This is a genomic window from Mucilaginibacter pankratovii (assembly GCF_014773265.1).
Lineage (GTDB): Bacteria > Bacteroidota > Bacteroidia > Sphingobacteriales > Sphingobacteriaceae > Mucilaginibacter > Mucilaginibacter pankratovii.
Genome location: NZ_JACWMY010000011.1, coordinates 115343 through 171549, shown reverse-complemented (window position 1 = coordinate 171549; position 56207 = coordinate 115343). Strand labels below are relative to the sequence as shown.

64 protein-coding genes are annotated in these 56207 nt (G+C 44.4%); 42 read left to right on the top strand and 22 right to left on the bottom strand.

Annotated elements, in window-relative coordinates; all coding sequences use genetic code 11:
* Positions 1-42: 42 nt before the first annotated feature.
* The 11 genes from IDJ77_RS20525 to IDJ77_RS20475 form a co-directional block, all read right to left on the bottom strand.
* The gene (locus IDJ77_RS20525) at positions 43-1971 is read right to left on the bottom strand and encodes a DUF3857 domain-containing protein (protein ID WP_191190850.1); all 1929 of its coding nucleotides are present in this window, start codon (positions 1969-1971) and stop codon (positions 43-45) included.
* A 49-nt stretch (positions 1972-2020) separates the two neighbouring features.
* On the bottom strand, positions 2021-4204 hold the full coding sequence (locus IDJ77_RS20520) for a penicillin acylase family protein (protein WP_191190849.1): 2184 nt from the start codon (positions 4202-4204) through the stop codon (positions 2021-2023).
* 801 nt (positions 4205-5005) lie between these two features.
* A complete protein-coding gene (locus IDJ77_RS20515; RefSeq protein WP_191190848.1) occupies positions 5006-5737 on the bottom strand; it encodes an MIP/aquaporin family protein in 732 nt (243 codons plus the stop codon).
* 32 nt (positions 5738-5769) lie between these two features.
* Entirely contained in the window at positions 5770-7275 is a 1506-nt protein-coding gene (gene glpK, locus IDJ77_RS20510; protein ID WP_191190847.1) for a glycerol kinase GlpK, read from the bottom strand.
* A gap of 40 nt (positions 7276-7315) precedes the next feature.
* Entirely contained in the window at positions 7316-8908 is a 1593-nt protein-coding gene (locus tag IDJ77_RS20505; protein WP_191190934.1) for a glycerol-3-phosphate dehydrogenase/oxidase, read from the bottom strand.
* 19 nt (positions 8909-8927) lie between these two features.
* Positions 8928-10055: a DUF3810 domain-containing protein gene (locus IDJ77_RS20500; protein ID WP_191190846.1), complete on the bottom strand. Its 1128-nt coding sequence runs from the start codon at positions 10053-10055 to the stop codon at positions 8928-8930.
* A 156-nt stretch (positions 10056-10211) separates the two neighbouring features.
* The gene (locus IDJ77_RS20495; RefSeq protein WP_224751171.1) at positions 10212-10727 is read right to left on the bottom strand and encodes a DUF2911 domain-containing protein; all 516 of its coding nucleotides are present in this window, start codon (positions 10725-10727) and stop codon (positions 10212-10214) included.
* A 406-nt stretch (positions 10728-11133) separates the two neighbouring features.
* On the bottom strand, positions 11134-11328 hold the full coding sequence (locus IDJ77_RS20490; RefSeq protein WP_191190845.1) for a hypothetical protein: 195 nt from the start codon (positions 11326-11328) through the stop codon (positions 11134-11136).
* A 136-nt stretch (positions 11329-11464) separates the two neighbouring features.
* Positions 11465-11983, bottom strand: a complete 519-nt coding sequence (locus tag IDJ77_RS20485) for a DinB family protein (RefSeq protein ID WP_191190844.1) — start codon at positions 11981-11983, stop codon at positions 11465-11467.
* A gap of 165 nt (positions 11984-12148) precedes the next feature.
* Positions 12149-13783: a RagB/SusD family nutrient uptake outer membrane protein gene (locus IDJ77_RS20480; RefSeq protein WP_191190843.1), complete on the bottom strand. Its 1635-nt coding sequence runs from the start codon at positions 13781-13783 to the stop codon at positions 12149-12151.
* 21 nt (positions 13784-13804) lie between these two features.
* The gene (locus tag IDJ77_RS20475) at positions 13805-17035 is read right to left on the bottom strand and encodes a SusC/RagA family TonB-linked outer membrane protein (RefSeq protein WP_191190842.1); all 3231 of its coding nucleotides are present in this window, start codon (positions 17033-17035) and stop codon (positions 13805-13807) included.
* 516 nt (positions 17036-17551) lie between these two features.
* On the opposite strand from IDJ77_RS20475, the gene IDJ77_RS20470 reads away from it, so the two are divergent.
* Complete coding sequence (locus IDJ77_RS20470) at positions 17552-18724, top strand: acyl-CoA dehydrogenase family protein (RefSeq protein ID WP_191190841.1); 1173 nt, start codon at positions 17552-17554, stop codon at positions 18722-18724.
* Positions 18725-18827: 103 nt separating this feature from the next.
* Here the strand turns inward: IDJ77_RS20470 and IDJ77_RS20465 are convergent, their stop codons facing one another.
* The 3 genes from IDJ77_RS20465 to IDJ77_RS20455 form a co-directional block, all read right to left on the bottom strand.
* Positions 18828-19535 (bottom strand): DNA alkylation repair protein, encoded by a 708-nt coding sequence (locus IDJ77_RS20465; RefSeq protein ID WP_191190840.1) that lies wholly within the window; start codon positions 19533-19535, stop codon positions 18828-18830.
* A gap of 21 nt (positions 19536-19556) precedes the next feature.
* A complete protein-coding gene (locus IDJ77_RS20460) occupies positions 19557-19808 on the bottom strand; it encodes a hypothetical protein (RefSeq protein WP_191190839.1) in 252 nt (83 codons plus the stop codon).
* 120 nt (positions 19809-19928) lie between these two features.
* Positions 19929-21119: a hypothetical protein gene (locus tag IDJ77_RS20455; RefSeq protein WP_191190838.1), complete on the bottom strand. Its 1191-nt coding sequence runs from the start codon at positions 21117-21119 to the stop codon at positions 19929-19931.
* Positions 21120-21204: 85 nt separating this feature from the next.
* Between IDJ77_RS20455 and IDJ77_RS20450 the strand changes: the two genes are divergently transcribed.
* From IDJ77_RS20450 to IDJ77_RS20415, 8 genes are all read left to right on the top strand, one after another.
* Positions 21205-22473, top strand: coding sequence for a hypothetical protein (locus IDJ77_RS20450; RefSeq protein ID WP_191190837.1), 1269 nt, complete (start codon positions 21205-21207; stop codon positions 22471-22473).
* A gap of 312 nt (positions 22474-22785) precedes the next feature.
* Positions 22786-24429 carry a serine hydrolase domain-containing protein gene (locus IDJ77_RS20445; RefSeq protein ID WP_191190836.1) on the top strand — a complete coding sequence of 548 codons (1644 nt, stop codon included), beginning with the start codon at positions 22786-22788 and terminating at the stop codon, positions 24427-24429.
* 620 nt (positions 24430-25049) lie between these two features.
* Positions 25050-25472 carry a 30S ribosomal protein S12 gene (gene rpsL, locus IDJ77_RS20440; RefSeq protein WP_067190071.1) on the top strand — a complete coding sequence of 141 codons (423 nt, stop codon included), beginning with the start codon at positions 25050-25052 and terminating at the stop codon, positions 25470-25472.
* 19 nt (positions 25473-25491) lie between these two features.
* Positions 25492-25959, top strand: a complete 468-nt coding sequence (gene rpsG / locus IDJ77_RS20435; RefSeq protein WP_134335638.1) for a 30S ribosomal protein S7 — start codon at positions 25492-25494, stop codon at positions 25957-25959.
* Between the two features lie 106 nt (positions 25960-26065).
* Positions 26066-28177, top strand: coding sequence for an elongation factor G (gene fusA, locus IDJ77_RS20430; RefSeq protein WP_191190835.1), 2112 nt, complete (start codon positions 26066-26068; stop codon positions 28175-28177).
* Positions 28178-28306: 129 nt separating this feature from the next.
* The gene (gene rpsJ / locus IDJ77_RS20425; protein ID WP_022830652.1) at positions 28307-28612 is read left to right on the top strand and encodes a 30S ribosomal protein S10; all 306 of its coding nucleotides are present in this window, start codon (positions 28307-28309) and stop codon (positions 28610-28612) included.
* Positions 28613-28691: 79 nt separating this feature from the next.
* The gene (locus tag IDJ77_RS20420; RefSeq protein WP_191190834.1) at positions 28692-28898 is read left to right on the top strand and encodes a DUF2683 family protein; all 207 of its coding nucleotides are present in this window, start codon (positions 28692-28694) and stop codon (positions 28896-28898) included.
* Between the two features lie 375 nt (positions 28899-29273).
* Positions 29274-30485, top strand: coding sequence for an NHL repeat-containing protein (locus IDJ77_RS20415; RefSeq protein WP_191190833.1), 1212 nt, complete (start codon positions 29274-29276; stop codon positions 30483-30485).
* Positions 30486-30568: 83 nt separating this feature from the next.
* On the opposite strand, the gene IDJ77_RS20410 is transcribed toward IDJ77_RS20415, so the two are convergent.
* The 4 genes from IDJ77_RS20410 to IDJ77_RS20395 all read right to left on the bottom strand — a co-directional run bounded on the left by IDJ77_RS20410 (position 30569) and on the right by IDJ77_RS20395 (position 32709).
* Positions 30569-30979, bottom strand: coding sequence for a VOC family protein (locus tag IDJ77_RS20410; RefSeq protein ID WP_191190832.1), 411 nt, complete (start codon positions 30977-30979; stop codon positions 30569-30571).
* Between the two features lie 89 nt (positions 30980-31068).
* On the bottom strand, positions 31069-31518 hold the full coding sequence (locus tag IDJ77_RS20405; RefSeq protein WP_191190831.1) for a hypothetical protein: 450 nt from the start codon (positions 31516-31518) through the stop codon (positions 31069-31071).
* A gap of 5 nt (positions 31519-31523) precedes the next feature.
* Positions 31524-31904 (bottom strand): hypothetical protein, encoded by a 381-nt coding sequence (locus IDJ77_RS20400; RefSeq protein ID WP_191190830.1) that lies wholly within the window; start codon positions 31902-31904, stop codon positions 31524-31526.
* A 16-nt stretch (positions 31905-31920) separates the two neighbouring features.
* A complete protein-coding gene (locus IDJ77_RS20395; protein ID WP_191190829.1) occupies positions 31921-32709 on the bottom strand; it encodes a hypothetical protein in 789 nt (262 codons plus the stop codon).
* A 230-nt stretch (positions 32710-32939) separates the two neighbouring features.
* Between IDJ77_RS20395 and IDJ77_RS20390 the strand changes: the two genes are divergently transcribed.
* On the top strand, positions 32940-34196 hold the full coding sequence (locus tag IDJ77_RS20390; RefSeq protein ID WP_191190828.1) for a prephenate dehydrogenase: 1257 nt from the start codon (positions 32940-32942) through the stop codon (positions 34194-34196).
* Here the strand turns inward: IDJ77_RS20390 and IDJ77_RS20385 are convergent, their stop codons facing one another.
* Positions 34197-34850 carry an energy transducer TonB gene (locus IDJ77_RS20385; RefSeq protein WP_191190827.1) on the bottom strand — a complete coding sequence of 218 codons (654 nt, stop codon included), beginning with the start codon at positions 34848-34850 and terminating at the stop codon, positions 34197-34199. It lies immediately after the preceding gene.
* 327 nt (positions 34851-35177) lie between these two features.
* Between IDJ77_RS20385 and rplC the strand changes: the two genes are divergently transcribed.
* The 30 genes from rplC (at position 35178) to IDJ77_RS20235 (ending at position 51442) form a co-directional block, all read left to right on the top strand.
* On the top strand, positions 35178-35795 hold the full coding sequence (gene rplC / locus IDJ77_RS20380) for a 50S ribosomal protein L3 (protein ID WP_191190932.1): 618 nt from the start codon (positions 35178-35180) through the stop codon (positions 35793-35795).
* Position 35796: 1 nt separating this feature from the next.
* Positions 35797-36429: a 50S ribosomal protein L4 gene (gene rplD / locus IDJ77_RS20375; RefSeq protein ID WP_191190826.1), complete on the top strand. Its 633-nt coding sequence runs from the start codon at positions 35797-35799 to the stop codon at positions 36427-36429.
* Positions 36430-36431: 2 nt separating this feature from the next.
* Positions 36432-36722: a 50S ribosomal protein L23 gene (gene rplW / locus IDJ77_RS20370; RefSeq protein ID WP_121245911.1), complete on the top strand. Its 291-nt coding sequence runs from the start codon at positions 36432-36434 to the stop codon at positions 36720-36722.
* 7 nt (positions 36723-36729) lie between these two features.
* The gene (gene rplB / locus IDJ77_RS20365) at positions 36730-37557 is read left to right on the top strand and encodes a 50S ribosomal protein L2 (RefSeq protein ID WP_191190825.1); all 828 of its coding nucleotides are present in this window, start codon (positions 36730-36732) and stop codon (positions 37555-37557) included.
* A 2-nt stretch (positions 37558-37559) separates the two neighbouring features.
* Entirely contained in the window at positions 37560-37826 is a 267-nt protein-coding gene (gene rpsS / locus IDJ77_RS20360) for a 30S ribosomal protein S19 (protein ID WP_067059750.1), read from the top strand.
* A 6-nt stretch (positions 37827-37832) separates the two neighbouring features.
* Positions 37833-38261, top strand: coding sequence for a 50S ribosomal protein L22 (gene rplV, locus IDJ77_RS20355; RefSeq protein ID WP_128532226.1), 429 nt, complete (start codon positions 37833-37835; stop codon positions 38259-38261).
* A gap of 6 nt (positions 38262-38267) precedes the next feature.
* Positions 38268-39161: a 30S ribosomal protein S3 gene (rpsC, locus tag IDJ77_RS20350; protein WP_191190824.1), complete on the top strand. Its 894-nt coding sequence runs from the start codon at positions 38268-38270 to the stop codon at positions 39159-39161.
* A 50-nt stretch (positions 39162-39211) separates the two neighbouring features.
* The gene (gene rplP, locus IDJ77_RS20345) at positions 39212-39634 is read left to right on the top strand and encodes a 50S ribosomal protein L16 (RefSeq protein ID WP_121245915.1); all 423 of its coding nucleotides are present in this window, start codon (positions 39212-39214) and stop codon (positions 39632-39634) included.
* Positions 39635-39757: 123 nt separating this feature from the next.
* Positions 39758-39961: a 50S ribosomal protein L29 gene (rpmC, locus tag IDJ77_RS20340; protein WP_191190823.1), complete on the top strand. Its 204-nt coding sequence runs from the start codon at positions 39758-39760 to the stop codon at positions 39959-39961.
* A gap of 20 nt (positions 39962-39981) precedes the next feature.
* Positions 39982-40236 carry a 30S ribosomal protein S17 gene (gene rpsQ, locus IDJ77_RS20335; protein ID WP_067059745.1) on the top strand — a complete coding sequence of 85 codons (255 nt, stop codon included), beginning with the start codon at positions 39982-39984 and terminating at the stop codon, positions 40234-40236.
* A gap of 1 nt (position 40237) precedes the next feature.
* Positions 40238-40606 (top strand): 50S ribosomal protein L14, encoded by a 369-nt coding sequence (rplN, locus tag IDJ77_RS20330; protein WP_067059744.1) that lies wholly within the window; start codon positions 40238-40240, stop codon positions 40604-40606.
* A gap of 1 nt (position 40607) precedes the next feature.
* A complete protein-coding gene (gene rplX / locus IDJ77_RS20325) occupies positions 40608-40949 on the top strand; it encodes a 50S ribosomal protein L24 (RefSeq protein ID WP_128532221.1) in 342 nt (113 codons plus the stop codon).
* Entirely contained in the window at positions 40949-41518 is a 570-nt protein-coding gene (rplE, locus tag IDJ77_RS20320; RefSeq protein ID WP_191190822.1) for a 50S ribosomal protein L5, read from the top strand. Before rplX ends, rplE begins: the two co-directional genes overlap by 1 nt.
* Complete coding sequence (gene rpsN / locus IDJ77_RS20315) at positions 41511-41780, top strand: 30S ribosomal protein S14 (protein WP_191190821.1); 270 nt, start codon at positions 41511-41513, stop codon at positions 41778-41780. The genes rplE and rpsN overlap by 8 nt, the downstream gene beginning before the upstream one ends.
* Before the next feature lie 151 nt (positions 41781-41931).
* Positions 41932-42330: a 30S ribosomal protein S8 gene (rpsH, locus tag IDJ77_RS20310; protein ID WP_191190820.1), complete on the top strand. Its 399-nt coding sequence runs from the start codon at positions 41932-41934 to the stop codon at positions 42328-42330.
* 17 nt (positions 42331-42347) lie between these two features.
* Positions 42348-42905: a 50S ribosomal protein L6 gene (rplF, locus tag IDJ77_RS20305; protein ID WP_191190819.1), complete on the top strand. Its 558-nt coding sequence runs from the start codon at positions 42348-42350 to the stop codon at positions 42903-42905.
* A 5-nt stretch (positions 42906-42910) separates the two neighbouring features.
* Complete coding sequence (gene rplR / locus IDJ77_RS20300) at positions 42911-43258, top strand: 50S ribosomal protein L18 (RefSeq protein ID WP_191190818.1); 348 nt, start codon at positions 42911-42913, stop codon at positions 43256-43258.
* Between the two features lie 12 nt (positions 43259-43270).
* Positions 43271-43789, top strand: a complete 519-nt coding sequence (gene rpsE, locus IDJ77_RS20295; protein ID WP_191190817.1) for a 30S ribosomal protein S5 — start codon at positions 43271-43273, stop codon at positions 43787-43789.
* 6 nt (positions 43790-43795) lie between these two features.
* A complete protein-coding gene (gene rpmD / locus IDJ77_RS20290) occupies positions 43796-43975 on the top strand; it encodes a 50S ribosomal protein L30 (RefSeq protein WP_067059736.1) in 180 nt (59 codons plus the stop codon).
* Positions 43976-43979: 4 nt separating this feature from the next.
* Entirely contained in the window at positions 43980-44426 is a 447-nt protein-coding gene (gene rplO / locus IDJ77_RS20285; protein ID WP_191190816.1) for a 50S ribosomal protein L15, read from the top strand.
* A 6-nt stretch (positions 44427-44432) separates the two neighbouring features.
* On the top strand, positions 44433-45776 hold the full coding sequence (gene secY, locus IDJ77_RS20280) for a preprotein translocase subunit SecY (RefSeq protein ID WP_191190815.1): 1344 nt from the start codon (positions 44433-44435) through the stop codon (positions 45774-45776).
* 8 nt (positions 45777-45784) lie between these two features.
* Entirely contained in the window at positions 45785-46576 is a 792-nt protein-coding gene (map, locus tag IDJ77_RS20275) for a type I methionyl aminopeptidase (protein ID WP_191190814.1), read from the top strand.
* Positions 46577-46639: 63 nt separating this feature from the next.
* Positions 46640-46858 (top strand): translation initiation factor IF-1, encoded by a 219-nt coding sequence (infA, locus tag IDJ77_RS20270; protein ID WP_022833270.1) that lies wholly within the window; start codon positions 46640-46642, stop codon positions 46856-46858.
* 8 nt (positions 46859-46866) lie between these two features.
* On the top strand, positions 46867-46983 hold the full coding sequence (rpmJ, locus tag IDJ77_RS20265) for a 50S ribosomal protein L36 (protein ID WP_082855993.1): 117 nt from the start codon (positions 46867-46869) through the stop codon (positions 46981-46983).
* Positions 46984-47055: 72 nt separating this feature from the next.
* Positions 47056-47433 carry a 30S ribosomal protein S13 gene (gene rpsM / locus IDJ77_RS20260; protein WP_191190813.1) on the top strand — a complete coding sequence of 126 codons (378 nt, stop codon included), beginning with the start codon at positions 47056-47058 and terminating at the stop codon, positions 47431-47433.
* Positions 47434-47560: 127 nt separating this feature from the next.
* Positions 47561-47950 (top strand): 30S ribosomal protein S11, encoded by a 390-nt coding sequence (gene rpsK, locus IDJ77_RS20255; RefSeq protein WP_191190812.1) that lies wholly within the window; start codon positions 47561-47563, stop codon positions 47948-47950.
* Between the two features lie 67 nt (positions 47951-48017).
* Positions 48018-48626, top strand: coding sequence for a 30S ribosomal protein S4 (rpsD, locus tag IDJ77_RS20250; protein ID WP_191190811.1), 609 nt, complete (start codon positions 48018-48020; stop codon positions 48624-48626).
* 95 nt (positions 48627-48721) lie between these two features.
* The gene (locus IDJ77_RS20245) at positions 48722-49714 is read left to right on the top strand and encodes a DNA-directed RNA polymerase subunit alpha (protein ID WP_191190810.1); all 993 of its coding nucleotides are present in this window, start codon (positions 48722-48724) and stop codon (positions 49712-49714) included.
* 150 nt (positions 49715-49864) lie between these two features.
* A complete protein-coding gene (rplQ, locus tag IDJ77_RS20240) occupies positions 49865-50422 on the top strand; it encodes a 50S ribosomal protein L17 (RefSeq protein WP_191190809.1) in 558 nt (185 codons plus the stop codon).
* A gap of 354 nt (positions 50423-50776) precedes the next feature.
* On the top strand, positions 50777-51442 hold the full coding sequence (locus IDJ77_RS20235; protein WP_191190808.1) for a phosphatase PAP2 family protein: 666 nt from the start codon (positions 50777-50779) through the stop codon (positions 51440-51442).
* Between the two features lie 110 nt (positions 51443-51552).
* Here the strand turns inward: IDJ77_RS20235 and trxA are convergent, their stop codons facing one another.
* The gene (gene trxA / locus IDJ77_RS20230; RefSeq protein WP_191190807.1) at positions 51553-51852 is read right to left on the bottom strand and encodes a thioredoxin; all 300 of its coding nucleotides are present in this window, start codon (positions 51850-51852) and stop codon (positions 51553-51555) included.
* 145 nt (positions 51853-51997) lie between these two features.
* Here trxA and IDJ77_RS20225 point away from each other — a divergent pair, with 145 nt between their 5' ends.
* Both IDJ77_RS20225 and IDJ77_RS20220 read left to right on the top strand, forming a co-directional pair.
* On the top strand, positions 51998-52315 hold the full coding sequence (locus IDJ77_RS20225) for a hypothetical protein (RefSeq protein ID WP_191190806.1): 318 nt from the start codon (positions 51998-52000) through the stop codon (positions 52313-52315).
* A 351-nt stretch (positions 52316-52666) separates the two neighbouring features.
* Complete coding sequence (locus tag IDJ77_RS20220; RefSeq protein ID WP_191190805.1) at positions 52667-53821, top strand: DUF1624 domain-containing protein; 1155 nt, start codon at positions 52667-52669, stop codon at positions 53819-53821.
* A gap of 93 nt (positions 53822-53914) precedes the next feature.
* Here the strand turns inward: IDJ77_RS20220 and IDJ77_RS20215 are convergent, their stop codons facing one another.
* Together IDJ77_RS20215 and IDJ77_RS20210 are read right to left on the bottom strand one after the other, a co-directional pair.
* Positions 53915-55387 (bottom strand): PAS domain-containing sensor histidine kinase, encoded by a 1473-nt coding sequence (locus IDJ77_RS20215; protein WP_191190804.1) that lies wholly within the window; start codon positions 55385-55387, stop codon positions 53915-53917.
* 12 nt (positions 55388-55399) lie between these two features.
* Positions 55400-56191 (bottom strand): alpha/beta fold hydrolase, encoded by a 792-nt coding sequence (locus tag IDJ77_RS20210; RefSeq protein ID WP_191190803.1) that lies wholly within the window; start codon positions 56189-56191, stop codon positions 55400-55402.
* Between the last annotated feature and the right edge of the window lie 16 nt (positions 56192-56207).

Genomic DNA, 56207 nt, shown 5'->3' with positions numbered 1-56207 from the left:
TCAAGGAGTTATCAGCATGTGTTATAGCTTACGGAATAGGCTTTAGTCCTTCTTTAATACAATTTGCTCGTTAAGCATCTCGTACATGGTTTTAAAAAACTGGCGTAATTCGGGGTATTCATCCCGCGTGTATTTTGTTTTGTAAAAGCTGATAGTGTACTTCACAATCACAGTCCCCTGCACTTCGCCCAAAACACGCTTAAAAACTATACTGTTATCCTGCATTACGATAGTAATGTTTTTTGGAATAGCATCAATTTTGTAACCCACGGGCACGTTATACCTGCCGTGGATGGAATAGGTGTTGAGGAAAATAAAATCAATGTCAGAAAGCCGCATTTCGCTGATGAACGGGTTTGGGCCCAGGCCGGTAAATAAATTGGGATTGATAAATATATAGTGCTCATCAGAACTGGTAAGCTCCATCTTAAAGTTAAAATCTTCGCGGAGGGGGAGGGTATCTACCTCCATGTTTGAGAATTGGTGCCCGGTTACTTCTAAATTGGAATTGCCTTCCTTCAGTTCATCCTCTATATATTTTTTAATGCCGATATTATCAAATACCTCCAGCTTACTGGTACGCTTGTAATTAGAACTGGTTTTTTGAACGCTGCCTTCCAGCTTACCGGCGCTGTTTATCCCAGCGTTTACAAAAACCACTTCTGTTGACGGCACAGCGGTGGTTAGCCGGATCACGTTAGGGGTGGTTAACAACCTTAGGCCAGTGGAGTTTGCTTCAGGGTCTATCGTCAGCATATTTAAACCCAGCAGCTCATAAGGGGTATCGTTATAAGTATTATACTTACCCGTAGCATCCATTACATAAAAGTTAAGCGAATCTATAGGTACACGCACCACCGTTTTATTGAGGCGGCCAAAACTTGGGTTGGCTAACTCCAGTTCGCCATGGTCGCGCGTGCCCAATACCAGTAAACTTGCTTTTACACCGGCTTGCTTTAAAAAATGATACAGAACAAGGTTTATTTCGGTAGAATTGCCGGTTTTATTCAGCCAGGCTTTTTTAAGGCCGCTCTCGCTGTACCATTTGTCCTCCTTATTCCACTTCATGGTGTTTTTTACGGTATTAAACAGGTAGGCTATTTTCTCGTGCTCATCTTTTATGGCGTTTGCATCAGCTATAAGCTGGGCCTCCTTATCCAACGGCAGTTTTAACTGACCACCAAAATCGGGATCGTCAATAATATCCCTGCCAATGGATGGCCATGTGCGAAACCCGCGCGAGGGTTTAAAATAGATCCCCTGCAAATTATCCTCTACCGAGTGCATCAAAGGCTCTATCCTAAACCCGGGGATTTTAGAAAGGCTCCAAACGTGGGTACGGGCCCTGTCGCCTTTTGGTACAAACGAAGTATCAACATCCAGCTTTTGGGTTAATTTTTTAATGATGTTGAAAAAGTAGCCGTAGTTAATGCTGGCTTCTAATTTACTATACCTTTTAGGTAATAAACCCTGGAAAAGCCAGTCGGGGTAATTGTAGCCATAGTGTGTTTTCCAGGTATATTTAACCTCAATTACCGAACCCGTTTTTACGTTTGGTAACGTAAAAACAACAGCGCGGCGCTCCTTATCCACTTTTTCGTTATAAATAAGCTTTGGATCAAGAGGTGTTACAACGATGGTATTACCAACAAGATTTATCGTTTCGGCCTGGATGTTTTTGATGTCCTCGTTGCTATGCGCTCCATAAAACTCCAGCCGGATGTTGGCTTCGCTGGTACCTTTATCGTTGAATATTTTTATGCGCTTGTGGCGCTCCATTACAATGGCTTCGGTTTTTGTATAGCTCACTTTGGCTACATCAAATAAAACCATGGCATTGGCTCCTTTATCAAAATCGCAGGAGCTTAGTTTAAGGTCGGCAGTATCAATTTTGCCATACTCTGCCGCCTGTGCATTGGCCTTTATGCACGTGGCGGTGAGTAATAATATCAGCAGGTAAAAAGTCTTCAAATGATTTGGTTTGGTGCTACCAAATTAACAAATAACACGATAAATAAAACTATGGATGATAAGTTTGTACCGCGTGCCGTAATACATCGCCTTTGTAAAATAAAACATCTTTAAACTTACCATCAATGTAGCCCGGGGCCTGGTCGGTAAAGTTTGGCGAGGTGGCATCAAAGGAGTGCCCGCCGGTGATGATGGTTTTTGCTTTTACAAAGCGGCCAAATTCTATCGCCGCTATAAAGCTATTGCCCGAGAAACCGTAGCGTTTTTGCGTACCCGGCATCACCCTGCTCTGGAAAGATGGCAATTGCCCAAAGTTGGAGGATGATAGGCCAACGGGCAGGCTTGGCTGTTTATCATCAAAAGTTACGCCATCGGCAGGGCGCTGGTAGCGGTTAATATCGCCCCATTGCACCTTCCAGGTGCCGTAACGGCTTTGCAGGCTGGCTAATGCCTGGTTCAGCAGGGCAAGTTCGCGTTCTGGTGTCATGCTTTGCAGCAATTCCTTTACGCGTTTTACCTGGTAGCTGTTCTCGCCGGGTGGCGCGGGCGGCATAGCGCGGAACATTGCCGTACCCAATTCCACAGCTAATGTGGTGGCCACAGAGTTCGCGGCGCTGCGTTTATCCCAGGCTTTTAGCGTGGCTATCGGTTCCGCAAGCTTTGTTTTCAGGCTGTCGGGAGCGTTGTCATACGCAGTAAAAAGGCCGGGCAGTATATCGTCAAAAATGCTTAGATAATGGTCGTACCCTTTTGCTATCAATCCATCCAGCGTAAGGTTTTTGGCATCTTTAAGTAAGCTAACGGCGTTTATACCCCTGTAATTTTCATCATCGGGCGCCATATACAAAGGGTATTTTGTTTTATCGGGACTGGCCGCGCCTGCCGAAGTAAACGGCGATGAATTACAGTTTTGGATATACCCGGTGGATGGGTTATTCACCTGTACGATCTCGCCAAGCGGGTGCAAACCTTTCCATTCGGTTGCCGGCGTGCTGCCGTCTACCGGGATAGCCCAATTGATCTTCGGATCGCGTTTGGGCATAAAATTTCCATACCAAAAGGCGGTGTTACCCTGCCCGTCGGCGTAGACCGTGTTATTGCTGGTATTGGCCAGCAGATTCATCGCTTTTTTGTATTCGGCAAAGGTGTTAGCCTTGGTGATCAGCCACGATTCCAGCAGGGCCTTGTACGATCGGTTGTAGTGTTTCAGCGCCAGCCACTTGCCATCCCTTGCGGCAAGCACCGGGCCGTGATGGGTGTAATAAGCAGTAATATTGGTTGCAACCAGTTCATTGCCTTTTTTAACGCGAAGGGTAAGTTTTTTAACGGTAACCGGCTTAAGCTTGCCATCGTATTCGTAAAACCATTTGCCGTCTTTTTTTATCACTTTTTCGGCATACATATCGCCAACATCGGCATAGCTGCTGGTATGCATCCAGCCACAGTTTTGGTTAAAGCCCTGGTAAATAAAAAACTGGCCCCAGGTAACTACGCCATAGGCGTGCAGGCCTTCATCGCTTTGCAGCCCGACTTCGCTGCGAAAGTAAAAGGGTACATGAGGGTTGATGTACAGCATAGCGTGTCCGCTTGCCGTGCGCGACGGCGAAATGGCAAAGCCATTTGAGCCGGTTTCGCGCTCCTCATGGGTATTGATAATACTTTCGGGAGAATACACTGCGCCGATTGTGTTGCCCGCGTCGCCGTAAAAGGTCTGTGTTTCTTTAGGGCTGATGTCGCCGGTTTCGGTTGCGGCAACACTGCCATCGGTAAACATCAGCGGGAACCAGGGTTTGAATTTTTTAAACACCATTGGTTTTACCTCCGGGTGTTTATAGAGGTAATAATTCATCCCGTCGGCAAAGGCATCCAGCAGTTTTTTAAACGACGGGGCACTGTTATTATAATCTTTTATAGCGTCGGTACTATCGGCTATCAGCTGTAATTGCACATCGGTATATAGAGGAGTGGCGCCATCGGCCTCGCTTTGGCGGCCCAGCTGGTACAGGTAATTACGTTCTATCCCTTTAAAGTTCTCCTCGCACTGGGTGTACATCAACCCAAACACCACGCCGGCATCCGTTTTTGAATAGATGTGCGGCGTGCCGTAGTTATCGCGGATGATGGTGACTGCCTGCGCCTGCTGCCGGTAGCGGGCAATTTCTGCAGAAGTATGTGGTTGGGCTATGGCTAATGCAGGTAACAGGAGAGCGACGAGCGTAAATAATTTTTTCATGGATGGTAAAATGCGGCGCTAAGCAGCCGCCCTGAATAGTAAATTTATCTTCAATCCTCTAATTTAATAATAATTGCCATAATCTGCAGGGGGATAGTGTAACGGGCTCTGCCAGCGAAGATATGGCCCCTTAAGCAGCCTTAAATAACTGTTTTTTTGACGGTTAAACAATGCTTCGGAAAAAGCGCCTTCATGACTTATACAATATATAAGAAGCAAAATATGGGCAATACAGGGTAAATAAGCTTAATTTGATGCTGAAATGCTGCATGGTTTTTTATTCAAAAAAATTGCTTTAAAAAGTTTTTTACACTATCCCCCATAATTACTATATTGCTACCGTATTTATCCCGGTTTAAATTTTGATGATATTTTATCAATAAATAAAATAAATTATCATTTTGATGTAACATATTGTATAAAAGCAACGTCTTTTTTACAAAAGACGGATACAATATATTTACGATGGCGCCGTTCATTGTGTATCTTTGACACCGAATTATGTGGCTTTAAAAAGTAGGTACAATAATTGTGCTTCATTTGCCACGAAGAATTTTTTACGATAATTTTTCTAACCGCCAGGTTATTAAATAAAGAGCTTGGGTAAAATTAACATGTTATCTGAGATTTAGTTGATCAGCATTATTTGAGAGATGATGTTGCAGGGGCGTTCCGGGGTGAGATACGGAACGCCTTTTTATTTTGCAGATTTCACCGATTGTTTTTGATTTCACCGATTTTATTGGCACCGATTTCACCGATGGAGGGTGATTTCACCGATTGTTTTTGATTGCCCTATCATTATACATGCAATTGCAGATACAAAAACGCTGCTAATGCCGCGCCGAGGATGGGCCCTATTACAGGGATCCAGGCGTAGGGCCAATCGCTGGTGCCTTTATTTTTGATGGGCAGTATGGCATGTGCGATGCGGGGGCCAAGATCGCGGCTGGGGTTGATAGCGTAACCCGTAGTACCACCCAGCGAGAGCCCTATAACCCATACCAGCAAAGCTACCGGCAACGCCCCAACCGAGCCAAGGCCAATGGGTGTTTTTGTTGGCGTTAACTCGGCCCCTGTAATGTAAAACACCACAAAAACCAGCACAAATGCGCCGATGATCTCGCTGGCGATATTTGAAAAATAATTGCGCACGGCAGGGCCCGTGCAAAAAACGCTTAATATGGCCCCTGGGTTGTCAGTTCGCCTAAAATGATCGATATACATTAACCACACCAGGCATACTCCTATAAATGCACCCAGGAATTGCGCCAGTATATAAGGCAGCACATTGCTCCAGGCAAATTTGCCTGCGATGGCAAGCCCGACAGTTACTGCCGGGTTTAAGTGGGCGCCGCTATATGGCCCTGCTACCGTAACCCCTACAAAAACGGCCAGCCCCCAGGCAGTGGTGATCACCAGCCAACCGGCGTTATTGCCCTTGGTACCTGTTAAAAGCACATTGGCCACTACGCCATTGCCTAATAAAATGAGCAGCATAGTGCCCAGTAGCTCTGCTAAAAATGGAGACATCGGTATGAATTTTTAAGGTTTATTATGATATTTTAAGCCCCTGTTTCTTCGCCGCTCCAGCATTGGGCGGTATGGATGGCTTTTTTCCAGCCCTGTATCCCTTTTTGGATATTCGGAAGCTCGGCCTGTACGTCAAACTCTTTTTCTGCCTGCCATAATTCCCGTATCTCATCTATATCTTTCCAGTAACCCACGGCCAGGCCAGCCAGGTAGGCGGCACCGAGGGCCGTAGTTTCCACAATTGTTGGCCTTATCACCTTGCAGTTAAGCAGGTTGGCCTGGAACTGCATCAGCAGGTCGTTAGCGGTAGCGCCGCCATCCACGCGCAATTCCTTTATCTTCATGCCGGCGTCGGCTTCCATAGCATTTAACACATCCATAGTTTGATAAGCAATGGATTCTATTGCGGCGCGGGCGATATGCCCGGCGGTTGTGCCACGGCTAAGGCCAACAATGGTACCGCGGGCATCGGGCTCCCAATAAGGTGCGCCCAGGCCGGCAAATGCGGGTACAAAATAAACGCCGCCGGTATCCGGCACGCTTAAGGCAAGCTGCTCCACCTCTGCCGAAGTTTTGATGATCCCCAGCCCATCGCGCAGCCATTGCACCACGGCGCCCCCAATAAATATACTACCCTCAAAGGCGTATTGTATTTGGCCACCTATCTTCCAGGCTACCGTGGTAAGCAGGTTGTTTTTTGATGCGATAAACTCGCTGCCAATGTTCATCAGCATAAAACAGCCTGTACCGTAGGTGTTTTTCACCATTGCCTTTTCGGTACACATCTGCCCGAACAGCGCGGCATGCTGGTCGCCGGCTATCCCGGCTATCGGGATCTTGGTAGCAAATATGGTGGTTGCGGTTTCGCAGTATACCTCGCTCGATTGTTTAACCTCCGGCAACATTGACGCAGGGATATCCATTAGCGTGAGTAATTCTTCGTCCCATTGCTGCGTACGGATGTTGTACAGCAGGGTGCGGCTGGCGTTGGTAATATCGGTAACATGCACTTTCCCCCGGGTAAATTTCCATACCAGCCAACTATCAACTGTTCCAAATGCAAGTTCGCCAGCTACAGCCTTTTCGCGGGCGCCGGCTACGTTATCCAGGATCCATTTTATTTTTGTGCCCGAAAAATAGGGGTCGATCACCAGTCCCGTTTTGTTGCGGATGAGTTCCTGGTGACCGGCTTGTTTCAGCTCCTCACAAAAATCGGCCGTGCGGCGGTCCTGCCATACAATGGCATTGTAAACAGGCTCGCCGGTAAGGCGGTTCCAAACTATGGTAGTTTCGCGCTGATTGGTGATGCCTATGGCCTTAATGTTGGTGCCATTGATACCCATTTTAGCGGTAGCTTCGGCAGCAACACCAGCCTGACTCGACCAGATCTCGTTAGGATCATGCTCAACCCAGCCGGGTTGCGGAAATATTTGGGTAAACTCCTTTTGCGCCAGCGAACGGATCTTTCCGGCGTGGTCAAAAATAATAGCCCGCGAGCTGGTTGTGCCCTGGTCTAAAGCTAAAATGTAATCTTCCATAAATTAGTATCCGTTGGTTGGTTTATTTTGGTATAGCGGGTTACCCTGCCGGGAAATATGGTTCTAACAAATAGGTTTGCGCCAATAGTGTAAATGTATCAATTTGTTCCTTTTTCCATGCAGCATCTTTGTTAAGTTCTGCCGCCATTATTGTGGCTATAGCCGGCGCCATATCAATTGCCGCGCGGGCATCTAAAAACAGCGCCCGTACACGCCGGGCTAAAATATCTTCCACCGTACGCGCCATCTCGTACCTAATGCCCCATACCACTTCCGCGGCGATGTAGGGCAGGTGCGGATGCAATTTGTCCTTCCATGCGGTGTTTTCTTCGGCAAGCCGGAGGAGGGCTTCCCCATCGCTTCCATAAACATACAGGTGGCTGCTCCTGTCAACGCCCGCCTTGCTGCCGTGAATGAGCAAAGCCCTGGTTCTACAGGGCGATGGGGGTAACTTACCAACCACAATGGCCCTGTCAATAGTATCTTCGCCCATCTTGCGGTAAGTTGTCCATTTGCCCCCGGTTATGGTAATGAGGCCCGAAGCGGAAACCAGTAACTTATGGCTGCGCGAGATCTCCTTCGTTGCCGACGAGTCTTTATCGGGCGCGGCCAGCGGGCGCAGGCCTGCAAATACGCTCAGCACATCTGTTTTTGCAGGCTGCTTAGTTAGGTATCGCCCGGCGGTTCGTAATATAAAGTCTATTTCTTCGGGTAACGCTACGGGTTCCAGGCTATGCTGATCAAGCGGCGTATCGGTGGTGCCCACCACCAGCTTATCGTGCCAGGGAACGGCAAAAAGCACCCGCCCGTCGTCGGTTTTGGGGATCATCAGCGCATCGCCTCCCGGCATAAAAGAACGGTTGAGCACCAGGTGCACCCCCTGGCTCGGCCGCACCATGGGCTTTTTCCCGGGTTTATCCATGTTTAGCAGTTCATCTACAAAAACTCCGGTAGCATTAACCACCGTTTTACCTTTAATATCATAGGTTTCGCCGGTTTCCGCATCGATAGCCAGCACCCCCGCAATGCTGCCCTGCACATCTTTTATTAAATTAACCACCCGGAAATAGTTGAGCACGGTAGCGCCCTGTTCGATGGCGGTTTGGGCCAAATTTATGGCCAGCCTTGCATCGTCGAACTCCCCGTCGTGGTAAACAACCCCTCCGTACAAGCCTTTTTGCTGTATGTTGGGCAAGCGTTCTATTAATGTTTTTTTGGAGATATGTTTGGCCCTGCCAAAGCTGAGCCTGCCTGCCAAAAGATCGTAAAGGCTGAGGCCGATGGTGTAAAACAAACCGCTCCACCATTCATAATTGGGGATGATGAACGATTGATTGCTTACCAGGTGAGCGGCATTTTTCAATAGCAGACCGCGCTCGTTAAGCGCTTCCCTTACTAAGCTGATATCGCCCTGTGCCAGGTAGCGTACACCCCCGTGCACCAGCTTGGTGCTGCGGCTGGATGTGCCTTTGGCAAAGTCGGCCTGTTCCAGCAGAAGCACCTGGTAGCCCCTTGAGGCTGCATCAAGCGCGGCGCCGAGGCCGGTTGCACCACCCCCAACAATAATTACATCCCAAATCTTTTTGGGATCGTTTAGCGCTGCGGTTAGTTTACTCCTTGGGATAGGCTCCATCATACGTTCATTAGGTTAACTACCTTTCCAACTTCTGCTCCCCCTTCAGGGGGCCGGGGGGCTGTTGCTGCTTCCTATACATCGCCATTACCAACGTAACCATGCGGTTATAGGTATCAAGCCCCTGTGGCTGGTTGTTCGCCTTCAAAAAATTATCGTAAAAAATGCCGGTTATTACATTGGCCTTGTTTTGGTAGGCCTGCCAGTATTGGCGCTCCTGCTTAAAATCGGCCTTTACCTGTGGGGATATCCGTTTTTTTAATTCTTTATTCAGCAAACTATCGGCAAGGTAAAGGCTAAACATAAACTCGCGCACAGCAAGCTGATAGGCCGAGTAGCGTAGCAACCTGTCTTTAGAGCGGGTAGCCGCCAGGTAGCCCACAAAATTAGCCTCATCCTCGGCTCCGTAACCCATCTGGTGCGACATTTCGTGGCAGGCCACAAAAGGCCTCACAAAAACCGGTTGCTGGTAATTCAGCTGCGCCTCGGTAGTAAAGGGGTTATAATAGCCCGATGTGCCGATGTAGTTAAGCAATGGGGTTAACAGCGAGGGCTTGATGCGGGGACTATAAGTTTTAAAATTTGCCGATGTGCCGCCCAACTGCCGCACGGCATTAATAGCAGTGGTGTAAATGGTATCGTTGCTTTGTTGCAGATCAGCCCGGGTAACGCGTGCACGGGTGGCGTTGGCGCTATCAATAAGTATGGCAGTTACTGCCTGTAATTGAGGCACCGTAAATTTGGCTTCCTTTAAATTCAACCTTTCGGCGGCAGAGGGGCGGAAATAGTTCATGCCCCAAAAAATATAGAAAAGCAGCAGCCCCGTTTGTATGCCTATTACCACCCCCGTAATTAAAAGGCTAGCCTGTAAAAACCGCTTCTTAAAAAGCAATTTAACCAGCCTGATAACCGCATAAATGAGGTAGGCAACAACAGCAATGTATACCAAATCGCCAAGGCTAAAGGGGAAGATATTTAAAACAGGATGTAGTATAAAGCAAATAACCGGGTACAGGCCCTGCGAATAGTATTTTTCTACTGCCTGCGGATGACCGGCTAAAAGCATCAGCAGGTATATGGCTAACGCCAGGGCCAGTATAACAGCCACTCTTTTTAGTAAGGGTTTCCCTGCGAAATAGCTTTTCATTCGATGGTAAATATATAGGTTAATAGAGAAAGGAAGAAGGACGAAAGGAGAAAGGTAAAAGGAGCGGGAGTGGAGAAGGATGGGAGGAGAAAGTCCCATAAAAAACAAAGCCCCCCGTGGTATACCGGGAGGCTCGCTATTTAAAATCACAAAAAATTATTTTACAGATACCGGTACCGATAGCTTATCCCAGTTTAACGAGAAGCCCTTGGAGTTGATTTTGTAAACCAAACGCTCGTTCATAGCCGATGCTACCGGTTTTACGGTTACACGTAGTGCATCTTTTGTTTCGTCGTATTTATATGCGCCCCATTGTTTGGCCACTTTGTTGAAAATAATGGTCCAGGTGGTTTCTGTTGGGATGGCAAAAAAACCGTAAGTGCCTGCGGGCAGGGTTTTGCCTTCAACCTTAATATCTTTTGTAGTGGTAAATACGGTTGCCTCGTTTGCACCGGCACGCCATACTTTACCGTATGCTTCTAATTCGCCAAATACTTTACGGCCCTTTACCGATGGGCTGCCATAGTTAATGGTGATGGTTGAGCCGGCAACTTTAGCGCTAATGCTGTCGCGCGGGCTGGCCGGTTTTTGCTGTGCAAATGCAAAGCTGGAAACTAATAAGGCAAATGCAAAAAATGCTGCCGCTTTAAACTGAAATGTTTTTCTCATCATGGTGGTGTTTTCTTAAGTTTATTATTAACGTATTCCTAAATATTTATTGTGCACAAATATAGGCGCAGAAAATATAAAACTGCTTGCCCGCATTGTTAAAGTTTCGCGCGAATGATATTAAAATACCCTACCGGTTTAAAAACTTTGTGCCGGCCGGTATGTTATAAAAGCATTGAAACGCACATTGCAGTTAGGAATTGACCGAAAGGTTAAACAATTGTTGTGAGTTTTTGCCCCCGTGCTTCAACAGGCATGGGGGTTTTTTATTCACAACAAAGCCCATCTATTCCGTATGTGCTTTATTACCGGGCATATAACGCCCATGGTTATAAATAATTGGTAAGTAAAAGTACTCACTTTAGGTTAGGGCCTGTAATGCAGGAAATGTTGTTTTTTAACAGGAGAGTTATTCCTCGTCTTTTATCTCTTCCCAATAAACCGTTTCCTGGTAAATGTTATTTTTTATGGCAACCTGTGCTTTTACTTTTTCCAGTTCGGCTTTTATCTCTTCGGCGCTCAGCGAGCTAAGCAACGAGTGGTAGTAGATAGCATAGCCGGTGCGGCTATTAATGAATTTATAATGTTTGTCAGCAGTATTCATGGGCAGAATTGCTTTATATCATTATAATATAAACTACTGCTGTTTTGTTTTAGTGTGGATAAAGAAGGCATTTAAATTAGCGGGTATTAATAGGTTTGTCAACTTTCTGAAAAGTTGACAAACCTAATGGCAGAGATTAAACCGCTTCAACCTCTATTGGTTCAAACTGCTCATCGGCACTTGGGCCGTAGCTGCCGGGGATGGGTATATCCAACAGGCGCAGGTAAACACCCAATTGCGCGCGGTGGTGGATAATTTGCGAGATGGTAAGGCGTATCACTTCCCACTTTTTCTCGCGGCTGTAAATTTCCCGGCCGTTTCGTAGTGTCCAGATATCGTTCATCAGCCACTCTTTGTCGGCCACCAATGCCTCTAGTCCGGCTACAAAGGATTGTTCAAATAATTCCATCAGATCGGCGGTGTTGTCAATGACGGTTGGGTTGTAAGGTGCAGCGGCAAAATCGAGTTCATCGGTAGATAGCACCATAGGTATCCAGGTAGGCAGCTCGGCAATGTGGGTGGCAAGGCTGCGGATATTCATGCTTTTTGGATGCGGTTTCCAGTCGTATTTATCGTTTGGTATACGCTGCAGCATTTTGCGCGTAGTTGCCACTTCTACATTTAATTGATCTAAAAAAAATTCGATGGTTGTCATAGCTTGTTGTTTTTGAGTTTATAATTCAAAGAAACCATGGGGTAATGACAGCCCTATGTCAGCAGGGAAAAAAGAATTGATAAAATAAAAAGGCCGTGCAATTTGTGTGCACGGCCTTGGGGTATTAGTATTAACTGATATAAAGAACGAAACAAATAGGAATTATTAATTTGGATTCTTTATCGGCGCGCTACCTGCTGCCGGCGGGTTTAATTCAAACTCATCAGCCGGAACGTCCCAATAATCAAGGAAGTTATAGTTGATGGTTGCATGCGTGTTTAATACGCCAGAAGATGTAAGCACTACAGCATTTGTGCGGCCACCACCTTTAGATATGTCATAAATCACACCCCAACGCCTTGCGTCGTAAAATGCGGTGCCCCTGAATAAAAGCGCAAGACGTCGTTCCTTACGAAGTTCTTCTTGTGCAGCTGCCAGGGTTAAACCGGTGCCGGATACCTTTGCAAGCCCCGCGCCCTGGTAAGTACGCACCGCATCAACACTTGCTAAGCCTAAATCAATTTGGCCGGTGTTAATAAGCGCTTCTGCTTTCATCAGTTCATTCTCTTCGTAGCTGCCTGCCATATACACTTCCTGGTTGCCCGGAGTTTTGTCGGCAATTGTGAAGGCGTTGTTACCCGGAATTGGGGTGAGTTTGGCATCATTTAATTGCCACCTTGTGCTAAAAGTAAAGCCACCTACCTGGTTGTAAAATGGCGTTCCTTGTAAAAAGTTCTTACTTTTGCGCAAATCGCCGGCCTTAATGTCCTGCACTAAACGTTCGCTGATGGTAAAGCTGCTCGCTGTTTTGTCTCCCGCGGTGTTAGCTGCTACCGAGCCCCCGCCTGCCGAAAAAATATAATTATTGGCAGCACTGAAACCAGCAAAAACATTATCGCCTGATTGGATTCCTGCGTTGGTTAAAGTTAAAATAGTTTGCCAGTTGGCGGCCGTCATGGCAGATGTACGGGTATTGGCCAATAAATTGCGCGCCATCAGTGTATTTATACTGCGCACAAACATATCTGTTGTAGGCACCTGCGCATTGCCCACCTGGAAGAAAGAAGGGATCAGTTTACCCATCAGTTCGGTATAAGTTGCGGTATTGGATATGCCTTTTAAAAGCGTCATAGCCTGCGTAAGGTTTTTGTTTGCTTCGGCAATAAGGGCGGCGCTGGAAACATAGTTGCCGTTTGTTACGCTTATACCATCGTTTATTAGCCCTGCGTAATAAACAGAGCCTAACCTTGCGTACGCGATGCCTTTCCACCAGTATGCCCATGCTTTGTAGGTGGCCTGTTTGGTAGCTGCATCGCCGCCTAAGCTAACATTGTTGGTTAATGCCAGTATCTGGTTACAGGCATTGTTTAATCCGTACATGCTTTGCCATTCGTAGTAGAACATGTTGGTTCCCTGCTTGTCGCGCGTGTTATTAAGCCTTAAATTGGCTATTTGAGGCTGCGGGTTAGTTAGCCTGCTGCCATCGTCGAGGATAGCGTAATCGGGCACGTTAACTAAGTTAACGTTTTGGTTGGATGCTTGCGCAGATACATCATCTGCCAATAATTCGTGGTACCCGTAGCACAATGAAAAGAAGGTATCGCCCAGCCATCCGTTGCCATTTACAAAACCGTTTATATATACACTGCCGGCGGCAAGTGAAGTAAGGCCCGATTCTGTTTTTGCCTGTTCCAGCGTAGGTGAATTTGGATTTTTTACGTCTAATTCTTTCTTACATGCCGATGAGCACACTACTCCGGCCATGATTATTGATGTTACTATATATTTATATTTTTTCATTTTATTTTCAATTAAGATCAATTAAAATCCAAGATTTAAACCAATTTGATACGTTTTGCTGTTAGGTGTTGAATCATGATCTACGCCCCTGTCAAACGGTGAGTTAGATGACCCAGAGCTTGTTTCCGGATCGAAGCCGGTGTATTTGGTGAAAGTTAGTATGTTACGGCCGGTAAAGGTTAACATCGCTCTTTTAAACACTTTGCGGCTTATCAGCTTAGAGAAGTCGTACCCAAGGTAAATGTTTCTTAATCTTAAAAAAGAAGAGCTCTCGTAGAAGTAATCCTTCGTTCCATTTCTTGCACCGTTACGGGCGCCTATTATATCAGCATATGCGCTTCTGTAGTAGGCAGTGTATGCACCGGATGTGCCGCCAATATCTACAGGTTTGTCATAATCGCCGCTGATACCATCGCGGTACTGCCATTCTTTGGTTTGGTTGTACAGGTGGCTGCCATAAACCCAGTCGAACTGAAAGCCAAAGGTGAATGCTTTGTAGTTGAACGAGTTAATGAACGACATGTTGAATTTAGGGTTTGGATCGCCAATGGGAGAAACCTCGTTGGCAAACTGAATACCTTTATTGGCGATGTTTACAACCCGACCGTCTACAATGGTGTATTTGTCATAATCTGCCGGCAATATGTATGGTACACCTAAGCTGTTTGTTTCGCTAACGCTGGTTAAAGCCTTAAAGCCATATATCTGGCCAATTTTTTGGCCCGCAATTAAGCTCAGCTGTGTACTGCCAGCTGCAGTAGCGAGGATGATAGGCGCGCCGCCGGTACTGGTAATCATGGTGGTTTGATTACTAAAGTTGGTGGTAAAATGCCAGTTAAAATCCTTGCTTGTAAATACGCTTAGGTTTAACGATGCCTGGATACCGTGTGATGCAAGACCAATGGCATTGGTTTTTATTTGGTTACCACCTGTTGATGGAGCTGTATTTACGTTATAAATAACATTATTGGCTTTACGATTCCAGTAAGTACCACTGATGGTTATATCATTAAACCAGTTGCCGGTTGCACCTTTAATGCTAAAATCTGTACCGATCTCGTATTCTTTGGAAACCTCTACTTTAAGGTCGGGGTTAGCAAGAGCTGTAGGCAGGTTAAAGGTTAAAGACTGGCCAAGGTTGCCGGGATTAATGGTTGGATACCTGTCAAACGGATAGGGCTGTGTTCCCGCCTCGCCATAACCACCCCTGATCTTAAATTCGGGGATGGCGTTCCCAAGGAATGAGTTTTTCCAGAAACCGAACGATGATGCGCGGATATATGCATTTGCATTAGGAAAGGTAAATGGCTTTGAACCTGCACCAAATGCAGACGAATAGTCTGTTCTGAAACCACCTGATACGCCACCGTAATCGCCAAAGTCAACTTTTTGATTTACTACAAAACCATAAGTTACAAAAGGCGTAGTATAATCATAAGATACGGCCTGGGTTGCGGTTTGATTAAAGTTGTAGATAGCATAAACAGGCAATTCTAAACCGTAGGTGTTAAATTGTTTATCTAAACTTTTTCTGTAATCATATCCTAACAACGTAGTTGTTGTGATAGGCACATTTAGATGGAAATCTTTTTCAAAGTCGGTTTTAATTACCGCCGAACCGTTAAAGTTTTGGAAGGTAGTAGAACTTGTATTTTTAACTAACTCGCCATTGGGGTTGGCTGCAAAAGCGCCGTAGTACGACCCTAAATCTATAGCGGTTAAAGTGGCAGATTGATTTTTATAGATGGTGTTTTGCTCGGTATGCTGGTAGTTAAGGCCGTATTTGGCGTTTAGGCTTAAGAATTTGTTAACCCTATAATCTGCCATGAAGCTTTGCAATAAGTCTTCGCGGTGCGAAACTCTGTTTGCCCATTGCGTATAATAGTTGGGGTTAGATCCGTTTACGCTGACAGTACCGGAGTTTAATGATAGCGGGTAACTGCCATCCTCATTTTTGCGGTCAAAATCATAAAAAGGAGAAGCGTTTAACACATCAAATATACCGCCTGCGTTACCAATCCCGTAATTAGGGTTAATAGTGTTTTTGGTATATATCAATTGCGTAACAGAACGCAGTGTGAAACCTTTAAATAGTTCGGTACCTATGTTTGCGGTTAAATTCGAACGGTCGTTATACCCGTTGTTCTTGATATTACTTTGTTGATGATTGTTTGAAGCTGTTAAATTGAAGTCTGATTTCTCGCTTCCGCCAGAGATAGCTACGCTATTATTAGTGGTGTAGGCTGTTTTAAACAACTGTTTAAGGTGGTCATAGTAGTTTAAGTTAGTGCCATATTGCTGGTGGGCAATGTTTTTGGGGTTGCTCATTGCTGTTGGGGCACCCACAGATGGGTCGGCACCAAATGCCCACTGGATACCGGTATAACGGCCATCCTGGTCAATCGCTATCGGGTTGCCGCTCGCATCAATAAAAATTCCATTTGCATCTACCATAAAGCTGCTCAGCTTTGCCTGGTGTACATCGCCAATATTTAAATATTGGTTACTGCTGGCGGTTGACGCAATTTCAACCCGTGTTTTGCCCACACGGCCTTTTTTAGTGAAGATTTGGATAACACCGTTTGCACCTTGCGCGCCATAAATAGTAGACGCTGCAGCACCCTGTACAATTTCTATGTGATCGACCGTAGCGGGATCGAGTTGGCTTATATCTGTAGTGCGAGATTCCACACCGTCTACGAGGATCATTGGAGAAGTGCTCCCCTGAACGGTATTAATACCTCTCAATACGATATTTGTTCGTGCACCCGGTGTGCCGTCTACCGAAGAGATTTGAGCACCTGCAACCTGGCCAACCAAGCCCTGGTCAATAGATGCCTGCGGAGACGCGGTAAGCGCTTTGCCGGAAAGCGATTCGACGGCAATACCCAATTTGGCTTTGCTTATTGCAACACCCGAACCGGTTACCACAACTTCGCCCAAAAGTTTTGAGTTGGTAATAAGCACCGCATTAATTACAGAGCCATCAATTGGTACCTCTAAAGAGTTGTATCCAAGATAGGAAAACACCAGTACACCACCTGAAGAAGGGACGCTTAAGCTGAATTTACCGGTTATGGATGTTTGTGTGCCTGTGTGAGAGCCTTTTAGCACAACAGTGGCGCCGGGCACCGGCAAACCATCGTCTTTAGCGATAACAGTACCGGTTACTGTCCGGCTTTGGGAGTAGGCAAATTGGCACGATAGCACCAACAGCAACCCAATGAGGTTTTTGAATAAGTTTTTTTTCATGAAATGATCAGTTAAAGTGAAAAGTTAATGCACACAAGATACTATTGTAACATATGCATTACAATTTGATGGTAATTTTTACCTTAATTGTAAAAATGATGTTATAACTGTTGATGTTTTATTGTTCTTTTTAAAAAAAGACAGTTTTATTTGTGGTATTTTTAATTATTTATAGGTGTTGTCTTGATAAGTTGTAATTTATTTTAGCCTTTTGTTGCTAAAATTTTATAAAAAGTCGCTTTTTTATAAAATTTACGTGAAATATTTACTTGAAGTCGTTATATTTTAGATTAGTTTGAGGTGTTTGTTTAATAATTTGATTATTTTAGATAGATATCTGAAATATTTTATGAAATAGGCTCTCTTTTTAATAAATTATAAAAAGATTTCACACTTTTATTTAAAAAGAAGCTTTATTCGAGAGAAAAAAAGGATAATTTTTTGCGATAAAATACTATGCATGCATAGTATTTTATCGTTATCTTTACCGCACCAATTATAATCCTATATTTTAAAATGGACCATTTACTAACCGATACTCCTGCCGGCTTCGATTTTTCGGTAAGCGATAACCAAAAAATGATAGGCCAGATGGCCAAAGATTTTGCCGAAAAGCATATTAAACCCAATGTAATGGAATGGGACGAAGCGCAGCATTTCCCGCTGGAGCTATTTAAGCAATTAGGCGAAACCGGCATGATGGGTGTGCTGGTTCCTGAAGAGTACGGCGGCTCGGGCTTTGGTTACGCCGAATATGTAACGGTTATTGTAGAGATAGCTAAGGTTTGCGGCTCTATCGGTTTATCCGTAGCGGCGCATAACTCGCTTTGTACCGGGCATATATTGGCGTTTGCCAATGAAGAGCAAAAGCAACGCTGGCTACCCAAACTGGCCACTGCCGAATGGCTGGGTGCCTGGGGATTAACCGAGGCCAACACCGGCAGCGACGCTATGGGGATGAATACCACTGCCATTTTAGATGGCGACCACTATATTGTAAACGGATCGAAAAACTGGATAACACACGGTAAAAGCGGCGATTTGGCCGTGGTAATGGTGCGTACGGGTAATAAAGGCGATAGCAAAGGGATCTCTGCCCTGGTGATAGAGCGGGGTACGGCGGGCTTTAGTGCAGGCAAAAAAGAGAATAAGCTGGGCATGCGCGCATCAGAAACTACGGAGATGATATTTGATAATTGCCGTGTACCCAGGGAAAACCTGCTGGGTGCCGAAGGTGAAGGTTTTAAACAAGCCATGAAGGTGCTGGATGGCGGTCGCATCTCTATAGCGGCACTCTCGTTAGGCATTGCCAAAGGCGCGTTTGAAGCTGCAGTAGCTTATTCTAAGGAACGCCACCAGTTTGGGCAGCCGATAAGCAGTTTCCAGGGCATCTCGTTTAAACTGGCTGATATGGCCACTGAAATTGAAGCATCCGAACTTTTGGTAATGCAGGCGGCTGATCTTAAAAACCGCCATCTGCCGGTAACCAAGCAATCGGCTATGGCCAAGTACTTTGCATCAGAAGTTGCGGTGCGCTGTGCTAACGAGGCTGTACAGATCTTCGGCGGCTACGGCTACACCAAAGATTTCCCGGTAGAAAAGTATTACCGCGATGCCAAACTGTGCACCATAGGCGAGGGGACATCAGAGATACAAAAAATTGTGATAAGCAGGGAAGTGTTGAGGTAGGGAGTCTTCAAATACTTCACCTGGTGCCGCTATGAATATTGAATTTGTAGCGGCTTTTTTATTAGCCAGTAATGTCTCGCAAGGAAGAAACACCTGTTAGCGCTCAACACTTAACCGTTTTCTTCTTTTTTGCGTCGGGGTTTTTGTCACGGGCTTTTTTAATGTAATCTGCCGCGGCGGGTACTTTGCACGCTGTGCCGTTCATATCTACCATCACCGTTCCGTTTTTTGCAGAAGCAGCAAGGGCATCGGCAGTTAAAGCCGAAACGTATGCGCCCGTAGCGATAATAAAACTATTCATTTGATAACGCACCCGGTTTGGCGCTGAATGGATGGTTTGTTCCACGCGGGTTAACAGGCCTTTCAGCGTATCTATATCCAGTTCGCTATCCGGTTTTAAGGTTACCAGGTTTGCCAGGGTAGCCCAGCCCGAGGCGGCAATACGTTCTTCGGGACTATCGATCCATTCAAGCGCAAGCTCAAATCCATAACGGCTGCCTGCCGCCACCCAAGGTACGGTGTATTCGCCTATGTTATTAGATAAGGCAAGCTCAACCCATTTTTGCAGATCGGCTTTGGTCATTTTTGCATCGTCGGTTATCAGCCCGGCAAGATACATGGCGTCGGCATTACCAGTGGCGAAAAGGCCGTTGGCTAAATCGTAGTCAGTTTTTACCTTTTTTTGGATGGTTTTTAAATATTCTACCTTAACACCAAAAAACGGCTCTTTAACGCCGTGCTTCAGCAAGATCTTTTTAATGCTTTCGCTGCCCATAGCCTGCAGTTGGGCCATTACTTCGTCTACATTCATTTGTAAGGTATAATGGAAGGTTTACGGATTAACTTTTACCGGGATGGGTGATACGTAGTAAAACGCGCCGCGTTCTACACTTTTAATATTCACATCCATGGTTTCGTTCACCTTGTTGATATTTACGTTGATGCTGCCATCGGGGTTTACCGGGATGCTCACGAATTTTTTAGTGTCGGCCATGGCTGGGGTACTGCTGCCTTTTAACAGGTTTAACGTAAGCGCAATGGCTATAACGGTTAGGATAACTTTTGTGTAGAGGTCGGTTTTCATGGTTTGGCAATGTTATTTGTTGAGGATTTAGTACCTACCAAGGTAATTATTTATATGCAACATTAAAAGCAAACCATGATTTAGTAAGGCGCAGATAAACCAATATCTGCGCCCTTATTCTTATTCCTGCAAAACAGCAATGCTACCATCCATTTTGACCATGCGGGCTACTATGCCCCAGCCATAAAAGTAATTGGATACGCCGATAACCAATTCGTTGTCGCCTGTTTTCAGCGGGATCTCGAAAGATGAGTTGGCTACATCCAAACGCCCGTCGGGGTATTTGCGGATGGGCTGCGGGTACTGGTTCTTATCTGTATAGATCAATCCTCCGTTGATGAAAACGGATACCTCGTCGCTAAAGCCAAGTTGTATTTTGGCCCACTGGTCTTTTGTGGAGCGTATTTTGGTTTTGAGCCATACATAGCGGTTTTTATTCTGTACGCCGCCGCCTCGGTTTTCTATACCGCCGTAAACGCGCGTAAGGTTTATCAGTCCGTGGCGCTCGGCCCAAACAGGCTGCCATTTGGTAGTATCGGTTGGCAGGTCCTCGCGAATCAGTTCGCGGCCTTTTTCTAAAAACTGCGCAGCGGATACCTCCCAGCGGCGGATATAACCCACATCGTGGTTGCTAAGATCTGTGCCTTGGGCCGGGGATAGACCTTCTGTTTCGTTTGGCTTGATGATGAGGTTGGCAAAATACGCCTGCCCATCAAACGCGATGCCTCCTGCGGTGGCGTTGGCTTCTAAACGGGGTATCTCCAGGGTTGGTTTTTCCATATTGTTTAGGTACACGCGCATTTGCATGCCGGAGATAACCAGTTTAAAATGGTTCCATTCCTCGTTTTTGATGGCTGCAGGCCCCTGGTAATGGTTCATCATATCCCACAGGTTTACACCACGGATAATAGGTGCATATTGTATGGCATCGTTACGCTGTAGGCTTTCATCTTTTGCGGTACGCAGGTATACCAGTTCGCTTTCATCGTTACTTTGCCTGCGGAAGTATACGCTTAAGAAGGATGATTTGGTAACATCTACTGGCTGGGTGTCAAACTCGATAGTACCATTGGTAAAGTTTATATCTTTTAATACTACAAGTTTATTGCCGGGAAGCACCTTCATGGCTTTTGTGCCTTTGTAGCTAAGAAATTCTACCTTTTGTAAAGTGGTATCCCAATGGGCGGCATCAAACGGAATGGCAATCGGTTTAATCTTAGGTTGTTTTACCTGTGCGAATCCTGTAATGGCGAAAAACAGCAGCCCCGGCAATAGCAGCTGTTTAATAAATGCTGAAAGTTTATTTTTCATAATTATTTTTAATTTTAGGCTAAATTGAATGGCCACTGCCACAAAGCCTTATTCAAGTACATTCAAATCCGTTCACACCAACATTATGCAAAAGGAAGGTTTTTATATTGCCCGCTGGCGCCAGGTAACCGAGGAGGCACTGGATTGGGGGAGCAGCGCCGGGTGGAGCGACCTTGATTTTGAAAAACTAAGCGAACGCTTTTTGCATAAAACCGGCACGATGCTTAGCGTGACTACGCTGAAAAGAATTTGGGGCAAGGTGAAGTATGACAGCACACCCAATGCGGCCACGCTAAATGCGCTTGCCAAATTTGCGGGGTACGATGATTGGCGCGCATTTAAACAAAATATTGATACCGAAAATGTACCCCTGGCAACGGCGATTAAACTGCCCACGAAAAGAAGAAATTATCTCCCAGCAATCATCAGTATGGCGGTTACGCTGCTTGTTTTGGTGGCGATACTGGCCTGGATCATCAAGCCAAAACAACCCGAAATGGCGGCAACCAATGTCCCTGTTAAATTTGAGGCGCGTGTAGTTGCCGAAGGTTTACCCAACTCTGTGGTGTTTAATTATGATGCCTCGGGCCTGCATACGGATAGCCTTACCCTGCAGCAAACCTGGGACCCATCGCGTACAGAGCGGATAGCGGCATCGGGCAGGCAGCATACCTCTATTTACTATCACCCGGGCTATTTTACGGCAAAGCTTATTGATAAAGGGCAGGTAAAAAAGGAAACGCCCGTCTACGTCCAAACAAAGGGTTGGGTTGGGTTATTGGATAAATTCCCGGTGCCCACGTATTTAAGCGCGGCGGATATACACCTGCCCGGCGCATTGGGCCTGCCGGCAAAAAACCTGGCCCGCAAAACCGGCTTGCCGGTTTTTAACGGGCAATGGCTGCGGTTTTATAATGTAAGGGAGTTTGATGGTATAAACGGGAGCGATTTTACGCTGGAAACCACCCTGCGCAACACTTCCACGCCCGAAGAATCATCCTGCCGGAATGTTATCGTTTATATTTTAGGAAAGCAAAACGCCATTATTATCCCGCTGGCCAATAAGGGCTGCAGCTCGGCGCTGACGATTTTCACCTCGTCTGATTGGATCCATGGTAAAGACAGAGACCTCAGTGCGTTCGGCTGCGATTTTAGCCAATTCCAAAACCTCCGTTGCAGCGTAAAAAATATGCAGCTAACCGTGCAACTAAACGGTGTGCAGATATTTAAAACCCCCATCACCCAAACCATTAAAGATATTGCCGGGATATGCGTAGCCTTTGAAGGCGCGGGAGAGATACAGGATATTAAGCTGAGCAATAGCAATAAGGTTGCTTTAGATGATAGTTTTTAAATAGATCTTTATACAAAAAAGCAGGCGTGGCCTTGTGCTATACCTGCTTTCATTAATCTTAACTAAAATTAACTGACCGATTTTTAATTCGGTTAATTAGTGATATAACCACTATATTATTTATTCGATTTGGTGGTGCGTTTCGGACAGCAGATATTAAATGCAATAATCAGCCAAAATTTAATTCTATATAATCGTTATTAAATGGCCCTGTTTCGTTGTTTTGTATTGTAAAATAGGATTAATTCAAAATTAAATTTGTTTTTGTGGATATTGGTAATACTTTAGCAAGTAATTCCAATCGCACACCTAATGAGAAAACTTGTCTGCTTCCTTGTTTCCTTCCTGTCAATCGCATCGGTAAAGGCCCAGCAGCGCCAGCTTCAAAACATTGCAGATGATAATGGCTTGCCTGGCATACAACTGGCCTGTACCAGTAGTGGTAAAACAATCGCTTACAATATTGGCTCAGGAAAGGAAGGGCTTAAAACACCCATAAACTCCACCACCTTATTCCGAGCGGGCTCCCTGGGTAAAAGTGTTTTTGCTTATGCCGTTTTACGGCTTTACGATAGGGGAGTGCTTTCGCTGGATACACCATTGATGCGTTATATAGGCACCTATAAGCGCTTCGATATGAAAGACCCGAGGTATAGCATGATCACAGCGAGAATGGTTTTAAGCCATACCAGCGGACTGGCGGAGTTCCCGGAGTTTGAAACGGGCGAGCCGGTGAAGTTGCTTTTTGCGCCCGGCAGCGCTTATTCTTACTCGGGAGAGGGCTATTGGTTTTTGCAGAAGGTGGTAGAGAAAATAACCGCTAAGCCCTTTGAGCAGTTAATGCAGGAGGAGGTTTTTAAACCACTGGGCATGAAAGGCAGTACCTATGTGCAAGCCAAAAGCATGAATACAGCAGTGCTTGGTCCGCAAAGCTCCGACCTTGCCCCAATGCTGCCCAATGCCGCCTTTAGCCTGCTAAGCAACGCGCATGATTATAACCTGTTTTTGCAGGCACTGCTGGCGGGTAAAGGCCTAAAACCAGCAACGCAAAAACTGATGTTTAGCAGGCAAAGCAAAACATCGCGGGTGGCCGGTGATACTGCAGCGTACATTAACTGGGGGCTGGGCGTGGGTTTGGCGCAGGGTAAAAACCAAAACCTTATTTGGCACTGGGGTAAAACGGATGATTTTATTTCGCTGTTTGTAGCTAACCCGGCTACCGGCCAAAGCCTGGTTTTTTTTACCCGCGGGGCTGCACTAAAAGCCGCCGACCAGATCATCAGCCTGTTTTTGGGCAGGCAAACAGCACTCACCATGCGCCCGCTACATTTTAGGTATGATAACCCGGATGCTATGACGCGGCTTTTTGCTGCTTTGCGCAAGCAAGGCTTTGGCGATGTGCAAGCGGTGTTTGATAACCTGGCACGAAAGGGTAATAAGTTTTCGGAAGCTGATATTAATTATTACGGCAAGGTATTGTTGCGGCAAGGGAAAAACCAGCAGGCTTTTAGCATATTTAACCAACAAATTACCCGGTACCCGTCAAGCCCCATTGCCCACACAAATTTTGCCGCCGCTGCAGAGGCCCTTGGCGATAAGCGGTTGGCTGCAACCTATTATAAACGCGCGCTGGCCTTAGATCCTGAGAACCCAGGCATTACCAATCACATTAAGGCGCTGGAGAATGATACGCTGTTTAGCCCTGCCCAATTAAAGCAGTTTGAAGGCAAATACAAACGCGCGGATAACGGCATGTTTTTACAAATAAACGCCGTCGGCGATAAGCTGGTGATAACCCAAAGCTGGGATGGCGGTAAGCTGGAATTTTTTAGGGTAGAAAACCTGGCATTTTATAATGATGAGCCCGGCTTTACGCTAAAATTTAAGCGGAATGCAAAGGAAAGAATTTGGAAGGCTTTTGTAAATGATAGGCCGCTGGAGTGGGTGAGGGGGTAGCGGTGAACAATTTAAATCTACGCGCCAGCCCAACCTACCTAAACCCGATTGGCGGAAAAGGCGCTTCTATCAGCGGCTTGTACAGAAAGCGGGACGGTCGGAAGAAAGCAACACAAGCCGTGCTTTTCAAATTAATAAACCTGTATGCTCCCTAAGTAAAATGCAATGGCTACGGGTATACCTATAAAACCTATAAACCAAAGATAAAATCTGTATTGATCTGTATGATATGCGTTAAGTAAGCTCACAAATATAAAGAGGGCGGCAGTAAGAATTCCCCCAAACACTAAAAATCCGCCATCTTTTATGGGGTGTAATATCACCTTATAAGTACAATACCATAGCCAGCAGTATACTAAATAAAAAAATACCGAGTAAGGATGTTGCTTAATACTTTGCAAAACTTGTTTCATGCACAATTTAGCATTGATACGCTAATAAGAAAAATGTAACCCGGCAAACACCGTAAACATCCGTAAAACCACCCCATTTCCGCCATCCGCCCACCTAATCAGCCCATTACAAAAACTTTTTACCGCAAGCCCTTGAAAATCAAAAAATAGTACCTACCTTTGCAGTCCTTAAAATAAGGATAAAACAGTAAATACAAAAAGGAAAAAATGCCTACTATTCAGCAATTAGTTAGAAAAGGTAGAGTAGCTCTGGTTGACAAGAGTAAGTCGCCAGCGTTGGACAGCTGTCCACAGCGAAGAGGCGTGTGCACCCGTGTGTACACCACTACCCCTAAAAAACCAAACTCAGCAATGCGTAAAGTTGCACGTGTGCGCCTTACAAATGGTAAAGAAGTTAACGCCTACATCCCTGGAGAAGGCCACAACTTACAAGAACACTCAATTGTTTTGATCCGTGGTGGTCGTGTTAAAGATTTGCCGGGTGTACGTTACCACATCATCCGTGGTGCGTTAGATACATCAGGTGTTGCGGGCCGTAACCAACGCCGCTCTAAATACGGAACTAAACGCCCTAAACCAGGTCAGGCAGCTGCACCTACAAAAGGCGCACCAGCTAAGAAGAAAAAATAATTAAAGGAGGATAGTAACAATGAGAAAGTCAAAACCAAAAAAAAGAATCCTTCTTCCTGATCCAAAATTCAATGATGTTTTGGTAACCAGGTTTGTAAATAACATGATGTTCGACGGTAAAAAATCTACTGCCTATACTATATTCTATAACGCAATTGAAATTGTTGAAAAGAAAACCAGCGAAAACGGATTGGATAGCTGGAAAAAAGCTTTAAACAATGTAATGCCTGCTGTAGAAGTAAAAAGCCGCCGTGTAGGTGGTGCAAACTTCCAGGTACCAACCGAGGTTCGTCCTGAGCGTAAAGTTGCTTTGGGTATGAAATGGTTGATCAGCTATGCCCGTCGTCGTGGTGAAAAAACCATGATGGAGAAATTAGCCGGCGAGATCATCTCTGCTGCTAAAGGTGAAGGTGCTGCTGTGAAGAAGAAAGAAGATACGCACAAAATGGCTGAAGCCAACAAAGCGTTCTCTCACTTCCGTTTCTAATAAGGATTACACCGATTTAATACTACGATTACACCGATTATTTATGTTTGCACTTTTATAATCGGTGTAATCAAAAAAGCATCGGTGCAATCAAAAAATAATAATAATGTCAAGAGATCTAAGATATACAAGAAACATAGGTATTGCCGCTCACATTGATGCCGGTAAAACCACTACAACAGAGCGTATATTGTACTACTCGGGTGTGAGCCATAAAATTGGCGAGGTACACGAGGGTGCAGCTACAATGGACTGGATGGCGCAGGAGCAGGAACGTGGTATTACCATTACCTCTGCTGCAACAACCGTTGGTTGGAAATACAGGGGCCAAAACTACCATATCAACATCATTGATACCCCGGGGCACGTGGATTTCACCGTTGAGGTGAACCGTAGCTTACGGGTATTGGATGGTTTGGTGTTTTTGTTTAGCGCTGTTGATGGTGTTGAGCCACAATCAGAAACTAACTGGCGCCTTGCAAACAACTACAACGTTGCCCGTATAGGTTTCGTTAACAAAATGGACCGCTCTGGTGCCGACTTTTTAAATGTTGTAAAACAGGTAAAAAGTATGTTAGGCAGTAACGCTGTTCCTTTGCAGTTGCCTATTGGCGCCGAAGAGAACTTTAAAGGTGTTGTTGATTTGATCAACTGGAAAGGTATTGTTTGGAATGAGCATGATAAAGGGATGACCTTTACCGAAGTGCCTATCCCGGAGGATATGATAGAAGAAGCTACAGAGTGGAGAGAAAAACTGCTTGAATCTGTTGCTGATTACGATGAGAGCCTGATGGAGAAATTCTTTGATGCGCCTGAAACCATCACCGAACGCGAAGTGCTTGACGCTTTACGTAAGGCTGTTTTGGATGCTAAGATAGTTCCTATGGTTTGCGGTTCATCGTTCAAAAACAAAGGTGTACAAACCATGCTTGATTATGTGATGGAATTGCTTCCTTCACCTATGGATGTAGAAGGTATCATTGGTACCCACCCCGATACAGGCGAAGAACTTTTACGTAAACCATCAGAAAAAGAGCCGTTTGCAGCTTTAGCATTTAAAATTGCAACCGATCCTTTCGTGGGCCGTTTATGCTTTATCCGTGTTTACTCGGGTAACTTAGAAGCTGGTTCGTATGTGCACAACATGCGTTCAGATAACAAAGAGCGTATTAGCCGTATATTCCAGATGCATGCTAACAAGCAAAACCCTATACCTAACGTAGGTGCAGGTGATATTGCTGCGGTAGTAGGCTTTAAGGACATTAAAACAGGTGATACCCTTTGCGATGAGAAATTCCCGATCATCCTTGAATCGATGAACTTCCCTGAGCCGGTTATTGGTTTAGCTATCGAGCCTAAAACACAGGCAGACGTAGATAAATTAGGTATCGCTCTTGGTAAATTATCTGAAGAGGATCCTACGTTCCACGTAAAATCTGACGAAGAGACCGGCCAAACCGTAATTAGCGGTATGGGCGAGCTTCACTTAGATATCATCATGGATCGTTTGAAACGTGAGTTTAAAGTAGAGGTTAACCAGGGCGCGCCACAGGTAGCTTACAAAGAAGCTATCACCGGTACCGTTCAGCACCGCGAAACTTATAAGAAACAAACAGGTGGTCGTGGTAAATTTGCCGATATCCAAATTATTGTATCGCCAAACGAAGATGGTAAAGAAGGTTTAACATTTGTGAACGAAATTAGCGGTGGTTCTATCCCTCGCGAGTTTATCCCATCTGTAGAAAAAGGCTTTGCAGCTGCAATGGCAAACGGTGTATTAGCCGGTTTCCCGTTAACAGGCTTAAAAGTGCGTTTAATTGATGGTTCGTTCCACGCGGTCGATTCAGATGCGTTATCTTTCGAGATAGCTGCAAAATCTGCTTACCGCGAGGCATTGCCAAAATGTAAACCTGTGTTGCTTGAGCCGATCATGAAAATTGAGATCCTTACCCCTGAAGAAAACATGGGTGATGTTATCGGTGACATGAACCGTCGTCGTGGCCAGCTTTTGGGTATGGATTCACGTGCAGGTGCACAGGTAATTAAAGCTACTGTACCACTTTCAGAAATGTTTGGTTACGTAACCCAGTTGCGTACCATCACTTCGGGCCGTGCAACTTCTACCATGGAATTTGACCACTATGCAGAAGCGCCACGTAACGTACAGGAAGAAGTAGTTGCCAAAGTAAAAGGCAAAAAAGCTGCTGCTAACGCGTAAATATTGATTTGAAGATGAGGTAGTTTGAAGATTTGAAAATGATCTTCAAATTATCAAATCTTCAAATTTTAAAATAAACCGATCATCCTAATAAATAGCTCTTAGGGTGGTTATAAAACAACAAATAACATGAGCCAAAGAATCAGGATCAAATTAAAATCTTACGATTACAACCTGGTAGATAAATCTGCCGAGAAGATCGTAAAAACAGTAAAACCTACGGGTGCTGTAGTTAGCGGACCACTGCCGTTACCAACCGAAAAGAAAATTTTCACTGTGTTACGTTCACCACACGTAAACAAAAAAGCACGTGAGCAATTCCAATTATGCTCTTACAAGCGTTTATTGGATATCTACAGTTCAAATTCAAAAACTGTAGATGCTTTAATGAAGCTTGAATTGCCAAGCGGAGTTGAAGTTGAGATCAAAGTGTAACTGTACCGGAAGATCTATACAAAAAGCCATTCTTGCAAAAGAGTGGCTTTTTTGGCTTAGATATTTTTTATATTTGTTTATGGCGACTTATATTGTAAACCCAACCGAAGAACAGGAAAAAGCCCTTAACGCTTTTTTGAAGGCATTAGAGGTATCTTTTGTAAAGGACGATGATGAAGCCCTTCCTCCACACGTAGTTGAAGGCATTGCGCGCGGGCGGGAAGATATTAAAGCCGGACGGTTTAAAACGTTTGAAGAATTTAAGCAGAAGTATCCTGTTAAATAATGCAATACAACGTAGTTTTTTCTGACCGGGCCGATGACACATTTAATTCGATAGGGCAGCAATTAGAGGAGAGGTTTGGAGAACGGGAATTGAATGAATTAGGCGCAGGGTTTATGAAGTGGTAGAAAATATTAGTAAATTCCCTTATATTTTTAAGGCCGTTGGCAATGAAGAGAGTTTAAGAAAGGCATTTGTACATAGAAATTGTTCTATGTTTTACGATGTTGGAGATATCGATATTGAAATTTTATTCTTTTGGGATAACCGCCAAGAGCCCATTTTATAGAAAAGCCATTCTTGCAAAGAGTGGCTTTTTTGTGTTTAGGACGTATTATTCAAGTTGGAATCCTATATTTGAGGATAAATAACCTAAACGTGAAATTTAAATTCGCTCTGTTATCCATATTTGCAATTGCGCTGTTGCATACAGGTTGCAAAAAAGACGGCCCTAAAGCTGTCGAAACGCCAGTTATCAAAGAACCAACTCCACCGGTTGTGCCGGCCGATGTTATTTTGGACCGCCCCATCAATTTAAATGTAAGTAAAGGCGCTTTTGGTAGCAAGATAGTTATATCGTGGGCACAAGTGCCGCTTGCAAAAAAATACCAGGTATTTAAGTTTAACGATACAGAGCAACAATATAAACTATTGCAGGAAACCGCCGATAGCACCGTAACAGATATTGTTACTACGCCACTTGTGAAAGTTTTTTATAAAGTCAAGATTTTTAATAGCGCTACCGAGTACAGCCCATTTAGCGATATCAACTTTGGCTATGCTTCGGGCAAAAGCTACAGTAAACTTTTGTCTTTCGGCTCTGGGGGGACTGGTCCCGGCCAGTTTCAATACCCTATGCACGTAGAAGTTGACAGCCTTAGCAATATTTATGTTAGCGATGATAACAACTACAACGTGCAGAAATTTGATATTGCCGGCAATTACTTGCAATTATTTTATTCAGGCCCATCGCCTCGCGGTATCGCGTTTCTGAAGAATGGAAATACGGTGGTAACCACCGCATCCGGTGCTGCGTATGTAACCATTTTAGATAAAGACCGGAAAGTTGTAACAAAGTGGGGCTCTTATGGTACGGGTGATACGCAATTCCAAAATATTGAAGAAATAACAGTAGATAACGATCAAAATATCTATGTTGTAGACGGGCAGAACAACAATGTTAAAAAGTACGATAAAAATGGCAATTTTCTGCTTAAGTTCACTGCTGCAATACAAACAGACAAGCAGATAGATAAAGCGTACCCGTTTGGAATAACATATTTTAAGAATAAAATATTTGTCACTTCGCCACGAAACAGCATCATCCGCATTTACGATACGCTTGGAAACTTTATTAAATCCTGGGATGCAGGTACGGTTTGTTATGCTATTAAAGGTAAAGGGGATAATTTGTTTGTTGCTACACCAGCTTACGTCTTAAAAACCGACGAAAATGGTGATATAAGGGAGAAAATTGGCGAAGGCGACTTTCTTACAACTACGGTAACCGGGGTAGCCATTACTAATAACAATGAAGTAATTGCCACCGATGTTTATGCGCGTAAAATATTCATATTTAAGCATCTTTAAAGCAAGATCTCCGACGATAAGAGAAGCGTAAACAAAAAAGCAGCATCCCAAAATTAGGAGGCTGCTTTAAGTAATTGTGAAAACTATTGCTGCTGAGGCGGGCCGGCAGGGTCCATCCACACATATTCCCAAAGGTGGCCGTCCAGATCCTCAAAACTGCCGCTATACATCCAGCCATAATCTACTTTGTCCTTAGGTGCAATAGCGCCGGCTTCAATAGCTTTGCCAATGATGGCATCTACCTCATCGCGGCCTTCGGCAGACAGGCAGATGATAGATTCCACTACTTTGGATGAATCTGCGATTTCTTTGCTGCTGAAAGTTTTAAAGAAGGGCTCTACCAGCAGCATTACAAAAATGGTATCGCTAACGATCATGCAGGTAGCTTGTTCGTTGGTGAATTGCGGGTTAAAAGTATAACCAAGCCTGGTGAAAAACTCAACCGATTTATTAAGATCTTTAACCGGTAAATTCACAAAAATTTGAGTTGCCATAATGTTGTGTTTGTTAATTCAAAGGTATACACAATCGGCACACTCGATGGTGCGTAAAAACGACCTGTTAGTGGCGATTTTGCGACAAATTATAAATTGCCATAGTATGGATGCCCGCTCAGGAAATTCAGCCAAACGCCTTCGATCTCATCAACCAGTTCGGGCCGGATAGAAATCCCCGATGCCTGCGGCGACCAGGTTTGCATAGCCAGGTTGCCCATTTTTAAGATGTCCATAGTAAGGATGGGTTCTTTGTCCGGGTTTAATAAAGTATCGATAGAAATTTCGATCCGATGGTAATGCCTGCCTTTTCGGAATGCGACGTACGGTTCAGAGGATATAACACCCGAGGCGAAGATCCCTTTGGGCTCAACGCCGAGGCGTACAATATAGGCCCTGTCGCCAATCTGTATGGTTTTATGGCTGGCAACGCTCCAGTTATCAACCAGGTTACCCGAGGTTTTAAGCTTTTTGATATCGTCGTCCATATCCGCCCAGGCGAATTTCAAGGGGTTCCATCCAAACAAATAAGCTTTCATTGCCGCTAATCAATTTTAAAAGCTTCACCTGTAACAACTTCTTCGCTAAAGTTATACTTCGCCGCAAGTGTGTAGGAGTTTTTCTTTACACTGGTGATTTCTACTGTTATAAGAGCATTTTTCGGCGCTTGCGGGAATTGCTTGAAATAATCCTCATTTGGCTTTAATTGATAATGGCAACCATCTATCCATTTTACCATATATGAAACCGATATTTTAGGATCTTGCATTTCCTCAAATTGGTATTTACCAGCCCTTTTGATAATCAAATTAAATTTTCCATACGCCATTTTAAAAGTGCCGTATTTGAATTTTGAACAAGCGGTTTGAGCAAACAAAGTGGATACTGCCAAACTAAGAAACACTGTAAGTATAAATGCTTTCATATAATGAAGAATAAGGCTACCCTTTGCCCAGCAATTCGTCGAGCTTGTTACGTTCGGTTTGCAGTTCGCGGGCAAGCTTTTTCTCCTTTTCGTTGGCTTTGGCCTTGTAGGTTTTGTAGTCTTCTTCCAGCTCGTTATAAAGTTTGGTACGATAGCTGGCCTCGCGGCTGTGTGCGCCCGACCGTGCTATCACTATTACCGCGATAGCGCCGAAACCAGCAACCAGGCCCCACATGATCCAATTATAGGTTGATTTAGTAAGCGGGATGCCCAACAGGCTTACGCTATCCACCTTTGCATTCGACGCCGAAAGGTTCTCTTCTTTAGCCTTAATATCCGCCACCAGCGAATCTGCTCTTTTCGTTTGTGTGGATAGTTTTATGCTGGCGTCGTTCAATTTGCGGCGGGTAGCACCCAGCGTATCCGAAAAATTCTTCCATAAAGCCGATATCAGCGGCCTTTGGTAATTGTATACTTTGGTAAGCAGGTACTGGTATTGCCCGTTAAGGCTCTTATCATTCAACAGGGCGGGGTTTTCGGGTACGTATTGCTGTACAGGTTTTACTACCACAGTACCCGGGTTACTTGGTGTTTTTGTTGCTGGCAGGGTTGTGGCTTTAGGTACCGGCTTGGCTGCATAGGGGTTGTATTTAACAGGGGGCTTCACCGTTGCCGGTTTTGTGGCAACCGGCTTAGGTACTGCCGGTTTGGCCTTTGCTGTAGAATCCTGCGCGTAGCTGGTTCCCGCGTTAACAATTAAAAATAATGTTAAAATAATCGCGGTCGATTTAAGGAGCTTTATCATATAACGTTGCATATCGGGGGAAAAACAAGTTTCTGTTTTAGCGGCACTTTACTTTAAACGGTAAAATGTAACTTAAGGTTTGTAAAATTAATTTTAAGGTATTATTTGGTTGGCGCAAACCTGTTTTGCGTAATAGGTAAATTTCACTTCTTAAAAATATAAAAAAGATGCAATTTTTTGGTAATTGTGTGTAATTAGCAAAAGCCTATATTAGGCCTTTTATTTATAACATGTATATAGGTTTTATTGGTTTGGGCGATATGGGGCGGTTATACGCCAAAGCTTTTGCAAAAGCAGGCTACACCGTTTGCGGCTGCGACCTGCCCGCCAACCGCGAAAAGTTAGAAGAGGAGCTGGATCCCTTAGGAATAAAACTAATGGACGATGGTAAGGATGTATCGCGCGTAAGCGACCTCATCATCTATTCGGTAGAAGCCGATAAACTGGAGCAGGTGGTTGCGCAATGCGGCCCGTCCACAAAATACGGCGCTATTGTGGCCGGGCAAACATCTGTAAAACATCCGGAGATAGCCGTTTTTGAAAAGTACCTGCCCGGCGATGCGCAGATAATTACCTTCCACGCCATGCACGGGCCGGGCTTTCAGCCAAAAGGGCAAAAACTGATACTGATACCTCACCGCTACGAAGGCGATTCGTACCAGCGTATGCTGGACCTGTTCACCGCCGTGGAGACTGATATAGTAGAAATAGCCGATTACCACGAACATGATAAAATTGTGGCCGATACGCAGGCGGTAACGCATGTGGGTTTCGAAAGCATGGGCACCGCCTGGAAGGCCGCCGGGTTTTTCCCCTGGGAGAATGCTTCCTATGCGGGTGGTATAGATAATGTAAAGATCCTAACCACCCTGCGCATTTTTAGTTATAAGGCACACGTGTATGCCGGGCTGGCCATATTAAACCCCTATGCCAGGCAGCAGGTAAAGCAATATGCTAATTCCGAATCGGAGTTGTTTAAGCTGATGATAAAAGAGGAGGAAGGCGCGTTTCGCGAGCGGCTTTATAAAGCGCGCGATTTTGTTTTCCACGAAAGCCGCAAGCCAATTATGTTTAATGATAAGGTGATGCAGGAGTTTTCGCTGGCGAAGGACGCCGGCCACCAAAAGCCAAACTCGCACCTTAGTATATTAAGTATGGTTGATGCCTGGTACCATCTGGGCGTAAACCCTTATGATAACCTTATTTGCCAAACGCCGCCTTTCCGCTTAAGGCTGGGTATTGCCGAGTATTTATTTAAGAATGAGGAATTGCTGGAAGAATCGATAAAAACGGCATTGTACGATAAAACCATCCGTGGCGACGACCTGGAATTTCATTCGGCGGTGCGGGAGTGGAGCGCCATTATTGGTTACGGCGATATGGAAGGCTACAAAAAACATTTTAACGAAGTGCAGGCATTTTTCCAGGGTAGGCTGGAGGAAGGCAACAAGCAAAGCGCGGAGTTGATAAGGCGGTTGATGGAGTAGCTAATCCTTCATCTTCACCACGTACACTTCCTTTTTATCAGGCATCAAAAACTTGGGGTTGTTATCGGTATTATAAAATGGTTCGGCAATTTTTACCCGGTCTGATTGAAAAGAACCTCCGATGATATCCTTTGCTTCATCAAGCGTATAAAGCCTGTCCTTTATATTAAATACAAAACCATAATCGGATGCACGCAGCTCCTTCATTTTTACCTTGCCTTTTTCTACCGAGAAATTAATTGGCACAGTATACTGCACCCTAACCGCTCTTCCGTTTTGGACGCCGGGCGTCCATGGTTTTGATTCCTGCAAAACCTTCACGGCTTCCGCTTCGCAGCCTGCACCTATACAGTTAACAGGGGTAGCGCTGCTGATCCGGCCGTCGCGCTCCACAATAAAGCTCATGATGAGGCGGCCGTCTATACCTACCAGGCGTGCAACATCCGGGTATTTAAGATTACGGCTGATGTAATTGCCAAATGCAGCAGTGCCGCCCGGGTATTGGGGCTCCTGCTCTATGGCGGTGAAAACCTGCTTGTTTTTTGGCAGTTCCTTTACAACCGGAGGTGTTTTTTTGGTAGTATCCGGGGCCACCTGCGCGGCGGCTAATTTTGTAAGTATCAGGAGGGCAAATAAGGGGTAAAGGCGTTTCATGTGGTAAAGGTAAAACTTACCCGAAGTTTTTCCATATCATGCCGAAAATTGCCCCGCTAAATTTTGAGCGGGCTGGCGGCGGGCTTACGCCCCGAACGCCGGCAGGCTCTTAAAACCACGCCAAATGTGATTGAAAATGAGAAGAATTAGCGCGCTGATATATCCAGTACAACATCTTTTTGACCGGTACAAATAATTATTTAAAAATAACTTGTTAAGTATTTGACAATTAATACAAAATTCCTATCTTTGCCGTCCCTTAAGGGGGAAATAATATGCCTTGAACGAAGCCCTACTGCTTCGATGGGCACAAATAAAATAAAGAAAATGTCAGGAATAATTGGTAAAAAAGTAGGAATGACCAGCATTTTCGATGAAACAGGGAAAAATATTCCCTGCACTGTAATCGAAGCTGGCCCTTGCGTAGTAACTCAGGTCAGGTCTGTTGATACAGACGGATACGCTGCTGTTCAGTTAGCGTATGGCGAAAAGAAGGAAAAAAACACTTCTGCACCTCTAAAAGGCCATTTTGAAAAAGCCGGCACTACTCCTAAGCGTAAGCTTGTAGAATTCAAAACTTTCACGGATGAAAAAGCTCTTGGTGATACCATCACTGTAGATATTTTTGCAATCGGTGATTTTGTTGATGTAGTTGGTACTTCAAAAGGTAAAGGGTTTCAGGGTGTGGTAAAACGTCACGGTTTTGGTGGTGTGGGTATGCAAACTCACGGTCAGCACAATCGTTTACGTGCACCAGGTTCATTAGGAGCTTCTTCTTGGCCTTCACGTGTATTTAAAGGTATGCGTATGGCTGGTCAAATGGGTAACGTTCGTGTTAAAGTACAAAACCTTCAGGTTGTTAAAGTATTTAGCGAGCAAAACCTAATCGTAGTTAAGGGTTCCATCCCAGGAGCTAAGGGTTCATTCGTAATATTGGATAAATAAGATGGAAATCAACGTATTAAATCTATCAGGTAAAGAAACAGGAGCCAAGGTGCAACTGCCTGAGTCCGTATTCGGTGTAGAGCCCAATGATCATGCTATTTACTTAGATGTAAAGCAGTTCTTAGCTAACCAGCGCCAGGGTACGCACAAATCAAAACAACGTAATGAAATTGCAGGTAGTACCCGCAAATTACATAAACAAAAAGGTACAGGCGGCGCCCGTGCAGGTAGCATCAAATCTCCATTATTTAATGGTGGTGGTCGTGTTTTCGGCCCGCAACCGCGCGACTATAGCTTTAAGCTGAACAAAAAGCTTAAATCACTGGCTCGTGTATCAGCTTTATCATACAAAGCAAAGGATAACAATATCCTGGTTCTTGAGGACTTCAATTTCGACGCCATCAAAACCAAAACTTACATCCAGATGGAAGCTGACCTGAATGTTACTAACGACAAAACGTTATTGGTACTTGCAGGTGTAGAAAACAACAATGTGTATTTATCAAGCAGGAACCTGAAGAAAACTAAGGTAATCTCAGTTGAGCAGCTTAACACTTATGATGTGTTAAACGCTGGTAAACTTATCCTTACTACAGGTGCTGTTAAAACTTTGGAGGAAGCATTAGCTAAGTAATTATGGAAATTTTAAAGAAACCCTTACTTACTGAAAAGGTTGCTCAATTAACCGAGAAGCTTAATCGCTATGCTTTCAAAGTTGATCACAGAGCTAATAAAATTCAGATAAAAGGCGCTATTGAGGCTATGTATGGTGTTAACGTTACAGCAGTTAACACAATGAAATACGTAGGCAAGCTTAAAACACGCAACACAAAAGCAGGAGCAGTATCTGGCCGCGCCGCTACTTATAAAAAGGCCATCATTACGCTGAAAGATGGTGAAACAATAGATTTTTACAGCAATATATAATACGAAAATGGCAGTAAAGAGATTTAAACCGGTTACCCCGGGTACCCGTTTCAGAATAGATGTATCTAATTCTGATATTACAACAAACGTTCCTGAAAAGTCGTTGGTTGTATCTGCTAACACCAGGTCGGGCGGTCGTAACCACAGCGGTAAAATGACTATGCGCTACCTTGGTGGTGGCCATAAACAAGCATACAGGTTAATTGACTTCAAACGCAATAAATTTGATATCCCTGCAAAAGTTGCAACTATTGAGTACGATCCAAACAGATCTGCACGTATAGCCCTGTTACATTTTGTTGATGGTGAAAAACGATACATGATAGCTCCGGAAGGCTTAACAGTTGGCACGGTAGTTTTATCTGGCGAAGGTGCTGCTCCAGAGGTTGGTAATACCATGCCTTTGAAAAACATCCCGTTAGGTTCTATCATCCACAACATTGAGTTAAACCCTGGCCAGGGTGGCATTATTGCCCGCAGCGCCGGTACTTACGCTCAGTTATCAGCACGTGATGGTAAATATGCCATCATTAAATTGCCTTCTGGCGAAACACGTATGATACTGTCAACCTGTTTGGCAACTATCGGTACTGTTTCAAACGGCGAGAGAGCAAACGCAGTGTTAGGTAAAGCTGGCCGCAAACGTTGGTTAGGTCGTCGCCCAAGAGTTCGTGGTGTTGCCATGAACCCGGTAGATCACCCTATGGGTGGTGGTGAAGGTCGCTCTTCGGGTGGTCATCCACGTTCACGTAAAGGTTTGTTAGCTAAAGGCTTCAAAACTCGTGACAAGAAAAAAGGGTCAGATCGTTATATCATTGAAAGAAGGAAGAAATAATAATGGCACGTTCAATTAAAAAAGGACCTTACATAGATCATAACCTGGAAAGAAAAGTTCTGACCTTGAATGATGCAAGTAAAAAATCAGTTGTAAAAACATGGTCGCGCCGTAGCATGATCTCTCCTGATTTCGTTGGTCATACATTCGCAGTACACAACGGTAATAAATTTATCCCTGTGTACGTAACAGAAAACATGGTTGGTCACAAGTTGGGCGAATTTGCTCCAACCCGCACATTCCGCGGTCACGCAGAAAAGAAAAAATAACAGGCAATGGAAGCAACAACAAAAATTAAAAGGTCTGTACAGATCAGGCAACAAAAGGAAGCTGCGAAACTCGTTGTGGGTGGCTCTTCGGTTGCTAAGCTACAGAACTGCCCAACTTCACCCCGCAAAATGCGTTTGGTGGTTGACCTGATCCGCGGTGTAAACGTTGAGAAAGCGTTATACATTTTAAAATTTACTAATAAAGAAGCTGCAATACGTGTAGAGAAACTTTTGTTATCAGCCATCAAAAACTGGGAAGCAAAAAACGAAGGCAAACGTGTTGAGGATAGCAACTTAATAGTAAAAGAAGTATCAGTAGGTGGTGGCCGTCAGTTAAAAAGGTTACGCCCGGCTCCGCAAGGAAGGGGTTTCCGTATACGCAAACGCTCTAACCATGTAACACTGATTGTGGATAGTAAAAACGATAACAACTAATTTGAAATGGGACAAAAAGCACATCCAATAGGTAACAGGTTAGGGATCATCCGCGGTTGGGATTCTAATTGGTTCGGTGGAAACAACTACTCCGACAAATTAGTTGAAGATGAAAAGATCCGCAAATACTTATCAGCACGTATCAACAAAGGTGGTGTATCTAAAGTAGTTATAGAACGTACTTTAAAACGCATCACTGTAACCATCCACACTGCCCGCCCGGGTATTGTAATTGGTAAAGGCGGCGCTGAGGTTGATAAGATCAAAGAAGAGTTAAAAAAATTAACCAAAAAAGATGTTCAGATCAACATCTTCGAGATAAAACGCCCTGAGCTTGATGCCCAGTTAGTTGCCGAAGGTATAGCTAAACAACTTGAAGCACGTATATCATTCCGTCGTGCCATGAAAACCACTATAGCTTCTACCATGAGAATGGGTGCTGAAGGTATAAAGGTGATGACAAGCGGCCGTTTAGGCGGTGCTGAGATGGCTCGTACAGAACAATATAAAGAAGGAAGAATTCCTTTGCATACTTTCCGTGCCGATATCGATTACGCTTTGGCAGAAGCCTTAACTACCTATGGTAAAATAGGTGTTAAAGTTTGGATCTGTAAAGGTGAAGTTTACGGCAAACGCGATCTGTCTCCAAACATTGGCGGCACAAGCAGCGCAAGCGGTAAAGGTGGCCGCCCAGAAGGTTCAGCCGGTTTCGGTGGACGTGATGGTGCAAGAGGTGGCGAACGTGGCGGCGAACGCCGTGGCGACCGTAAACCAGGTGCAGGTGGCGACCGTAGAGGCGGCCCAGGTGCAGGCGGTGGTCGTCCAGGTGGTGGCCCAGGTGCTAACCGTCCGGGTGGACAAGGTGGTGGTAACCGTCCAGGCGGCCCGGGAAGAAGATAATATTAATATAAAGAACAGTCATATCCGTGAGGATATAAAAGCTTAATAAAATGCTACAGCCAAAAAGAACGAAGTTCAGAAAGATGCAAAAAGGCAGGATGAAAGGGTTAGCCAGTCGTGGCACCGAGCTTTCATTCGGATCTTTCGGTATAAAATCACTCGAAGCAGCCTGGATCACCAGCCGCCAGATCGAGGCTGCACGTATTGCTGTAACACGTTTCATGAAACGTGAAGGCCAGGTGTGGATCAGGATTTTCCCTGACAAGCCTGTAACCAAGAAACCAGCAGAGGTACGTATGGGTAAAGGTAAAGGTGCACCCGAGTATTGGGTTGCAGTTGTACGCCCGGGCAGAATGATATTTGAAGCAGAAGGTGTGCCTTTAGAGGTTGCCAAAGAGGCCCTGCGCCTTGCTGCACAAAAATTACCGGTGCAAACCAGATTTGTAACACGTAGGGATTACGTAGAGGCATAAATTCGAGGATGTTGGAAATGTTATAAAGAGTTGCAAAAGTTGTAATAAACACGAAGAGCTAACCTTTACAACTACTACAACTTTTACAACTTCTTCAACACATTACAACAAACAATAAAGAAAATGAAGAACTCAGAGATTATAGAGCTATCAGCTGAAGAATTAGCAGCAAAGCTCAGCGAGGAAAAAGGTCAATTGACTAAATTGAAATTCGCTCACGCGGTTTCGGCTATTGAAAATCCAACACGTATTACTAAAGTGCGCAAGGAGATTGCTCGTTTAAATACTGAAATAACAAAGCGTAAAGCGGCGTCAGCTTCTAATTAATTTTTAAGCGTCGGAAAACAATGGAAAGAAATTTAAGAAAAACACGTACCGGCCTGGTAGTAAGCAATAAGATGGAAAAATCTATTGTAGTTGCTGTAGAGCGGAAGGTGAAGCACCCCATCTATGGTAAGTTCGTAAAGAAAACTACCAAATTTATGGCTCACGATGAGACAAACACCTGTGGTGTTGGCGATACCGTATTGATTATGGAAACCCGCCCGCTGAGCAAAAACAAAAACTGGAGATTAGTTCAAATTTTAGAGAGGGCTAAATAACATGGTACAGCAGGAATCAAGATTAAATGTAGCCGATAACAGCGGAGCTAAAGAAGTTTTAGTGATACGCGTATTGGGTGGTACCGGTAAAAGATATGCTTCTATCGGTGATAAGATCGTAGTAACCGTAAAAAGCGCTATCCCATCAGGTAACGTTAAAAAAGGTACTGTATCTAAAGCCGTAGTGGTAAGAACCAAGAAAGAAATCCGCAGGAAAGATGGTTCGTACATCCGCTTTGATGATAACGCAGCTGTGTTATTAAACAACCAGGATGAGCCAAGGGGCACACGTATATTCGGCCCTGTTGCAAGGGAACTACGTGAAAAACAATTTATGAAAATTGTATCATTAGCACCGGAGGTATTATAATATGGAAAAGAAAATCACAAAACCAGCTAAATTAAAGATCCGTAAGGGCGATTTAGTGAAGGTTATAGCCGGTGACTCAAAAGGTTCACAAGGTAAAATTGTTGAAGTAATAATTGAAAAAAACAGGGCTATTGTAGAAGGTGCCAACATGGTATCTAAACACACTAAGCCTAATGCAGCCAACCCTAATGGTGGTATTGTAAAGCAGGAAGCTGCTATACACATTTCAAACCTGGCGCTGGTTGAACCAAAAACCGGAAAAACTACCCGTGTTGGCCGTAAATTAAACGATGCCGGCAAATTGGTAAGGGTTTCTAAAAAATCAGGGGAGGAAATTAAATAATGACTTACGTACCAAGGTTAAAAACCAAATATAAGGACGATGTTCGCGTTGCATTGAAAGATAAATTTCAGTACAAAAGCGTAATGCAAGTGCCTAAATTGCTTAAAATAGCAATTAACCAGGGCGTTGGCGGTGCTACTACCGATAAGAAATTGATCGAGAACACCATCACCGAGTTAACTACCATTACCGGCCAGCAAGCAGTATCTTCAAAATCCAAAAAAGATATCTCAAACTTTAAATTGCGTAAAAACATGCCAATTGGCGTACGTGTTACCCTGCGCGATAATACAATGTATGAGTTTTTAGATCGTTTGATCTCTGTTGCCCTGCCACGTATCCGTGATTTTAAAGGTATCAATGATAAAGGTTTTGATGGCCGCGGTAACTATACCTTAGGTATTACCGAGCAGATCATCTTCCCTGAGATCAACATCGATAAGATCAACAAAATACAAGGTATGGATATTACCTTTGTAACCTCTGCTACCAACGATGTTGAAGCATTAGAGTTACTAAAGCAATTTGGTTTACCATTTAAAAATCAAACACCAATTAACAATGGCTAAAGAAGGCGTAAAAGCACGCGAAGTAAAACGTGCTAAGTTAGTAGCAAAATATGCTGAAAAAAGGGCAGCACTTAAAGCAGCTGGTGATTACGCCGCTTTAGATGCATTGCCAAAAGGTTCATCACCGGTAAAATTGCACAACCGTTGCAAGCTAACCGGCCGTCCACGCGGTTACATGCGTCAGTTCGGTATATCACGTGTTACATTCCGTGATATGGCACTGGCCGGTAAAATTCCGGGTGTTAAAAAAGCAAGCTGGTAAGCACAAAATACTTAGAGCTAACGGAAAATTCAAAACATAGTAAATATGTTTTGAATTTTTTGTAATTTCGCGGCTCTAAATTTTTAGAATTAACCGATAGAAGGTCGCCCGGGATGTTACCGGAAGGAAACCACTATCATAAACAACAATAATGAATACAGATCCAATCGCAGATTATCTTACAAGAGTAAGGAATGCTATTAAAGCCAACCACAGGGTTGTTGAAATTCCTGCATCAAATCTGAAAAAGGAAATCACTAAAGTGCTTTTCGAAAAAGGTTACATTGCTAATTTTAAGTTTGAGGATAACGGCCCTCAAGGCAGCATCAAAGTTGCTTTGAAGTACCACCCGATAACTAAGATCCCTGCTATCCGCAGCATCTCTCGTATTAGTAAACCAGGTTTGAGGAAATACGCTGGTATGGACACCATGCCGCGTGTGTTAAATGGTTTAGGTATCGCTATCTTATCGACTTCTAAAGGTGTAATGACCGATAAAGAAGCTCGTGCACAAAATGTGGGTGGCGAAGTTTTATGCTACGTTTATTAATAGGAGGAAATTAAGCAATGTCAAGAATAGGAAAAGCACCTATAGCACTAACCGCAGGGGTTACTATTACAGTATCTGCAGATAATGTAGTTACCGTAAAAGGCCCAAAAGGCGAGTTGCAACAGGCAGTTGATAGAGATATCATCATTGAGCAAGAAGGCGACCAGTTACTGGTTAAACGCCCGTCAGATCAGAAACGCCACAAAGCGTTACACGGTTTGTACCGCTCGCTAATTAACAACATGGTTGTTGGCGTAACAGAAGGCTACAAAATTCAACAGGAATTAGTAGGTGTAGGTTACCGTGCAACAAACACAGGTAATACTTTAGATTTAGTGCTGGGTTATTCTCACCACTACGTATTTGAGTTACCACAAGAAATTAAAGTTACAACCACTGCTGATAAGGGTAAAAACCCAACCATCATCCTGGAATCTAACGATAAACAATTGATTGGCCAGGTAGCAGCGAAGATCCGCTCGTTACGTACGCCAGAGCCTTACAAAGGTAAAGGTATCAAGTTTGTTGGCGAAGTATTGAGAAGAAAAGCAGGTAAATCAGCATCTAAAAAATAAGCGCCATGAAATTATCAAGAAGAGACAGGATTAAAAAAGGCATACGTAAACGCCTTTCAGGATCAACAGCACGCCCTCGCTTATCTGTTTTCAGAAGCAACAAAGGCATCTACGCTCAAATTATTGACGACGTTAGTGGCAAAACCTTAGTATCAGCATCTTCATTATCTAAAGATTTTGTTGCAAGCGGTTCTACTAAGTCAGATCAATCAGTAGCTGTAGGTAAACTGGTAGCTGAGAAAGCTATCGCTGCAGGTATTAAAGATGTAGTGTTTGACAGGAATGGTTACTTGTACCACGGCCGTGTTAAATCACTGGCAGAAGGTGCACGTGAAGGTGGTTTAAACTTTTAATCGAAACAGGAAATGTCAACAATCAACATAAAAAGAGTAAAAACCAGCGAGATCGAATTAAAAGATCGCCTGGTAAGCATACAACGTGTAGCCAAAGTAACCAAAGGTGGCCGTACATTCAGCTTTTCTGCCATTGTGGTAGTAGGTGATGAGAACGGTGTTGTAGGTTACGGCCTTGGTAAAGCGAAGGAAGTTACCGAAGCAATTGCAAAAGGTATTGATGATGCTAAAAAGAACTTGGTAAAAGTTCCAATTATCAACAACACTATCCCTCACGAGCAAATTGGTAAATTCAGCGGTGGTTTTGTATTTATCAAACCAGCAGCAAACGGTACCGGTGTTATAGCTGGTGGTGCAATGCGTGCTGTATTAGAGAGTGCCGGTGTACACAACGTATTGGCAAAATCAAAAGGATCATCAAACCCGCACAACGTGGTTAAAGCAACCGTATCTGCATTATCGCAATTACGCGATGCGCATACAGTAGCTCAACAGCGCGGTATCAGTTTAGGTAAAGTATTTAACGGATAATCAGTCATGTCGAAAATTAAAATAACACAGATAAAAAGCGTTATCGACAGAAGCGAGCGCCAGAAAAAAACTGTTGAGGCTTTAGGCCTTAAAAAAATTAACCACAGCGTGGAAGTTGAAGCCACTGCGGCTATTATAGGCATGGTACGTAAAGTAAACCACCTGGTAGCGGTAGAAAATATTTAATATCATGAATTTAAGTAATCTTAAACCTGCAGAAGGTTCTACTAAAAATAGAAAAAGAATTGGCCGTGGTACAGGTAGTGGCCGTGGCGGTACATCAACCCGTGGCCATAAAGGTGCCGGTTCACGTTCAGGTACATCTACCAAGGTAGGTTTTGAAGGTGGCCAGATGCCATTACAGCGCCGTGTACCTAAGGTAGGTTTTAAAAACCCTAACCGCGTAGAGTATGTTGGTGTAAACCTTGACGTATTACAAGCTTTAACTGAGAAATATTCATTAGCTACAGTTAACTTTGATACGCTGAAAGAACATGGTTTGGTTTCTAAAAATGGCCTGGTTAAGATCCTTGGCCGTGGCGAACTTAAAGCCAAGTTAGAAGTTACAGCACATGCATTTACTGCTACTGCACAAAAAGCTATTGAAGCAGCCGGCGGAACTATTGTAAAGTTATAATTTTCGATGAAGAAATTTTTCACCACATTATCCAATATTTGGAAAATTGAGGATCTAAGAGTGCGTATAACAAACACACTCTTATTTCTTTTGATATATCGTGTTGGCTCGTTTATCGTATTGCCGGGTGTAAACGCGGCAACGCTTGATACCGCTAAAGCAAAAGAAGGCCTGGTAGGCTTGCTTAATATGTTTGCAGGAGGTTCGTTCTCACGTTCGTCCATTTTTGCATTGGGCGTAATGCCTTACATATCTGCATCTATCGTAGTGCAGCTTTTAGGTATAGCAGTGCCATACTTCACCAAATTGCAAAAAGAGGGTGAAAGCGGCCGTAATAAGCTAAACCAATGGACACGTTACCTAACTATAGGTATCACCGCTTTGCAGGCTATCGGTTATCTGAAATCTCAGGTAAGCGCTGATGCTATGCTAATTGGTAACCCATACTTTATTGTGCTGAACACATTCGTATTAACCGCAGGTACATTATTTGTAATGTGGCTGGGCGAAAAGATCACCGATAAGGGTATTGGTAACGGTATATCATTGATCATCATGGTGGGCATCATAGCTCAGCTGCCAGCAGCTTTCGCTACCGAGTTTCAATCTCGTACAGGCGGCCCGGGTGGTTTAATTACCTTCATTGTAGAAATTGTAGCACTGTTGGGTGTGGTAATGTTTACCATCCTTATAGTACAGGGTACACGTAAAATTGCTGTGCAGTACGCAAAACGTATTGTTGGTAACAAACAATATGGCGGTGTGCGCCAGTATATACCTTTAAAGGTAAATGCTGCGGGTGTTATGCCAATTATTTTTGCCCAGGCATTAATGTTTATACCTGCTACCGTTGCACAGTTTTTCCCTAATGCTGCATCAAACGGTATCCTGATCGCTTTATCAGACTACAACTCGTGGGAACACAACGTTGTATTTGCGATACTGATCATCCTGTTCACGTATTTCTATACAGCTATTACGGTTAACCCTAAGCAAATGAGCGATGATATGAAAAAGAACGGCGGCTTTATACCAGGTGTTGCACCGGGTAACGCTACCACTACTTTCATAGATGAGGTTATATCAAAAATTACATTACCGGGTTCTATCTTTTTGGCCATCGTAGCTATTATACCGGCGCTGGCCAGCATGGTAGGGGTAAGCAGCTTATTTGCAAGGTTCTTTGGCGGTACATCGCTTATTATCCTTGTAGGGGTTGTGTTAGATACTTTACAGCAGATAGAAAGCCACTTGTTAATGCGTCATTACGATGGGTTGATGAAGACCGGCAGGATCAAAGGGCGCTCAGGCGTTCCGGCTGCTGCAGGTACTACGCCCACGGCTATCTAAATTAAAACATGTCTAAGATCATTTATAAGTCTATTGAAGAAATAGAACTGATAAGAGAAAGTTCTTTACTTGTTTCCAAAACACACGGGGAAATAGCAAAAGTTATAGGCCCCGGTGTTACTACCCTCGAATTAAATAAACTTGCCGAAACCTTTATCCGCGATAACGGCGGGGTTCCGGCATTTTTAAATTATGGCGGTTTCCCTTACTCGTTGTGCATCTCGCTAAACGACCAGGTGGTACACGGCTTCCCCAGCAAAAAACCATTGGTTGAAGGTGACCTGGTATCGGTTGATTGCGGTGTTATCCTGAACAAGTACTTTGGCGATTCGGCCTATACCTTTGCCATTGGCGAGGTAGACGAGAACACCAAAAAGCTGATGCGTGTTACACGTGAGTGTTTAGACCTGGGCATTGCGAAGGCCGTAGTAGGCATGCGCATTGGCGATATAGGTTATGCAGTACAGGAGCATGCCGAGAAGAACGGCTTTGGCGTAGTGAAGGAACTGGTAGGGCACGGAGTAGGCACACGCCTGCACGAGAAACCCGAAGTACCTAACTACGGTAAACGTGGCGCTGGCATTAAGCTGGAAGAGGGTATGGTTATAGCTATTGAACCGATGATAAACGCAGGCCGTGCCGGTGTTAAATTTTGGGACGATGGATGGACCGTTTCTACCAGCGACAAAAAGCCGTCGGCACATTACGAGCATACGGTAGCTGTAAAAAAGGGCCAGGCCGACGTTTTATCAACGTTTTCATACATCGAAGAAGTTTTAAAAGAAAAAATTAATAATTAGAATATTTTTATTAATTTTGCATCCCGTTTTGGGGGCAGATAATTAAGTAATAATCAGTAAAATATGGCAAAACAATCCTCGATTGAGCAAGATGGTACAATTCGCGAAGCGTTATCTAACGCAATGTTTAGAGTTGAACTTGAAAACGGTCATGAGATTATTGCGCACATATCGGGCAAAATGCGTATGCACTACATCAAAATTCTACCTGGCGACAGGGTGAAACTGGAGATGAGCCCATATGATTTAACAAAAGGAAGAATAACCTACAGATATAAATAAACAACGAGATGAAAGTTAGAGCATCCATTAAAAAGCGCAGTGTTGATTGCAAGATCATCCGCCGTAACGGGAAACTTTACGTGATAAACAAAAAGAACCCGAAATTCAAACAGCGTCAGGGATAATTAGAGAATTGGTAATAGTCCGTACAACGGTGGCCCGCCGTTCGGTATTACGTTAAAACACAAACAAAAAATATGGCAAGGATCTCCGGTATTGATTTACCAAAGAACAAAAGAGGTGTAATAGGTTTAACCTACATCTACGGAATAGGCCGCTCTACAGCAGCCGAAATTTTGAAACAAGCAGACATTGATGAGAGCGTAAAAGTTCAGGATTGGAATGATGAGCAATTAACTGCCATCCGTACCATCATCAACGATCAGATAAAAGTGGAAGGTTCATTGCGTTCTGAAGTTCAATTGAACATCAAACGTTTAATGGATATCGGTTGCTACCGTGGTACCCGTCACCGTAAAGGTTTACCGTTACGTGGCCAGCGCACCAAAAACAACTCACGTACCCGTAAAGGAAAACGTAAGACAGTTGCTAACAAGAAAAAAGCTACTAAATAATAGTTGATTGGTGAGTAGTGAGTGGTGAGTTTGCCGCTTTCTTATCGCCAGGAATAGTTAAAAAAGAACAGTTACGGGTCCGGGGTTATGCATTAGCCCGAGTAATTCGTAAACAATAAACAAGAAAATGGCTAAAAGCAAAAAAGTTACCAAAAAACGCATTGTAGTTGTAGAGTCTGTAGGCGAAGCACACATCAATGCAACTTTTAACAACATCATTATCACCCTTACCAACAAAACAGGCCAGGCTATTTCATGGTCGTCTGCAGGTAAAATGGGTTTTAAAGGTTCTAAAAAGAACACCCCTTATGCTGCCGGTCAGGCTGCTGCCGATTGCGGTAAAGCTGCTTACGACTTAGGTTTACGTAAAGTAGAGGTATTTGTTAAAGGCCCGGGTTCTGGCCGCGAAAGCGCTATCCGTACCCTGCAAACAACAGGTATCGAAGTTACTACTATTAAGGACATCACCCCGCTTCCGCACAACGGTTGCCGTCCATCTAAAAGAAGAAGAGTTTAATTCACTAATTTTTTAAAGCTAAGATTCTGTAGCTACAGGCTGCATGATACTTTAAAACACACAAATAATGGCAAGATATACAGGCCCTAAATCAAAAATTGCGCGTAGGTTCCGCGAGCCGATCTTCGGTCCGGATAAAGCGTTGGAAAGAAAAAACTACCCACCCGGAATGCATGGCGCTTCTAAAAGAAGAGGAAAGCAATCTGAGTACGCGGTACAGTTAATGGAAAAACAAAAAGTTAAATACACTTACGGTGTATTAGAGCGTCAGTTCGAAAACTTATTCCACACCGCATCAGCTAAAGAAGGTATCACCGGTGAAAACCTGTTGAAATTCCTGGAAGCACGTTTAGATAACGCGGTTTACCGTTTAGGTATCGCCCCTACACGTTCTGGTGCACGCCAGTTGGTTGGCCACAAACACATTACCGTAAACGGTAGCGTTGTAAACATTGCTTCTTACGCTTTAAGGGCAGGTGACGTTATCGCAGTACGCGAAAAATCAAAAACACTTGAAGCCATCACCAATTCGGTTGCTGGCCGCAAAATAAACAAATACAGCTGGTTGGAGTGGAACGCTGCCGAATTAACAGGCAAGTTTTTAAACTACCCTAACCGCGATGAGATACCAGAAAACATTAAGGAAAACCTTATTGTGGAGTTGTACTCAAAATAATAACGATAATTTTCTGCGGGGTGGTTGGCATGTTATGTCAATCATTTTCGTGGTTAAAATCAATCAATCAATTAAACAATAAACAAAAGATATAAATGGCAATTTTAGCATTTCAAAAACCAGACAAGGTTATCATGCAGAAATCAAATGATTTTGATGGCACGTTTGAGTTTCGTCCGTTAGAACCAGGCTTCGGTGTAACCATTGGTAATGCTCTGCGTCGTATCTTACTTTCTTCATTAGAAGGTTATGCTATTACATCAGTTCGTATTTCTGGTGTGATGCATGAGTTTTCAACCATTAAAGGTGTGGTTGAAGATGTTACCGAGATCATCCTGAACTTAAAACAAGTTCGTTTTAAAAAAACAGGTGAATCGGGCGATAATGAGAAGATATTTGTGATCATTAACGGTCAGGATGCTTTTAAAGCGGGTGACGTCACTAAGTTTTCAAACAACTTTACAGTGCTGAACCCTGACCTTGTTATTTGTAATATGGATACATCGGTAACGCTTGAAGTTGAGCTTACTGTTGCTAAAGGCCGTGGTTACATCTCTAACGAGGAAAACAAGAATCCTGATGCAAACGTAGGTGTGATAGCTATCGATTCTATCTTCACCCCGATAAAGAACGTAAAGTACACGCTTGAAAACTACCGTGTAGAGCAAAAAACGGATTACGAAAAACTGATCCTTGATATCTCTACCGATGGTTCAATTCATCCTGAGGATGCTTTGAAACAAGCTGCCAAAATTCTTATTCAGCACTTCATGCTGTTCTCTGATGAGAACATGATGCTGGAGGCTCAGGCAAAAGAAGAAACTAAAGAAGTTGACGAAGAAATTCTTCACATGCGTAAGATCCTTAAAACCGAACTGGTTGATCTGGACTTGAGCGTACGTGCTTTGAATTGCTTAAAAGCTGCCGATATCCGCAGCTTGGCCGACCTGGTTTCTTACGATGTAGCTGATATGCTTAAATTCAGAAACTTTGGTAAAAAATCATTAACCGAAATTCAGGACCTGGTTAAATCAAAAGGCTTATCTTTTGGTATGAACCTGGCTAAATTTAAGTTAGACGAAGAATAATAAAGGGAGTAGTTAGTGGTGAATTGTGAGTGGTTTTACTTGCAACTCACCATTAACCATTCACCACTTACAATAGGCGAGGGCATAATTCCGCGGGCTTGATTAAACAGAGTCGCCCAACGGTATGCACGTGCACAAATTAACAACACAATGAGACACGGAAAAAAAGTAAACCATTTAGGCCGTACCGACAGCCACCGCAAAGCGATGATGTCGAACATGGCGTCTTCGCTTATTTTACACAAGCGTATTACAACAACCTTAGCTAAAGCAAAAGCTTTACGCGGTTATGTTGAACCATTATTAACAAAATCAAAAAACGATACTACGCACTCACGCCGTACCGTATTTAGCTATTTGCAAGACAAAGACACCACGAACATCCTGTTCCGTGAAATTGCTGTGAAAATTGCTAACCGCCCGGGTGGTTACACTCGTATCGTTAAGTTAGAGAACCGTTTAGGCGATAACGCTGAAATGGCTATCATCGAGCTTGTTGATTACAACACTGTTTACGGTAAAGACGTAGAGGCAAAAGCTGAGAAAAAATCAACACGTCGCCGTGGTGGTGCTTCAAAAGCAAAAGCACCTATCGAAGTAGCACAGGTAGCTGAAGCTCCTGTAGCTGAGGAAACTGCTGCTCCTGCTGTAGAAGAAGCTCCTGAGGCTCCTGCTAAAAACGAAGAAAACGCAGAAAAAGGCGAATAATTAGCTTTTTACCCAAAAACAAAAACGGCTTCCGATTTCGGGAGCCGTTTTTGTTTTTGGGTCGGTTTTTAACCGCAGAGAGCGCGGAGTGGGCGCAGAGAAACACAGAGCCTTTCTCATTGGATAAGGGGGCTAACCATGGTGAAGATAAAAATGTTGCGGCCGCACAGTTGATTTATTGTCAGTCCGGTGGAGCTGCAAATCTTTGTTTTTAAAAAACCTGTGCACCTCAGCGCCTTCGCTGTGGCCTCTGCGGTTAAAAATCACCAACAAATTCTTCTAAATTTTAAAACCCGCGCCATCTTATTAAGTTAATTAGTATAATTATAGTTGCTATTACTTAATAATAATTGAATGAATAAAAGACGAAAGCGCATCCTGGCGTTGGTACTGCTCATCATCAGTATTGGTTTTGTAGCGCTTACCATTTTGGTGATGCTGTACCCAACATCATTTATTGATGTGGAGTTTTCTGAAGAAGTGCAGCAGCATCAGAATAAGTTCCTGGATGCTGTCATGGAGATCATCAGCATGCCCGGCTATATGCCCGAATCGCCAATCATGATCTTGTGCACCAGCCTTGTGCTGTTTTTGTTCAGATATAAAAAAGCGGCAGTATTTGTGCTGTTTACCACGGTAGCCGGCCTGGTTAGTACCATTGTAAAAGCATTGGTGAACAGGCCCCGCCCCTCAGACGATGTAGTACGTATTGTGCTTAAAACCACGCAGCAGAGTTTCCCCAGCGGGCATGTGTTGTTTTATGTGGTATTCTTCGGTTTTTTGGTGGTATTGATGTACCAGCTGGAGGATATCCCTAAATTTTTAAGAGGGTTTGTAATTGCGGTTAGCCTGTTTATGATATTTGTTATCCCGCTCTCCCGCATTTATCTGGGGGCCCATTGGTTTACCGATGTGATGGGAGGATTCCTTTTAGGGCTGCTTTGTTTGTATTTATTATCATGGCTCTACCTGCACAAACCGGCTAAAAGGGACGAAGCACCGGTGGCAGAACAGCAGTAATTGTTTGTCTGAACTCGAATTTATCGAATTAAAAGAAGTGGCAGAATTTAAAACAAGGATATAAGAAAAGATATTCTCACCACTCACCACTCACCACTCACCACTCACCACTACTTAATATACTGCTGAATCACCTGTTGTAAAGCCCCTGCCTGCATTACGCCGCTTTGGCGCCATTTGCTTTCGCCGTTTTGGAAAACCATAAGCGTGGGTACGCTTTGCACACGATAGGCGTTGGCCGCTGCGGGGTTTTTGTCGATGTCTATTTTAATGATGGTTACCTTATCGCCAAGGGCATCCTTTACCTGCTTTAAAATGGGCGGCATCATTTTACAGGGCCCGCACCATTCGGCGCTAAAATCTACCAAAACTGGTTTGTCTGATGCTATGATATCCTGGAAGTTTGCCATGGTATTTTCTCCTAAACAAAAATAACGTATGGCGGCGCAAAACGTTTCATGCTAATGTAGTTTTATAGGCGGCTACTATGTGCGCGCCTGCAAGGGTTGTACACAAACCCATTTTTTTTATATTTGATCATAAACTTTTTAAACGATGTTTTACTTTTTGATCTTCACGGCCTTTATTTTATTTGCGGCACATGTTTTATTATTGATCGCCTCGTTTATCGGCCCAAAGTTTGGCTCTTCCCGGTATTTTTATTCGCACCTTACCTTGTGGCTTACCGGCCTGGTGGTTTTGGTGCTCGCGCTAAATTATAGCGGTACGGGGCGATCCGGCTTCCTCGATTATTTTAACTCTCCCATAAAACAGGGTGCCATACTCGCCTTTACCCTTGCTCTATCGTTAACGGCGCATGGCATCGTGAAGTTTTTGATATTACCGCTGGTCCAAAAAAACAAAGCGTTATAGCCGGTAGGTGGTAGTTAAACTGCTCCTTCCCGGGCAGCATGTTATTTCGAGGGGTTGAAGCGAATAGGGTTCGTCATGTCCGCATCGCGAGTTGACTCACCCCCAACCCCTCTCTGCTGCGCAAAGAGGGGAGCTCTTTTTTCCTTTTCTTGCCCCTCTTTCCGCTTGCGGAGAGAGGGGCGACAAGCGATAGCGATGTCGGGGTGAGTCAATATGCAAGCGACAAGAAACGAATTTCAAGTGCCGAATACTCAATAATTGAAGCTTGCGGCGGGTGTGTGAATTGTGAAAGGAAACAACGATATTTATATCGCAATTAAAAAATCACTCCAGCAGATCTGAACCTAAGCAATGAAAGAACGTTTCCACGCTATAGATATCGTCCGCGGCCTCATCATGGTCATCATGGCGCTGGATCATACCCGCGATTTCCTGCACACACCATCGTCGCCGCTGGATATGCAAACCACAACCGTGGTGCTATTCTTTACCCGCTGGGTAACGCATTACTGCGCGCCAACCTTCGTGTTCCTCAGTGGCGTATCGGTGTTCCTGGCCGGGCAACGGAGGACGAAAAAAGAACTCAGCCTGTTCCTCCTTAAAAGAGGTGTATGGCTTATCCTGTCGGACCTGCTTATCATGAGCCTCCTATTAAGTTTCGATATCCAATACCATATGCTGGTACTGGAAGTATTATCTGCCATCGGATTTGGGATGATCCTGCTGGCGGGGCTCATTTATGCACCAAGATGGCTGATCTTCGCGATAGCTGTTCTCATCATCTTCGGCCATAACGCGCTGGATCATATCCAGCCGCTCCAAAATAAAACAGCGGATAGCCTACTGAAATTCTTCATCACCGCAGGCGCATCGTTCGTACCGCTGGGCGGTAACCGTACTTTGTTATCATTGTATCCGCCCATCACCTGGGCCGGCCCTTTATTGCTGGGCTATGTCTTCGGTAGATTGTACCAAACCGGTGCCGACGCGAAAAAGAGACGAGCCATATTGTTGCTTACGGGCTTTTCGTTTATGGGGCTGTTTGTACTGCTGCGGTTAATCAATCTCTATGGCAACCCGGTACCGTGGTTCCATCAGCGTAATCTTCCCCATACCATATTAGCTTTCGTGAACGCGGCAAAACAACCGCCTTCGCTGCAATTCCTGCTCATGACCTTAGGGCCGGTGATGGTATTATTGGCCCTCGCCGAAAACTTCAAAAACCGCTTAGCCGCCTTTTTCGAGGTTTATGGCAATGTGCCCTATTTTTATTTTATAGCGCATTTTTGCTTGCTCAGGCTTATTAATCTCGCATTGATCGGCCTAAGCGGCCTTCCTTATAAATCCGACGGCAACCCGATAGTATGGCAGGCGCAAGGCTTCGGTTATCCCCTGTGGGCCGTTTACTTGTTTTGGGCCTTTGTGGTGGCCGCGTTTTATTTCCCGTGTAAATGGTACGGGGAATATAAACGGACGCATAAGCATTGGTGGTTGTCGTACGTGTAGAAATGTTTAAGCAGAATGCTGGGGGAATAGGAGTGATGGTACCGGTATAAAGGAACCGGCGGACAATATGGCCCAAAGACACTACTGGTATACTCAGGAAGAACAAGGAAGCGTGAACCAGAATGTGCTACCCTCGCCCAACTGACTGTCGACACCAATCTCGCCACTGTGCCGTTGGATAATTTCGGCGCAAATATATAAGCCGAGGCCCAGGCCCGAGTATTGGCTGCCGGCGCTGTCCACGCGGTAATACCGGTCAAAAAGATGCTGTAGTTTATCCTTTGGAATGCCCGGCCCCTTATCTGCTACAGAGATCTTAGCAAAGCCCTGGCCAGCAGTGTAGGCGATGAAAATTTGTTTGCTCGCCGGCGCGTACTTAACGGCATTATTAATAAAGTTAATAACCACCTGTTCTATCCGGGTTTGATCAGCAAATGCTTCCAGGCTGTCGTCGCCTTCAATAAGGATCTCAAAGCGGCCCTCTGCCAGGATATGCTCGCAGCAGTTGAAAATCATCGGCCCCAGTTTGAACCTGGCCTTATTTAAGTGTAGTTGCCCTGCATTTAACTGGCTTACATTCAGCAGGTCGCCCACCAGGGTATTTACTTTTTTAACATTTTTATTCGCCCGTTCAATCAGGCTGGGTAACATTTTTGGAGACGGGTCGTTTTTCATGCGATCCAGTAATTGCAAAGCACCCATTAAGCTGGTGATGGGTGTTTTCAACTCGTGGCTGGCAATACTGATAAATTCGTCTTTTTGTTTCAATGCACGCTTATGTACGTCGATATTTGTACAGGATCCAAACCATTTAACGAGTTCGCGGCCCTCATTTAAATACGGAACCGCTTTAACCGCGTGCCATTCGTACTGCCCGCTGCTGTTTTGCAGCTGCAATTCGATGTGCAGATCGTTAACAGACAGGAGGCTTTCTGCCCAACTGGCTATAAATCTTTTACGGTCATCAGGCTGGATCTTGGTTAAGATACGATTAACGCTAAATACTTTATCAGGCAAAGCGAAATAATGAATAAAGCGCTCGTTGATGTAGTCAATCTCCCCGGCGGCATCCGCCGTCCAGATCATCTCCGGTATCAGGTCGGCCAGGAACTGAAAGGTCCGTTTTTCTTCTTCGGCTAATTTTTTAGCTTTCAGGATCTCCCGTTCGTAATGCTTTCGGTGCGTATTGTCGGTGATAATGGCGTTTACAGCCAGGATGGCGTTTTGGGCGTTACGGATGGCTACAGCGCTGAAGAGTACATGAAAAGTAGTACCATCGCGTTTAGCCAGTTCATAACTCAGTTCTTTTACGGTGCCGCTAACGTTCAGCATCGGGCGGAAAAACATTTCGTAATGGATCTGCCCGCCTTTAGATAAAAATTCGCTAAAGTTTTTTTGAAAAATAACTTCGTCTGCACGATAGCCGAGCCAGGTGAGCAGGGTTTGGTTGATCTTCAGGACGGTACCGTCAGCCGAAAAAGAAAGATAACCGCAAGGGGCCTGGTCATATAAAGCTTCCGCATCTATCAGGGAGGCTAAAACTTCTTTACTGAAATCATCCGGCATCGATGGTAATGATTAGATGTAGGCCTTGATAGCTTCTATCGTGGCCGCGGGTTCGCTGATATGAGGGCAATGCCCCGTCGCTTTCAATACAACCATCTCATTCCCCGGGGTGTTGTTGCGCATGTAAGCGCCAACCTCAAGCGGTGCAATGATGTCTTCGGCACATTGCAGCGTTAGGCTTTGCACGGTAAGTTTGCTGAGATCCGCCCGGTTATCAGAAAAGAAAGTAACACGCGCAAATTCCCGCGCTATTGCCGGGTCTGTAGCGCAAAAACTATTCGTCAGAAATTCGCCCAGTTCGGGGCGGTCTACATTGCCCATAATGGCCGGGGCCATTGCGCTCGACCAGCCCAGGTAGTTGCTATCCATAAATTCAAACAAGCTTTCCAGGTCCGCGCGTTCAAAGCCGCCCTTATAGCCTTCGTCATTAAGATAACGGGGGGATGGGCCGATGAAAATCAGCTTTTTAAAATACTCCGGTTGTTTAACGGCAGCCAGCAGGCCGATCATGGCACTCACTGAATGGCCCACGAAAATAACTTCTTTTAAATCCAGCGCTGCACATACATCCAGCACGTCTTGAGCGTACCCATCCAATTTTCCGTACTTGGCAGATGTATATTGAGAAATATCAGACTTGCCGGAGCCCACGTAGTCAAAAAGTACGATTTTGTGATCTGGGGTAAAAGCATCAATAATAAATTTCCAGGATTGCTGGTCGCAGCCAAACCCATGGGCGAACAGCATAACTTGTGTCCCGTCGCCGAAAACCTGGACATTATTCCGTTTAAGTACCGATATCATAAATAATTTATAGGAC

Bases quoted from the DNA above. Each gene is read 5' to 3' on its own strand.
- IDJ77_RS20455 (WP_191190838.1), bottom strand. From the start codon at position 21,119: ATGAAAAATAAACTTTCAGCATTTATTAAACAGCTGCTATTGCCGGGG.
- IDJ77_RS20220 (WP_191190805.1), top strand. From the start codon at position 52,667: ATGAAAGAACGTTTCCACGCTATAGATATCGTCCGCGGCCTCATCATG.
- IDJ77_RS20420 (WP_191190834.1), top strand. From the start codon at position 28,692: ATGGCGACTTATATTGTAAACCCAACCGAAGAACAGGAAAAAGCCCTT.
- IDJ77_RS20515 (WP_191190848.1), bottom strand. From the start codon at position 5,737: ATGTCTCCATTTTTAGCAGAGCTACTGGGCACTATGCTGCTCATTTTA.
- rpsN (WP_191190821.1), top strand. From the start codon at position 41,511: ATGGCTAAAGAAGGCGTAAAAGCACGCGAAGTAAAACGTGCTAAGTTA.
- rplE (WP_191190822.1), top strand. From the start codon at position 40,949: ATGACTTACGTACCAAGGTTAAAAACCAAATATAAGGACGATGTTCGC.
- rpsM (WP_191190813.1), top strand. From the start codon at position 47,056: ATGGCAAGGATCTCCGGTATTGATTTACCAAAGAACAAAAGAGGTGTA.
- IDJ77_RS20390 (WP_191190828.1), top strand. From the start codon at position 32,940: ATGTATATAGGTTTTATTGGTTTGGGCGATATGGGGCGGTTATACGCC.
- rpsS (WP_067059750.1), top strand. From the start codon at position 37,560: ATGGCACGTTCAATTAAAAAAGGACCTTACATAGATCATAACCTGGAA.
- rplN (WP_067059744.1), top strand. From the start codon at position 40,238: ATGGTACAGCAGGAATCAAGATTAAATGTAGCCGATAACAGCGGAGCT.
- rpsE (WP_191190817.1), top strand. From the start codon at position 43,271: ATGTCAACAATCAACATAAAAAGAGTAAAAACCAGCGAGATCGAATTA.
- IDJ77_RS20485 (WP_191190844.1), bottom strand. From the start codon at position 11,983: ATGACAACCATCGAATTTTTTTTAGATCAATTAAATGTAGAAGTGGCA.
- rplV (WP_128532226.1), top strand. From the start codon at position 37,833: ATGGAAGCAACAACAAAAATTAAAAGGTCTGTACAGATCAGGCAACAA.
- IDJ77_RS20210 (WP_191190803.1), bottom strand. From the start codon at position 56,191: ATGATATCGGTACTTAAACGGAATAATGTCCAGGTTTTCGGCGACGGG.
- rplD (WP_191190826.1), top strand. From the start codon at position 35,797: ATGGAAATCAACGTATTAAATCTATCAGGTAAAGAAACAGGAGCCAAG.
- rplC (WP_191190932.1), top strand. From the start codon at position 35,178: ATGTCAGGAATAATTGGTAAAAAAGTAGGAATGACCAGCATTTTCGAT.
- IDJ77_RS20460 (WP_191190839.1), bottom strand. From the start codon at position 19,808: ATGAAAACCGACCTCTACACAAAAGTTATCCTAACCGTTATAGCCATT.
- IDJ77_RS20495 (WP_224751171.1), bottom strand. From the start codon at position 10,727: ATGATGAGAAAAACATTTCAGTTTAAAGCGGCAGCATTTTTTGCATTT.
- IDJ77_RS20385 (WP_191190827.1), bottom strand. From the start codon at position 34,850: ATGAAACGCCTTTACCCCTTATTTGCCCTCCTGATACTTACAAAATTA.
- IDJ77_RS20500 (WP_191190846.1), bottom strand. From the start codon at position 10,055: ATGAAAAGCTATTTCGCAGGGAAACCCTTACTAAAAAGAGTGGCTGTT.
- rplO (WP_191190816.1), top strand. From the start codon at position 43,980: ATGAATTTAAGTAATCTTAAACCTGCAGAAGGTTCTACTAAAAATAGA.
- IDJ77_RS20445 (WP_191190836.1), top strand. From the start codon at position 22,786: ATGAGAAAACTTGTCTGCTTCCTTGTTTCCTTCCTGTCAATCGCATCG.
- IDJ77_RS20490 (WP_191190845.1), bottom strand. From the start codon at position 11,328: ATGAATACTGCTGACAAACATTATAAATTCATTAATAGCCGCACCGGC.
- rplR (WP_191190818.1), top strand. From the start codon at position 42,911: ATGAAATTATCAAGAAGAGACAGGATTAAAAAAGGCATACGTAAACGC.
- IDJ77_RS20225 (WP_191190806.1), top strand. From the start codon at position 51,998: ATGTTTTACTTTTTGATCTTCACGGCCTTTATTTTATTTGCGGCACAT.
- secY (WP_191190815.1), top strand. From the start codon at position 44,433: ATGAAGAAATTTTTCACCACATTATCCAATATTTGGAAAATTGAGGAT.
- IDJ77_RS20405 (WP_191190831.1), bottom strand. From the start codon at position 31,518: ATGAAAGCTTATTTGTTTGGATGGAACCCCTTGAAATTCGCCTGGGCG.
- IDJ77_RS20215 (WP_191190804.1), bottom strand. From the start codon at position 55,387: ATGCCGGATGATTTCAGTAAAGAAGTTTTAGCCTCCCTGATAGATGCG.
- rplP (WP_121245915.1), top strand. From the start codon at position 39,212: ATGCTACAGCCAAAAAGAACGAAGTTCAGAAAGATGCAAAAAGGCAGG.
- IDJ77_RS20400 (WP_191190830.1), bottom strand. From the start codon at position 31,904: ATGAAAGCATTTATACTTACAGTGTTTCTTAGTTTGGCAGTATCCACT.
- IDJ77_RS20475 (WP_191190842.1), bottom strand. From the start codon at position 17,035: ATGAAAAAAAACTTATTCAAAAACCTCATTGGGTTGCTGTTGGTGCTA.
- rplX (WP_128532221.1), top strand. From the start codon at position 40,608: ATGGAAAAGAAAATCACAAAACCAGCTAAATTAAAGATCCGTAAGGGC.
- rpsQ (WP_067059745.1), top strand. From the start codon at position 39,982: ATGGAAAGAAATTTAAGAAAAACACGTACCGGCCTGGTAGTAAGCAAT.
- rplQ (WP_191190809.1), top strand. From the start codon at position 49,865: ATGAGACACGGAAAAAAAGTAAACCATTTAGGCCGTACCGACAGCCAC.
- IDJ77_RS20410 (WP_191190832.1), bottom strand. From the start codon at position 30,979: ATGGCAACTCAAATTTTTGTGAATTTACCGGTTAAAGATCTTAATAAA.
- rpsK (WP_191190812.1), top strand. From the start codon at position 47,561: ATGGCTAAAAGCAAAAAAGTTACCAAAAAACGCATTGTAGTTGTAGAG.
- trxA (WP_191190807.1), bottom strand. From the start codon at position 51,852: ATGGCAAACTTCCAGGATATCATAGCATCAGACAAACCAGTTTTGGTA.
- rpsG (WP_134335638.1), top strand. From the start codon at position 25,492: ATGAGAAAGTCAAAACCAAAAAAAAGAATCCTTCTTCCTGATCCAAAA.
- IDJ77_RS20470 (WP_191190841.1), top strand. From the start codon at position 17,552: ATGGACCATTTACTAACCGATACTCCTGCCGGCTTCGATTTTTCGGTA.
- rpmD (WP_067059736.1), top strand. From the start codon at position 43,796: ATGTCGAAAATTAAAATAACACAGATAAAAAGCGTTATCGACAGAAGC.
- rplW (WP_121245911.1), top strand. From the start codon at position 36,432: ATGGAAATTTTAAAGAAACCCTTACTTACTGAAAAGGTTGCTCAATTA.
- IDJ77_RS20395 (WP_191190829.1), bottom strand. From the start codon at position 32,709: ATGATAAAGCTCCTTAAATCGACCGCGATTATTTTAACATTATTTTTA.
- rpsC (WP_191190824.1), top strand. From the start codon at position 38,268: ATGGGACAAAAAGCACATCCAATAGGTAACAGGTTAGGGATCATCCGC.
- IDJ77_RS20520 (WP_191190849.1), bottom strand. From the start codon at position 4,204: ATGAAAAAATTATTTACGCTCGTCGCTCTCCTGTTACCTGCATTAGCC.
- rplB (WP_191190825.1), top strand. From the start codon at position 36,730: ATGGCAGTAAAGAGATTTAAACCGGTTACCCCGGGTACCCGTTTCAGA.
- map (WP_191190814.1), top strand. From the start codon at position 45,785: ATGTCTAAGATCATTTATAAGTCTATTGAAGAAATAGAACTGATAAGA.
- IDJ77_RS20245 (WP_191190810.1), top strand. From the start codon at position 48,722: ATGGCAATTTTAGCATTTCAAAAACCAGACAAGGTTATCATGCAGAAA.
- IDJ77_RS20480 (WP_191190843.1), bottom strand. From the start codon at position 13,783: ATGAAAAAATATAAATATATAGTAACATCAATAATCATGGCCGGAGTA.
- rplF (WP_191190819.1), top strand. From the start codon at position 42,348: ATGTCAAGAATAGGAAAAGCACCTATAGCACTAACCGCAGGGGTTACT.
- IDJ77_RS20450 (WP_191190837.1), top strand. From the start codon at position 21,205: ATGCAAAAGGAAGGTTTTTATATTGCCCGCTGGCGCCAGGTAACCGAG.
- rpmC (WP_191190823.1), top strand. From the start codon at position 39,758: ATGAAGAACTCAGAGATTATAGAGCTATCAGCTGAAGAATTAGCAGCA.
- infA (WP_022833270.1), top strand. From the start codon at position 46,640: ATGGCAAAACAATCCTCGATTGAGCAAGATGGTACAATTCGCGAAGCG.
- glpK (WP_191190847.1), bottom strand. From the start codon at position 7,275: ATGGAAGATTACATTTTAGCTTTAGACCAGGGCACAACCAGCTCGCGG.
- IDJ77_RS20235 (WP_191190808.1), top strand. From the start codon at position 50,777: ATGAATAAAAGACGAAAGCGCATCCTGGCGTTGGTACTGCTCATCATC.
- fusA (WP_191190835.1), top strand. From the start codon at position 26,066: ATGTCAAGAGATCTAAGATATACAAGAAACATAGGTATTGCCGCTCAC.
- rpsH (WP_191190820.1), top strand. From the start codon at position 41,932: ATGAATACAGATCCAATCGCAGATTATCTTACAAGAGTAAGGAATGCT.
- IDJ77_RS20465 (WP_191190840.1), bottom strand. From the start codon at position 19,535: ATGAATGTAGACGAAGTAATGGCCCAACTGCAGGCTATGGGCAGCGAA.
- rpsD (WP_191190811.1), top strand. From the start codon at position 48,018: ATGGCAAGATATACAGGCCCTAAATCAAAAATTGCGCGTAGGTTCCGC.
- IDJ77_RS20505 (WP_191190934.1), bottom strand. From the start codon at position 8,908: ATGGAGCCTATCCCAAGGAGTAAACTAACCGCAGCGCTAAACGATCCC.
- rpsJ (WP_022830652.1), top strand. From the start codon at position 28,307: ATGAGCCAAAGAATCAGGATCAAATTAAAATCTTACGATTACAACCTG.
- rpsL (WP_067190071.1), top strand. From the start codon at position 25,050: ATGCCTACTATTCAGCAATTAGTTAGAAAAGGTAGAGTAGCTCTGGTT.
- rpmJ (WP_082855993.1), top strand. From the start codon at position 46,867: ATGAAAGTTAGAGCATCCATTAAAAAGCGCAGTGTTGATTGCAAGATC.